Source organism: Leptolyngbya sp. FACHB-8 (assembly GCF_014695575.1).
Lineage (GTDB): Bacteria > Cyanobacteriota > Cyanobacteriia > Elainellales > Elainellaceae > Vacuolonema.
The window spans coordinates 1-57,671 of the sequence record NZ_JACJOO010000058.1 but is presented as its reverse complement, the minus strand read 5'-3'; the positions used below and the strand labels follow the sequence as shown (position 1 = coordinate 57,671).

Genomic DNA, 57,671 nt, shown 5'->3' with positions numbered 1-57,671 from the left:
CACACCATGGCCAGGGTGATTGAGCAGATCGGGAAGCCGACCCTGGTGCTGGCCCACAACAAAACCTTGGCCGCACAATTGTGTAACGAGCTACGCGAGTTCTTCCCCGATAATGCCGTTGAGTATTTCATCAGTTATTACGACTATTACCAGCCGGAAGCTTATATTCCGGTAACCGATACCTATATTGCAAAGACCGCATCGATTAATGAAGAGATCGATATGTTGCGGCACTCGGCTACGCGATCGCTCTTTGAACGAAAAGATGTGATTGTGGTGGCCTCCATCAGTTGCATCTACGGTTTGGGGATTCCGTCAGAATACCTGAAGGCGTCGATTCCCCTACGGGTGGGCGAAGAGATGAACCAGCGGCAGGTGCTGAGGGATCTGGCTTCCATTCAATACGAGCGCAACGACTTGGAGTCAGGGCGTGGGCGCTTCCGGGTCAAGGGGGATGTCCTGGAAATTGGTCCGGCTTACGAGGACCGCATTATTCGAGTGGAGTTCTTTGGCGATGAGATCGACGCCATCCGCTACATCGACCCTATCACAGGGGCAACGCTGCAAAGTATGGATGCGGTGAACATCTATCCGGCCAAGCACTTTGTCACCCCCGAGGAGCGATTGGAATCCGCGCTCATCGCCATCGAAGCGGAGTTGAAAGAACGCCTCGCAGAACTCGAAAGCGAGAATAAACTGCTGGAAGCCCAGCGCCTGGAGCAGCGCACCCGCTACGACCTGGAAATGATCCGGGAGATCGGCTACTGCAATGGCGTTGAAAACTATGCACGCCATCTGGCTGGACGGGTTGCTGGGACGCCGCCCGAGTGTTTGATCGATTACTTTCCGAAGGATTGGTTGTTGGTAATTGACGAGTCCCACGTCACTATCCCGCAATTGCGGGGGATGTATAACGGCGATCGCGCCCGCAAAATGACGCTGATTGACCACGGTTTCCGCCTGCCCAGTGCGGCTGACAACCGTCCCCTGAAATCCGAGGAATTCTGGGAGAAGGTCAGCCAGTGTGTCTTCGTCTCCGCAACGCCTGGAGAATGGGAACTGGAAACCTGTGGCGGGGAGTTTGAAGAAACCGAAGCAGGCCATCGGGTCTACAAAACCGGTACGGGCAATGTGGTGGAACAAGTCATCCGGCCTACTGGAGTACTCGACCCCGAGATTTTTGTGCGGCCTACAGAGGGGCAGATCGATGATCTGCTGGGTGAAATTCAGGAGCGCGTGCAGCGCCAGGAACGGACTCTGGTCACTACCCTGACCAAACGCATGGCCGAAGACCTGACAGAGTATTTGCAGGAACGGGCCATTCGAGTTCGCTACTTGCACTCTGAAATTAACTCCATTGAGCGAATCGAGATTCTGCAAGACCTGCGAAATGGTGAGTTTGATGCGCTGATTGGGGTCAACCTGCTACGGGAAGGATTAGACTTGCCGGAGGTTTCCCTGGTGGCCATCCTGGATGCCGACAAGGAAGGGTACTTACGGGCGGAGCGATCGCTCATCCAGACCATCGGGCGGGCTGCACGACATATCAATGGCCAGGCTGTTCTCTATGCCGACACTCTGACTAAGAGCATGGAGCGGGCCATCTTCGAAACGGAGCGCCGCCGCGCGATCCAGCAAGCTTACAACGAGGAACACGGCATCACGCCCCAACCCATCATCAAAAAGCCCAAGAGCAACGCCATTCTGCAATTCCTGGAGGTTTCCCGCCGGGTCAACGCCCATCAGTTGGAGGAAATCCTCGAACAATCTGATGAGCTATCCCTGGAGGACATTCCCAATCTCATCAGCCGTCTGGAAGGTGAGATGAAGCAGGCGGCGAAAAATCTGGAGTTTGAGGAAGCGGCTAAATTGCGCGATCGCATTAAGCAATTGCGCGATCGCCTGGTTGGTCGCCACTCCTAAACAAATCAAAAAGGACGGGTGCTTTGCACCCGTCCTTTTTGATTTAGGACTTACGCATTTGTATTGCGCGAGGCAGAACACAAATGCGTGAGTCCTAGGATGATTGGCTTGATTATTGGTCAGCCATAGCCGATCGCCCCTGGCGGCCCAACCGCACGACCACAAAATAGGCCAGATATAGCGTGTAAATGATCAACCCCAGGATAGCAAAGAACGCCAGGAAACCAGGCGTATAGCCATTGTGAAACGTATCTTTGAAAACCAGTGGAGCCTCCCGCCATACCTGGCAGAATGGTGACTGGTAAGCCGTGGTGGAAAACCCACACTGTAAAAACGGAATGAGCGCCAGAGTTCCCAAACCACAATAAATCGTCGTGGCCCAACGCCAGGAGGTAAACGTCAGGTTGAGAGGCGAAGGCGGCTGATCTGCAATTTCCTCGTTGATGTCATTCCAAAACCAGAGGCTGATAGGAATCAGAAGCCGTGCCAGGAAGCTCGTCAGAAACGCAATGGGAATGTTGCCAATCAATAAGTACAATGTAATCGCCAGCAAGCTGGAAACTCGCCAGTAAATGATTAGCAAACGCTGCATCGCATCCATGTGCTTGACTGTTGCCCATATCAATAGCACCAGCGGCAGAATTACGGTAAACAGCACCGCCAAGCGAAAATCCATCCAGACGAGCGATCGCAACAGTTCTTGAGACATAACCCTTCCAACGGCACGGTGAAATAGCAAAGCCAACCAACCATGGTAACAACACTCTGGTCAAATAGGCAGCGCTCAGGATTTTTTCAGCAATTCTCATTTTGAAATCAGGCCCGAAAACCGCGCCCCTTTGGCGCGCGGTTTTCGGGCATCAAAGCCAAGAGTTCACGCCCGTAGGGCGTGAACTCTTGGCTTTAAGGATTTATCAGGACTTACGCATTTGTGTTGTGGGTAAGGTGCTTCGTACCCTACCCACAACACAAATGCGTAAGTCCTGCTTATTTCTTGTGTCCCTGGGGCACGAAAAATAAATTGGCCTTAGAGTCCCTGAATACGGCTATACCAACGCAGCAACACCCGCGCCAGCCGTTCACTATCATGTCGCACCGCCCCCTTGGCATCGTCGTCGTGCATCACATTGGCAAGAATTGCCCGCCGGCCCAAACGCATTACCTCTTCCCGATCAAAATACACCGGGTGAGAAGCTTCCTGAGCATATTTAATCAACGAGGTAGCCGAGGGCATGTGTCGTTGCACTAACACCACGTCAAACAGCTTGCACCCCGCTACGGTATCCAGGGCACGAATATGGTCAGAGACCGTATACCCCTGGGTTTCTCCGGGTTGGGTCATGATATTGCAGACATAGACGCAGGGCACTTCAGCGCGGGCAATCGCCGCTACAATTTCCGGCACCAGCAAATTCGGAATGATACTCGTATACAAACTGCCAGGGCCAATGATGATCAGGTCGGCCCTCTCAATCGCAGCAATCACCCGAGGCAATGCAGGGGGAGCCGCGGGAGTACAACCAATGCGGGCAATCTGGCCCATAGCCTCGGTGATGTTCGATTCCCCCTCAATGCGGCGACCATCGGTCAGTTCCGCCCAAAGGCGCATGTCGCTCAGGGTGGAAGGCAGCACCTGACCACGGACAGCCAAAACTTTCGAGATGGCAGCGATCGCCTGCTCTAAATCCCCGGTCAACTCTGTCATGACGGTCAAGAACAGGTTGCCAAAGCTGTGGCCACTCAGCCCGTTGCCGGCCTTAAAGCGATATTGAAATAACTCCGTCAGCAGCTTTTCTTCATCGGCCAGGGCCGCCAGGCAATTGCGAATATCGCCTGGGGGCAGCACTCCAATTTCTCGACGTAAACGACCGGAGGAGCCGCCATCATCAGCCACAGTGACAATGGCTGTAATGTTTGCACTAAAAGGCTTTAATCCCCGCAGCAAGGTGGAGAGCCCGGTGCCTCCCCCAAGGGTCACAATCCGTGGCCCCCGGTTCAACCGTCGATGGTTCATCAGGCGATCGATCAGTTCCTCGTCCCCTTCGGGCATCAGCACATCTGTCAGAGTGCTGAGGCTCCGGGTATAGCCCCATAGCACGAGCAATAGGCCAATAATCGCCACCAGCGGCCCACTGACATAGTTAGGAATTAGCTGGGTGACCAGGCTCAGGGTATCGCTGATGAACTGGCCCAAACGAAAAATAGGAGCCTGTCTCGCCCATATGGCCATTCCCAAACCAAACATCAGTGCACCTGCCGCACTAATGAACAGCCAGCGCTTTAAGGACAGCCCTGGCGATAACCACTTAAACCAGTTAAAGCGGCGGTTAGGGGAACTTCGCATGGGTTTCGGTCGGCGTGTCCGAAAAGCCTGTTTGAGAAATCCGTTCGACATGGTGAAGCCGCAGGGCGAAAGGGTAAAGAGCAAGGGGACAATAGGAACTGGATAACCCGAATCCTGAAAGACACATTAGAGTGGTAGCTAGCCCTGATGCAGGGTTTCTCAAATCTATGCACCTGTTGCAAAGGATACCAGGCCACTTAGGAGGACAGCGGGAGAACCTGTCCTAAAACTGTCTCCAAAGTTAACACTTGACCGTTACTTTGAAGCCAGAATGGCTGTTTATAGACAACGCTTAAAGGGCTGATGAAGAGGACACATGGGGCTCAATCCAGACACAACCGCTCATACAGAACCCAGGGGAAAGGCAACGACCGACACTGAGCCCCTGATCCGGCTCAAAGGAATTCGCAAATCTTTTGGCGAGAGCGTAGTGTTAGATGGCGTCGATCTCACCATTGGCCGGGGAGAAGCGCTGGCCATCATTGGCCCTTCTGGTACTGGAAAATCGACCATTTTGCGCATTATTGCAGGGTTGCTCGCCCCAGACGACGGGGAGATCTACGTTCAGGGCCAAAAACGTGAGGGTCTGGTTGAAGATGCAAAAGACCCTGTTGGCATCGGTATGGTGTTTCAACAGGCCGCTCTCTTTGATTCACTAAATGTGTATGAAAATGTAGGGTTTTCTCTGTTTCAACACTCCCGTCTATCCGCTGAAGAGATTCGGAAGATGGTAGACCAAAAGCTGGAGATGGTGGGGTTGCCAGGGATTGGCGATCGCTTCCCCGCCCAGCTCTCCGGTGGGATGCGGAAGCGGGTCAGTTTTGCCCGCGCCATTATGGAAGATCCCAATGACCCGGCCAGTCACCCGGAAGTTTTGCTCTATGACGAACCCACGGCAGGTCTCGATCCCATTGCCTCCACTGTGATCGAAGACCTGATTCGTAATCTACAATGCAACGCCGGGGGTTGCAGCACCTATGTCATGGTGACCCATCAGGACAGCACGATTCGTCGCACGGCCGATCGCATCATCTTCTTATACAGAGGAAGGGTGCATTGGGAGGGAACTGTTGACGACATTGATACGACAGATCACCCCATGGTGCGGCAGTTTTTCAGTGGTCTAGTGGAAGGGCCGATTCAAGTAGCCCATTAATGGGCAGTTATAGAAAAACATTTGGTTTTGATTTGCCCCCCTAAAATAAGCTGAGTGTAGGGCCATCATCCTGCACCATAAATTCGTCAGTCGCGCATCTATCCTGAGATATTTGCGGAATCGGGTGAGGCGATCGGTAGAACAAGCTGGTTTAATGGGGGCGGACGGTGCCTGCAATGCTAAGAGGATAAGGGATGCGATCGCGCACACTTCGGGAAGGGTCAGTTGGATTATTGGTACTGGTAGGACTGGCAGTCTTTGGGTTGCTGGTCGTCTGGCTACGGGGCTTACGTTTGGGCGCTCGTAGCTATGTCTTTAGCGTCGAATTTCGGGACGCTGGCGGCATGCAGGTTGGATCTGCCGTGCGTTATCGCGGTGTCGTCGTCGGCCGAGTTCGTGCCGTAGGGGCCGACTCCCAGGCGGCCGTTGTGGAGGTAGAAATTCGTCCAGCCACTCTACAAATTCCTGACGACTCGATTATTTTGACGAATCAGACGGGATTAATTGGTGAGGCCACCATCGATATCCTGCCTCCACCCACCGCCCCTGTGGAGGTTGCCACCAATCCCCTGGCTCGCGACTGTCCGGGAAGCAGCATTATCTGTAATGGCGATCGCATTGAGGGCCAGGTAGGCGCCACCTTCAATGAATTGATTGCCGCCACCATTAAACTGGCCGATCTGTTTGCGGATGAAGAACTCTTTACCAACCTCAAAGATTTAACCCGCAATAGCTCCAATGCGGCGGCAGAGGTGGCTCAACTAGCGGATCAGGTCACAGTTATTGCCTCCTCCGTTCAGCAGGAAGTCGGCCCTCTGCTACGGACGGTAGGCGATACCACGAACCGCATTGGTTTAGCGGCTGACCAGGCCGGTACTTCGGCTGCAGAGTTGAACCGTCTGCTTGTCTCCAATCGAACGGCCATTGTGGGCAGCCTGGATAACCTCAATCGCACGACCGTCGATATTGGGTACATCGTCAATCGCCTGACCCCCCTGGTGGAAGATGATACCGGAGTCGTACAAAACCTCCAGATACTTTCGGCTAATGCTGCCCAGGCCTCGGCCAATGCCGCTGAAGCCTCTGCCAGCCTGCGTAATCTGACGGGTGCCCTGGCTACGGGTGAGAATATGCTGCTCCTCCAGGAAACCCTGGACTCAGCCCGCGCCACCTTCCAGAATGTGCAGAAAATTACCGCCGACCTCGACGAGCTAACCGGCGACCCTGAAGTGCGGGACAGCCTTCGCGAACTCATTCAAGGCTTAGGCAATCTAGTGTCCTCAGCAGAAGAGCTACAACACCAGGCCGTGATCGCCCAGACCCTTGCCCCTGCTGAGCAAGCTCTTCTCACAGCCCAGGCTACAACCTCTGCTGCGTCTACGGCTCCTGAGGCTTCTGCGCCAACTCCCGTTCCCGCTGCCAGTCCATCATCTCCATCCCCAGCCCTCCCGGCTCCGCAGCTCCAGGAAAAGGAAGCAGCAAAACGGTCAATTGTTCTTGGGCGTTTGTCGCGATAAATCACGCTGCCATTTCAATCAAAAAGAGCAGGAGTGTAACTCCTGCTCTTTTTGATTGAAATCGGCTCAAGCTATGAAACCAAAACCTTTGCGGCGTTCAACAATCCTTCAAACAGGGCCAACCCATCGGTGTTGCCCAGCATCGCATCGGAAGCACGTTCGGGGTGAGGCATAAGGCCCAACACATTGCCCTGACGGTTGCAAATGCCCGCAATGTTGTTAACGGAGCCGTTGGGGTTCACATCCGGGGTTGTGTCACCCGTGGGCGTGCTGTAACGGAAAACAACCTGACCATTATCTTCCAGTTCCGCCAGAGTATCAGTGTCGGCATAGTAGCAGCCTTCCCCATGAGCAATGGGGATCGTAACCACCTGTTTAGGTTGATAGGACTGCGTCCAGGGCAGATCAGTACGCTCAATACGGAGGGAGGGGCGATCGCAAATAAAGTGCAAATCCCGATTACGCACCAGGGCACCCGGCAGCAACCCCGCCTCAGTCAATACCTGGAAACCATTACAAATCCCCAGCACCAGGCCGCCTCGCTGGGCATGCTCTACCGTAGCCTGGAGGGCGGGGGAGAAGCGGGCGATCGCCCCACACCGCAAATAATCGCCGTAACTAAAGCCTCCGGGCAGGATAATCACATCCAGATCTCCTAGGTCGCGCTCTTCGTGCCAGATCATGCGAGTGGGTTGCCCCAACACATCGCGGGTGACCATAGCTACGTCGCGATCGCAATTCGACCCCGGAAATACCACAACGCCAAATTTCATTGCTTACCCTGCACTTAGTTCAAAGCGGTAATTTTCGATCACGGGATTGGCCAACAACTGATCGCAAATTTGATCAAGTTGGGTTTTGGCAGCTGCTTCATCCGCTGCCGTCAGCTTCACCTCAACGTACTTACCAATGCGCACTTGCTCGACATTGTCGTAGCCCATGTGCTGCAACCCGGACTGCACCGCCGTTCCCGCCGGGTCTAACACGGAGGGACGCAGGGTGACATAAATTTTCGCCTGATAGGTCTGACTCACAATTCCAAAAACTCGCTGCAACGGATCCCATTCTACTAGGGTCTGTTTTATAAGTTGTTTTTTATGCGCGAAGCACACGAAGAAACAACCCTTTCAGCGATTGAAACATACCTACTGCTACATACCAGGCTATCGCATGGATATTAGATATGCCGAGTTTTACCCGGCATATCTAATATCCATGCGGTGCATTTAGCAAGCTTGCGTTAGTCCTATCGCCTGCGAAGGGTGGTTCGGACAGGTGTTGATCCTGTTAGCCACCCGGGCCGGAATCAACAATTCTCAGTATGGGGCATCAAAGCTGAGAGTTCGCGCCCGTAGGGCGCGAACTCTCAGCTTTGATGCCCGAAAACCGCGTGCCAAGGGCGCGCGGTTTTCGGGCCTGATTCCAAAATGAGAATTGCTGGGCCAGAATACACCTGCCCTAAGCAGCTAAGGGCTTGCTATATGATGGAGGCAGGCCACCCAATGCTATTTTTGTTCGGTCGAGTAGGGGCGTTCTAGAATCAACCATGCATCAATTGAGACCTGCCCCCACTGACGACCTCGTGAATGGACCCCATGAGCGATCGCCGCACCCGTAGCCAAAAACTTATCCTCGACCTCCTCAAGTCACTGGACAGATCGGTATCTGCCCAGGACATTTATATGGAGCTACGGCAACAGGGCCACAGCATTGGGCTGGCAACAGTTTATCGGGCTCTGGAACTGTTGAAGCGAGACGGCTCCTTGCAGGTACGAACCCTCGCCACCGGAGAATCTCTTTACAGTACGCTGAAGGAAGATCGCCACCACCTCACCTGCGTACAGTGCGGCAGCTCTATTCCTATCAGTGAATGCCCAGTCCATGATTTGGAGGAGAAGCTGCACGACTCCTATCACTTCAAGATTTACTATCACATGCTGGAATTCTTCGGCCTGTGCACCCAGTGTCAGTTAGCCAATGATGTCTGAATTCCGCCACCTAGAGGGTATGGCAGTTCAACCCTGTCCGACGAGATGCGGCACCAGAAATTCTCAGTATGGGCATCAAAGCCAAGAGTTCACGCCCTACGGGCGTGAACTCTTGGCTTTGATGCCCGAAAACCGCGCGCCTTTAGCGCGCGGTTTTCGGGCCTGATTTCAAAATGAGAATTGCTGATGCGGCACAGGCTTCAGGCCAATTGAAAATTAACCCTGTAGAATTGAACGCTTGGAGCCTCTTTGGAGCTGACCTTCTAGAGGAAACCGTTTCAACTCGCCTTCCATTCCTATGACGCTGGATTCCCCACCTCCCGACAACACTCCGTCTACCCCTGAAAGTCGCCCTTCCTGGCGACAGTGGTGGACACCGTGGTTAATGCCCGTGGCGATCGCTGGGGCCTTAGGGGCTGGCTGGGTCATAGCCGAATTTGCCTCTGGCCCAGAACAACCGACTCAACCGACATCTGGGGATGTGTCGTTACCCGTGACGACAGAATTACCCCCAACGCAACCGGCTAATTTGTTGGAAGCTCCTGACAAATCTAGCCAGGTGGTACTGCCCAAGGGTTGGGAGCCTGCTTCGAATCTGAATCCTCAAGCTCAAATTCAGGCAGAAAACTCAGCACAGCAAATCTACTTGATTGTGCGGGCACAGCCTAAAGCGGAGCTGGGTGCCCTGACAAAAGAGCAATTTTCAGAGCGATCGCGCCAACTCCTCACGGAGCAGCTCACCCAGGTGGAGCAGAAGGGGCCAAGCGATCGCATCACAAAAGTGGGTAGCTATCCGGCCCTTCAATACGAAATTCGCGGTTCTCTCAACAGCATTGGTGTGGTCTACTTACATACCATTGTGGAAACGCCCGAGTACTTCACTCAAATTCTCACCTGGACAGCTCCGGCCAACTTTCAGAAGAACGAAGCCGAGATGCAAAATCTAATTCAAGGGGTCGAGCTCAAATAGCAATGCCTTCGCCATTTTTCTCACGCGTTGCGTACGCAAAATCAAGGGCTTGAGAAAAATGGCAGCAATTCTCAGGATCGGCATCAAAGTCAAGAGTTCACGCCCTACGGGCGTGAACTCTTGACTTTGATGCCCGACAACCGCGCGCTAAAGACGCGCGGTTGTCGGGCCTGATTTCAAAATCAGAATTGATGGAAAAATGGCGAGCATGTTGGAATAAGCCGCCTCATATTTTGCACCCAAACTCGAGGGCATACCACATACCTAACATGGGCGGATTTGAGCTACCGCGTACTAGTGCGCTGAGGCGTAAATGTATCACCTATTTTTTGTGTGGGGTGCGAAGCACCCCACACAAAAAATAGGTGACGAACTTAGGCCATGGCCTACTAGCTTCTAAAGGCGTCTCCCAAACGGTTCAACAAGACTCGTAGATCGTCTAACTCGGATACGCCAATGGGGGCCAGGTGCTGCTTCATGTCTGCGATATGGGCGGGAAACGCTGCTTGAAAGAGAACGTCTCCCTGGGAGGTAAGCTTGACGATGGTGCTGCGGCGATCGCTCGATGACACCTCCCGCACAATCAAGCCCTTCCGTTCCAGGCGATCGATCACGCCAGTTAGCGTCCCTTTCGTAATCAGGGTTTTTTCGCCAATCTCCCCCATACTCATCCCCGACGTGTTGCCTAGGGTTGCAATCACATCAAACTGAGCCGGGGTCAGGTCAAACCGCCGCACAAACCCTTCTGAATAGCCGGAAAATGCCTGATAAGTCCGCACTAATTCCCGTATCGTGGCCATAAAGGGTTCTTGGGCAGCGGCCTGAGCAGAGTAAGACGACGGTTCGGCCATGAGACGAGAAGCCAAGTGCATGAGTCATCCGTTCATTCTATCTGCAACGATGAGGTGTATCACCCCCCATGCGAGCTCTATTGCTTTGCTGGCAATTATTTCTGGCGATTTAGAACTAATTCGGACAATGCTTGCCACAGAAGTCAAACTATCTCACCACAACTCCATCCACTCGCCATTCACAAGGTTTCAAGCCCATTCTGGAGAATGGCCGTCCTTCCCAAACCCTGCTTGACGCAGAAGAACAGGGGAACTATTTTCAGGGAAAGGTACTGACCCGTGAGGGAAGCAATGATAGCATCCGATCGCCCATTCCAAATTACAGCCCTCAGCCCTATTCTTTCCGTAGCTGATGTGGAACGGGCGATCGCCTTCTACTGCGATTACCTTGGCTTCACCCAGCGGTTCCTCATGCCCGACACCTCCTACGGTATTGTCGAACTGCAGGGCCATCCTCTGCACCTATCCCGCCCAGAAGACCCCAGCATTCTTGTTCCCGCTCAGAATCAATCCTGTATCTACATCGCGGTCACGGGCATCGAAGCCTTGTGGGCCCAGATTGAAGCTGCCAAGCCACCAACGCGAGTCTTCCCGTTAAGCGACCGCCCCTGGGGCATGAAAGAATTTGGCGTGATTGACCCAGACGGTTGCCTGATTCGCGTTGGCGAGGCAAGTTAATCGGCCTTCAATTGCAGCGACAAAAGTATGTTTTGGTGTAGCCCAGAGAATTGAGCGTTCAAAGAAGTTTTATTACGTCGTGCCCAGGGCTACAGATTGCCGAAGGCACTGCCCAAACAATACTGTTCTGGAGTTCGGGCGCTGCACGCAATCGCCCCGTCACGGACTCCTGACTTTAGTGAACAGGCGTTAGTATTGGACACGGTATGAAACCCCGCATCATTGTCTGTGGTCTTGGCGGTGCCGGGTATAAAGTATTTTCCCTACTGCGGCAACAGGGGGCACGGGTGGTGGGAGTGCATCCGGAGCCGCTGGCCCAGGAGGAGCGCGACGTAATTGTGGGGGATTTACGATCGCCCTCCACCCTCATCGCAGCCGGAGTGCGCGAAGCCCACACCCTCGTAGCCGCCACCAGCGACGACACCCTAAATTTGGGCATTCTGGCTCAGGCGCGGGTGCTCAATCCTAAAATTCGCATCATCAATCGGTTATTCAATGCCAGTTTGGGCGATCGCCTCGACCACATTCTGCCCGACCACGTCAGCATGAGCGTGGCGGCCCTATCTGCGCCGGTGTTTGCGTTCTCGGCTCTGGGAAACCGGGCGATCGGGCAGTTGCAGCTGTTTGGGCAAACCTGGCCCATCCGGGAAGAAGTGATCCACGATGAGCATCCCTGGCTGGGGCGGCCCCTCAGTTCCCTCTGGGAGGATCGGAACCGGATGCTAATTTACTATCTCCCGGCGGATAACTGCCAGGATCTGGTGACTGCGGTGATGGAGGGGCAGACCTTGCAGTGGGGCGATCGCCTCATCCTTGCCAGCAAACCTCAGCTCGATCGTAGCCGCCGTCCATGGCAGGATCAGATGCTGAATGTGCTCAGCTATATCCAGCAATTTCACCCTCATATTCGCCCTACCCTGGTGGTCCTTCTGGCTCTGGCCGTTACCATCTGGATCGCCACGGTTATCTATACCGGAGCCACACTTCATACCAGTTTTGTAGATGCCCTCTACTTCGCCGTCGGCATGATTACGGGAGCCGGAGGCAACGAAGAGGTGGCCGAGCAAGCTCCCCCAAATATCAAAGTCTTTACGGTCATGCTCATGCTGATTGGTACTGCCGTGGTCGGCATCTGCTATGCCCTATTGAACGACCTGGTGCTGGGGGCGCGGCTACAGAACCTCTGGCATGTCATCCCCATTCCCCGACGCGGACATTGCATAGTCTGCGGGCTGGGTAATGTAGGCATGCAGACGGTGCGGCATCTGAAGGACAGTGGTTGTGATGTGGTGGTGATCGAACCAGACCCAAATAATCGCTTCTTGGGAACGGCGCGATCGCTCCGGGTTCCCGTCCTCGTAGGGGATGCCAGCCTCGCCTCTACATTGCAGGAGGCCAACATCCAGCAGGCCCGAGCGCTACTCGCGTTGACCAGCCAGGACATCGTAAACCTGGAAATTGCCCTGACCGCTAAAGGGCTTGCTCCTGAACTGAGCGTTACCGTTCGTAACCGCGACCCTCAGTTTGCATCCCTGGCCCAGCAGGTTTTTGACTTTGAGGCTGTGTTGAGTCCTGCCGATTTATCTGCCCCTTCCTTTGCCGCCGCTGCTCTGGGGGGCAAGGTGCTGGGGAATGGAGTCGCAGGGCATAGTCTGTGGATCTCTTTGGCCACATGCATGACGGCTACCCACCCGTTTTTAGGACGCCAGGTGCAGGATATTGCCACTGAGACGGATTGTGTCCCTCTCTATTTGGAAACAACCCACGGCACTATTCACGGTTGGGAGCTGTTGAAGACGACGCTTACCCTGGACGATGTTCTCTACATCACCCTGCCTGCCAGTCGTCTGGAAATGCTTTGGCAATCGCGCACACTGGATTATCAGCGTTAGCTCACAGGCTCACAGCCCCACCCCTGCGAATAGGGCGATCGCTATATGGTGCGGTACATTCACCGCACCACTTAACCCTAGAGGTTGGCGATCGCCACTTTTTCCATTTCATCGGCTAACGCAAACCCAAACACCTGGGCGTAGAAATACAGCTCCCCATCCAGGGTACGCTTGATATTTTCAGACTTACGGAACCCATGTTGCTCCCCTTCGTAAAGCACATAGGCAACCGGCAAGCCCTTTTCCTTCAGCGCGTTCACCATCATTTCTGCCTGATTAGGCGGAACGATCTTGTCCTCATCGCCCTGGAAGAAGATCACCGGGCAGGAGAGCTTATCAATATGGTGAATCGGCGATCGCGCCTCATACACCTCCTTCGCCTCAGGGTAAGGACCAATCAAGCCATCCAGATAGCGCGACTCAAATTTGTGGGTATCCCGGGCCAGAGCTTCCAGGTCACTGACTCCGTAGTAGCTGGCTCCCGCTTTGAACACGTCCCGGAAGGCCAGAGCTGCGAGGGTAGTGTAGCCCCCGGCACTACCACCATCAATACAGAGGCGATCGCCATCCACCCGTTTATGTTTAGCCAGGTAACGTGCCCCATTGACGCAATCATCCACATCCACAATGCCCCAGTTGCCCTTGAGGCGATCGCGGTACTCCCGCCCGTAACCGGTGCTGCCGCCATAGTTCACATCCAGCACGGCAATGCCACGACTGGTCCAATACTGAATACCGGGGTTAAAGGTGGCAGACGTCGCCGCTGTAGGGCCACCATGGCTCTTTACCAGAAGCGGCGGCAACTCGCCCTCGGGAGCCGCAAAGTCGGCATTCTGGGGGGGATAGAAGAAGCCATAGGCGGTGAGGCCATTCTCGGTGGGAAACTCAATGGGTTCGGGCACAGAGATGTAGGCCGGGTCAACGGTCAGGTCGCTGGAGCGGCGCAACGCTTCGCATTCCCCGGTGGCGAGATTGAGACGGGCGATCGCCCCCGGTTGGGTTGGGGTGCCTCCGCCAAACACCACAAACCCATTCCCCACCTGCACACCGCCCACACTGGCATAGGGGGTTGGGATTTCCTCAAGTTCGAGGGTTTTGAGATTCAGGCGGGCCAGATGGGAGAGGCCATTCTCGCTGTAGGTGCAAATCAGCGACTCGACCGACTCGAAGCCATAGGTGGACATGCCAAACACCCACAGGGGTAGACCAAACTCCGCGGCTTTGGGACAGAGGGGCTCAATCACTCCAGTGCGGTTCCAGCGATACAGGTTCCACCAGCCCGTGCGATCGCTCACAAAATGCAGCACCCCATCCGGCGACCAACTGGGCTGAAAGATTGACTCCGAAACACTTCCTGCCACCATAATGGCTGTCCCCAGGGTGCCATCAGGCAGCAGTTCTGCTTCCCATAACTCCGTGCCATCCCACGGCATATTGGGGTGGTCCCAGGCAATCCAGCAGAGGCGGCTACCGTCGGGGCTGATGCGCGGGTAGGCGTAGAAGTCGCTGCCAGATACCAGCACGGTGCCGGGGTTGTCTTCGGCATCGCCAGGGTGAATAGCGATCGCTACAATTTCATTGCTGGGCTCGTGGCCGCCTTCGGTATGATTTTCGCGCACGCAGATCAGGCGATCGCGCGTGACATCTACCACAGCATCGGCATAGCGATAGGATTCTTGGGGGGTAATAGGTTGTGGCTCACCACCAACAGCTTGCCGATAGATCCGCTGATCAGCAAAGTTCGAGAAGTAAACGACGCCATCAGCCACCAGATACGACCCGCCACCATACTCATGCACCCGTGTCCGCACATTTAATGGCGCAGGAGTCAGGTCTGTGCGAGAGCCATCTGCTGCCAACTGCACGACGACACTCCGCCCCCCTTCTGTGGGTCGGCCTTCACTCCAATAAATATCTTGACCATCCAGGCACACGTCCCCCAGACGCACCGAGCCGGCCACAATCAGGTCAGAGGTAATGGGCGATTTCCAGGAACCATAGGGCGCAATTTGAGGAGACACCATAGTATTTTTTGGAGTAGGTAGAATAAGACCCCTTGATTCTAGAGCAGGGAGTCACGAATCCCGTCCATCAATGTTGGGATTTTAGAGCCGGTATAAAAAGACTGTTTCCGGGCTCAGAGGCCACAAAAAATCAGCCGTTTCAAACCAATACAGCTGCCAATCTGGGGAGGTACAAAAGAAGAAGATGGAATCAAGTTTCACATCCTTCTCTCATACCTCAGGAGAGGAGAGAGGGATCTATAAAAGTAGCGCTATAAGCCATAAGTATTTCGGAAATTTCGCCTAAAAGTTACGGGTATTGAGACTCAAAATCGGCATGTTGAGGAATCCCAAACGCAGGACGAAGTGCCATGCTGAAGGAATTGTGGGAAGGAAACCTGCGCGTGCCGTTGGTTATTCGCGGGTGACTCCTGAGAGTCCTGTTACAATGCTTTACATAAGGTTGTGGCTATAGGGCTTACCCCTTCAGCGTTGCAATCGCTGGTGCTCCCCCGGAGACGACTGATCAATCCTTTTAGGAAACGTGCAGACATGACCCTAACCTCTAACAGTTCGAGCTTGATGGACATCGTCAAGGAGAGTGATGCGGTTGAGGCTCACCTGAAATTTGCCCACACCACTCGTGACGCTGCGCTGCGCTACGACCCGGTGGCGATCGCCGCCCGGTATCGCTCCCACCCCCTCCAGGTATGGGGCCGAGTTGTAGGGATCTTTGGGCCATTTCTGCTGTTTGCCCTTCAGTTGTGGGGCGATCGCACGACGGGGCAGTTAAAACGCAACGAACAGAAACGCGCGCGTCGTTTACGGGAAATGCTGACCCGTTTGGGGCCAGCCTTCATCAAAGTGGGACAAGCGCTCTCCACACGGCCTGACCTGGTTCCTCCGGTCTACCTGGAAGAATTGACCAAACTTCAAGACCAACTTCCACCGTTTCCAAACGAAGTCGCCTATCAGTTCATCGAAGAAGAATTAGGCGATTGTCCCCAATACATCTTTGCAGAGTTGTCGCCAGATCCTCTGGCAGCGGCTTCGCTGGGCCAGGTGTATCGCGGCAAGCTGAAAACGGGGGAAGACGTTGCGGTAAAAGTTCAACGTCCTGGTCTGGCCCAACGTATTACCCTCGATCTCTACATCTTGCGAGCAATGGCCGTTTTTGCCGCTCGCCGCTTCAAACGCATCCGCAGTGACCTGGTTGGCATTATGGATGAATTCGGCGCTCGAATCTTCGAGGAGATGGACTATACCCACGAGGGATACAACGCTGAGCGCTTTGCCCAACTCTACGGCCATCTGCCAGAAATCTATGTGCCCCGCATCTATTGGGAGTACACCAATCGCCGGGTACTGACAATGGAATGGATTGAAGGGGTAAAACTCACCGATCCCAAAGCAGTGCGATCTATGGGTGTGGATGCCGCTCACTTGATTGAAGTGGGCGTACAGTGCTCCCTCCGACAATTGCTAGAGCATGGCTTCTTCCATGCAGATCCTCACCCGGGTAACCTGCTGGCCACCCCCGATGGCAAACTGGCCTATCTGGACTTTGGCATGATGAGCGAAATCAAGCCGCCTCAGCGCTATGGCCTGATTGAAGCCGTCGTGCACATGGTTAACCGTGACTTTGAGGGTCTGGCAAAGGATTACGTTAAGCTGGATTTCCTCACCCCGGACACTGACCTGACTCCCATCATTCCAGCCCTCGGCAGTGTTTTCAGCAATGCCCTGGGAGCCAGCGTCGCGGAGATGAACTTCAAGAGCATCACCGACCAACTTTCGGAACTGATGTACGAGTATCCGTTCCGGGTTCCGGCCTACTATGCGCTGATTATCCGATCGCTGGTCACCCTCGAAGGGATTGCCATCAACGTTGATCCGAATTTCAAAGTCCTCAGCAAGGCTTATCCTTATATCGCAAAGCGGCTTCTAACGGACCCATCCCTTGAACTGCGCACATCCCTTCAGGACCTCCTGTTCAAAGATGGGACTTTCCGCTGGAACCGCCTGGAAAATCTGCTGCGGAACGCTAAGGATAGCCAGGATTATGACCTGAATGGAGCAATTGATCAGGCAGTCAACTTTCTGTTCTCGGAGCGGGGCGACTTCATTCGTGAATATCTGGTTGATGAGATTGTGAAAGGAGTCGATGGCTTCGGGCAAACAGCTCTAGATCGAATCCGGTCAACGGTGCGCGATCGCCTCGGCTTCAACCGCTCTCACAATGGCAATGGCAACACTGCCCCCACTACCCCAGAAAAGCAGTCCAGCCGCAAAGAGTTTGAGCAACTGCTCCGCATTCTCAACCTGCTGCGGGAGACGCCGGGCTTCGACCCCCGCCAGGTGTTACCCGTAATCCCCAACCTGCTGCTGCGCCCTGAGACTCAGCGCATGGGCCAACAGATTGCCAGCGGCCTCGCCCAACGGGCAGCTGCCCGCTTCATTCGGGAGTTTCTGTTGCGAGATGAAACCTCTGCTCAATCGGCTGCCAGGATTGAGGTACGAGATGTCACACCACCAAAACCCGTGGAGCGTCCTTTAGCGTTGCCTGCCGCCCGCTCGTAATTTTCTCCCTTTCAAAAAGAATGTGCGCGTTGCTGAGCAGCGCGCACATTCTTTTTGGAACTCAATGTAAGCCCGGGTCAGGTTATGTAACCTCAGTTCGGGATAAGCTGAAGTGCTCATTTTGGCGTGCACTATGTGCACGCCAAAATGAGCTTTTTCGAGTGCCGCGCGTTGCCCGGCACTCGAAAACGCCCTTAACCCGAACTCAGGTTATGTAGGTTTAGCGAATTGGCGGAAAGCGTAGCCGCTGACGAGACACCCAGTGCACCCCAATAGCAAAAACAGGCGGCTGAGAGGTATGACCTGTACGAGGGGTTCGACTCCGGCTCCACCCAGGGTCATGCCACCGTCAAACCCGGCTAAAAACACGCTGTAAACTCGGCCACGAGCCGCGCCTGGAGCAGAGAGGGAAACCATAGCCGAAAGTACGGGAAACATAGCCCCAAAGCCCAAACCATAGAGAATCGACCAGGAGGCGAGGAATTGGGGGGCGATCGCCAACCCCACTAAAGCCGTACTTGAGCTGAGAATGGCCAGAGTGGTAATCCAGCGTTGAGAGATGCGATCGCCCCAACGCCCTAATGCAAACCGCACCCCCACGGCCACTAGAGCATTCAGGCTGTAGAACAGGGCAGAGTTGGGCACAAAAAGCGGCAAAAAGGTGACAACGCCGCCATGCAGGAAGGAAGTGATGAAAAAGACCAGGGTGGCATCCCGCACCGGGAAACGGAGCACCACGTCCCAGGGAAATGGATGGGGCGGCTCAGCCGATTGAGCCGACCGCACAGCCCACAACCAGGGTAGGGGTAAGGTGAGGAAAAATCCCAGCAGGGTCAAGCCGCCCATAAACCCCACCACTCCCACAAAGCCCATCTGGGCAAATGCCCATGAGCCTAGCAGTGGCCCCAGGGAAAAGCCAATCGTGTTCGACATGGCCAGGTAACCCAGCATGGCGGTGCGGCGATCGCGTCCTACCAGATCCACCAGCATTGTCTGGGAAGCCGTCGCAAAAGCCGCCTGACTAATGCCATGGGCAACTCGCACTCCCATTAACCAGGTTGGATCAGACGACCACAGGTAGAGAGGCAAAATTCCTAGCATGATGCCCAAACCTACCCAGAGAACTGCTTTACGGCCCCAGTGATCGAGTAACCAACCGATCCCCGGGCGGAAAAACAGAAGCCCTGCTGCCATCGCACCAACGACCAGCCCTACCGGAGCATTAGCCCAACGCTGACTCAGATACAGCGGCAACACAGGAAATAGCACGGTTACCTGGGTAAAGAACACCAGCATGCCCGCGCAAATACAGAATAAAGGGAGGCGATCGCGCTCCAACACCCCTTCCGTCACACGAGCAGAGGAGCAAACAGAAAATTTCATCAGAACAACCTATGGGTGCAGAACCCGTCTGATATCCATTCCCTATGAAGCTGCGCCCGCTCTGCGTCCTGACCTGTTAGAACTCAGCTTCATATTGAGATATGAGTTGTTGCGCGGCTCTCAGACAGAATTCTCCGCCATTCTCCAGGAACTCCCGCTCTCAATACTTCGCCCAACAGGGGCAGTTTCAGGCAGAGCTTTGCAAGCCTTTGCAGGTTGGCATGGGAAACAGGCGTGGTGTTAGGAGTGAAATACACCACACCCAACACCATGCCTGCTTCCTATTCAAAAACACGCTCTAAACCCGAGCTGGTTTACTCCTTAGATGACTGATTCGTTCTAGCTGTGGGAGAGGGATCGGGTGGGGCAGGTTCCAGATCCAGGGAGTCTTGGGGAACTTGCATTTGTCGCCACGTCTCAAGTTGCTGCTGCGCGGCAGACGATACAGGAGTACCCGACGGCAACCGTTCCAGCAGGGCGATCGCCCCCTCCAGGTTATAACCTGCAAGAGCCTGAGCGCTTTGCAAGACTCCCTGGCTCCAGATTCCAATCATCCGATCGGCTTCAGCTCGGGTTGACGTACTAGCAGGAATTTGGGAGGCTGCACGAATGGCCGACAGATACGCATCAGGGGTACCACTGGCCGCCAAGCGATAGGCTTCCTGGAGGCTAGCTTGTGCGTTGAGTTGAGCGCGCCAGTTGCGAACATCCTGCTGGGCATCGTCGTAGAGCACCCGCCCCCGTCCGATCTGATTTGCAACCGCCACCGCCTGGGATAAATCCCCAGAGGCAGCCAGTTGCCGGGCACGATCGAGAAGAGGTTGATCCTGGCTGCGCTGAACTTGAGCCGTCCAGGTCTGAATCCGCTCCTGAGCCTGACCATGGAGCGCTCGCCCCCGACCAATCTGTTGAGCAATACTAATGGCTCCTGAGAGATCACCAACAGCGGCGAGCGCATCGGCCTGCTGCAAAACGGGCTGATCTTCAGTGGTTTCGATGCGACTCGTCCAGTCACGAATTAAATCCCGTGCTTCCTCGCCTTTCGGATTGCCTCTGGGTACCTGACGAGCCGCAGCGATCGCCGCCTGCAAATCTAGAACAGTCCCCAAGTCCGCCAATTGACGGGCCTGATTGAGCTGAGCCACATCTCGGCTTTCCGCTTGCCAGCGGCTAATCAACGCCTGGGCGCGTTCATAGAGGGGGCGATCGCGACGAATTCGCTGGGCCTGGGTAATGGCTGCCTCCAGATCCTCTACACCCCCAGCCCAGGACTGAGCCTGAGCCTGGGCCAGCGTGCTGAAATCTTGAATTTCGGGTTTGAGGGTGGGAATATCGGGAATTTGCCCCACAATGCGCATAGCTTCATCAAAATCCCGCCGTCCTAGAGCGTTTTCCGCCAATTCGAGCATATCCTTGCCCAAGTCAGCAATTACCCGTTGAGCCATAGGATACGCAGGACTGCTGCTCTTGATTTCCTTGGCCATCTCAATCGCTTTCAGGAGGTTCTCCAACCCACCTCGCCGGGCCATCCGGCGAATCTTGGCCAGCCGTTGTCCATCCTCACGGAACGTAGTAATCAGATCGCCTAATTCTTCGTACTTGGTAGTTTGCCAGTAGCGGTTATCAACATCCAGCAGTTTCACCGCCAGTTCAAAAGCCAACCGGGGATCTTGCTCCAGCAGAGCATTTTCTGCATCTTTGAAGATCTTTTCCGCTTGCGCCCAAATCGTGCGCCACTTCTGAATACGCTCGGCTACCTCCCCCTGAGCTGCGTTACCAGCAGGAATTCGATTGGCTGTGGCGATCGCCCCATCCAAATCTCCCCGATGGAACTGCTCCTCGGCTAGACCGAGAATATCGCTAGCCCATTCCTCAATGGAGCGATTGACTTCAGCTCGCATGGGGTGGTCGGGTGGCAGGCTATTCACTAAGGTAATAGCTTCAAGTAAATCATCCACCGTCTGCTTATTCGCCGCCAGTTGGGCGCAATACATCCGCAGCGAGGCAGAGGCCGTAGGCCAAAAAATAGACGGACAGTTAGGTAACGCCGGAATTTTGAACAGAATCGCGGCTGCCAATCCTCCAACTGCCGAAATGGATAGGGTAGAAGCGATCACCCAAAATTGCCAGGAAGCCAGCCAACTCACCGCACGAGAGGAACGAAGGGGCGCTGGAAGCGCTACCTCCTTGGCAACAGGCGCGACTGGAGGTGTCCGGCGAGGCGGCGGTGGGGGCGGCGCAGGCCGACGAGGGCCCTTTTCCCCCACAACCACGCGGCTAACGGGTGGTTCTACCGGAGGCGGCACAGCAGGAACGGGGGCCGGAGCGATCACCCTAGGTCGTGGCAAGGGGGGCGGAGCAGGAGCTCGCCAGGGTTGTACGGGAGTCTGCCGCTTGCTAGAGGCGCTCTGGTCTGATTGCGTAGCATCTGGCCTTCTACGGCGCTGCGGAAGACGCGGGTCCCTTGTCATGCGATCGCCTCACTCACACACTACATTGAATCCTGATTGAATCCCGCCAAAGGTCGTTCTTATGAGTCCGCTCTTGGCTAGATCATTATAGGCATCACTTCTATATTTGGTGTAAATTCCCCTGGGGGCAGCTACAGACAGTGATTTTTCAACCCTTAGAGAGATTGTGGGCTTGGCATCTACGCTCTTTCAAAGGGGCCAGTTTTAGACATATCCAGGGTTTTCGCAAGCTAAGCATGCAAAAGCGCTATCGAGACAGTCCTCAATAAACTGTCTAATTTGAGGGCTGAATATCCGGCACCTTTAAAAACTCTTTGAGAAAGTCGAGACATACGTAACTTGAACTCAGAGTAACCGCAGCTCCGGATAAGCTGAAGTGCCCATCTTGGCGTGCACTTTATGCATACCAAAATGAGTGTTTACGAGTGTTGCGCGTTGCGCAGCACTCGTAAACACCTTCAACACACCGTTAGAGCAGCACTATTGATTATGCAAAGCTGGGGCGAAGGATCCTTCGCCCCATAAACCATGCTATTCAGGTCAGTCCTCTCTGGAGAGCAACCTGATCCCTTAGGTTGGAACTTCGGAGTTGAGCAAGTCAGCGATCGCTTGCCGCTCTGCTGTAGGTTCCAGTGGCAGTTCGCTGCGGGTATCAGTAATCAACCAGTCTAGAGCCGCGGCCGTTAGGTCAATGGCGGCTCCGGTTTTATCAACGCAGTGCCGACCAAACACAAGCTTGTCGACCAGGCGCACCCCAGGGCCGAGGCGGGAGTAGTCGAAGATCACACTGTTTTCGACCACAGCACCACTACATACATAGCAGTTAGGGCCGATCATACTGGGACCAATGATGGTAGCCCCATCCTCAATACAGGTCATACCACCGATATACACTGGGCCTTTGATGTCCACTTTGTCCCAATTTACCGCTACGTTGATCCCCGTGTAGACGCCAGGAGCAACTTCATGGCCAGGAATAGAAACATTTTTGACCTCTCCGGTCAATACACTACGGATGGCTTGCCAGTAGTCGGGCACTTTTCCAATATCGATCCATTGGAAATCCATCGAAATGCCGTAGAACGGAGCCCCAGATTCTACCAGTTTCGGGAAGAGCTGACTTCCAATGTCATATTCCACGCCGGAAGGAATATAGTTAAAGATCTCTGGCTCAAAAATGTAAATACCCGTGTTGATGGTGTTGCTCAGGGCTTCATCAACAGCAGGTTTTTCCTGAAATGCTTTGATACGGCCTTCTTCATCGGTAACGACAACCCCATAACTGGAAACTTCCTCATGGGGCACTTCTTTCATAATGATGGTGGCGATCGACCCCTTCTCCCGGTGCCACTGCACCGCTTTAGTCAGATCCAGGTCGATCAGTGCGTCCCCGCACAGTACGACGAAGGTGCCATCAAAAAATGGTGAAAAATCTTGAATCTTGCGCATACCACCAGCGGAGCCCACTGCCTCGCCGACCAGATCGCCATCCACAATACGGCCTTCAAAGGAGTACGCAATCTGAACTCCAAAACGTTGCCCATCACGAAAATAGCTCTCGATTTCGTAGGCGAGGTGGCTGACGTTCACCATAATCTCCGTGAACCCATGCTGCCGCAGTAGCTCTAGCAGAAACTCCATAACGGGTTTCTGGAGAATGGGCATCATGGGCTTGGGGATGGTGTAGGTAATTGGACGAACCCGCGTCCCCTTACCGGCAGCGAGAATCATTGCTTTCATAGCGGTGCTCTACCCCTGGGTAGCGTTTCGATGATCAGAATAACCTGTAACAGTGTGTCACACTGTATCGGGTTATGGTTCTACACCGAACAATCCTTGGTCAAACTCTCAAGGTCGCCTCAAGATTACCGGGATTGTCGTGAAGATAACTTAAGGGTAGATGCCATTGGGCCAATTTCCAACACAGCCTAACCCCCAACCGGATATTCGACAACCAGCCATTCCCATTCGGTAGTGCTCTAGACGTATGAATGGGTGTGGTGAAAGGGCCTCGAAGCGCCCCTTTCACCACACTCATTCACAGGTTTAAAACATGCTCCTCAGGTTACGTTAACCTCAATTCGGGTTAAGGGCATTTTCGAGTGCCGCGCTTCGCGCGGCACTCGAAAATGCCTATTATTGCGTGCGCGACGCGCACGCAATAATAGGCGGTTTGGCTTATCCCGAACTGACGTTACATCAATCTGGCAGGACAAAGGAGGGTGGATTGGTCAAGGCATCGGCAGGTAGATTTTCCAGGCTGCGTACCCGCAGGTCTTTGTAAAATTCGTCCTGGCCCAGTTCTACCTTAGATTGGGCGGAGAGAAAGAGAAGTGCCCAGAAGACAGCGACGCGATCGCTCTGAGCACTATGATGAGCCGACGTTTGTTGAATCTCTTTGGCCAAATCTGATTCCACCCAGAGCCCCAGCAGGCTCTCAAACTCCATCCAGTCCTCTCCCTGGCAAATTTCGTCCCACTCGGCTTGAAGGAAGCGCTCCAGGGCAGCCGCAATTTCCGAAAGGTTTTCCTGGTGGGCCAGTTGGGCGATCGTGCGGACGGCCTGGTTGCGAGATTGGGGCCGGGGACGGCGGGTTTTAATCCGGGGGGTATGTTCGGCTACCGTCGTCGCCATCACCTCTAGTTGGGCAATTAGCTCTTGCAGTGTTACCCGACGGTTTTGCTGAGGTCGAGCTGTTGCCCGACGGCGAATCTGTCGCTCCAGGCTGAGGGGCAGCGGAGCCTCTGCCAGGGCACCATCCCCCAGGAAGTCTTCTAACTGTTCGGTGTTTTCTTCCTCGCCCTGTTTGGCTTCCTGGCGAGCCAGGCTATCCGCTTTCAGCAGCACCAGCATGGAGGCATAGAGAAAAGCTTGTCCCGATTCTGATAGGTCGGCTTCATAGGCAGCACGACTACCACCGGGGTTCTGGTAAGGCTTTAGCTGGCTGAGAAAGCGATCGATTACCTCAATCACCTTTACATCCCAGGGGTCGATGTCTCCCTGCTCGGCCAGGTCAATCAGGAGGGCGATCGCATTTTGTGCCAGGGAAAGCGCCATAGCTACCTGCTGTTGAATACTCCTGAAAGGGCTTCATTTTTCACACCCATTCTTGTCTGGGCATTTGAAAAATAAACGCTTCCAACACTTTCTCACCGTCGACTGTCAATCCGAACAAAGTAAACAGCCATCGCCAGAATCAATCCCAGCAGTCCCAGCGGTACCCAAAGACTCCAGTAGTTCAGCGGGTCAATCTCCATTGTGATTCATAAAACATTAGTTCGAACAGTTTTTCTCAAATCATGAGATCGCCTGCATGAATCGTTATGCAACGTATGTCTCAAAAACGGATTCATGCAGGAGGTCTACTGATTTTTGAGTCGCGGCACGGCACAAAATTAGTGGTTTCAGAAAAACGATGGGAGGTGATTTTGGATGGAGCGCTCATTCCATCCAAAATCACAGGGTATTTTTACACCACCTCAGTAACCTCAACATCCTGGGGTTTTGACGCGGGCAGCAGACGTTGCTGCTCCTCCAGCTCGACTTTGTAGCGCTCGACATCCTGTTCCAGCTCTTGAATGCGAACATCCCGCTGGGATACCTGAGGTTGAACGGCCAGACGTGCAGTCAGCCCGGTCCAGACGCTAAAGATCCAAGCCAGAACTGCTCCAATACCCGCTGCGATCAGCAATTCGACCGACAGCGGAGCCGACAGCTCAACTCCAGGCACAACATGGATCGTCGAGGATGCCGTGTTTTCAATACCAAACAACACCAGGGCCAGGCAGATCACAAAAATGACCACAAAATTAATTTGTCGCATGGCAGAACCTCAAATCCTGTAGACAAGCAAACTGCTATACAGATTACTGCGATACGTTACGATCGACCAGATGGGGCTGCTTCATTCCTCATCCAGCGCGATCGCGTGTCTTGAACTAGACGGCGTGCGAGAATTTCGTTGCCATTGGGTGACACATGACAGAAATCGATATAGATATACTCGTCCCGCGATAATAAATCCGTATAATCCACAATCCAATCGTAATTTCGTTCTCGAATCAACTGCTGCAAAATGGGATAAACCGCTTGATATTGCTTGCCAAATTGATCATCCAGGTCATCATTAATGTGATCTAACTTAGGCTGGCCCATGTAAGCGACGGGTTGCAGCACAGCCAGAAACTGGATTCCGCGAGTTTGGGCCAGAGCGTGGGCAATTTCCCAGTTTGACAGCAAGGTTTCTGCGACCTGCCGAGCACGCTCCGGGTCATTGTCACAGATCATCGAATCATCTTTCCGTTTAGTCGGTCGAGCATCATTAATCGAATCGACGATGTCGACTCCTAAATCTTGAATTCCACCCAAAAATAATGCGTTGAGATAGTCTTTGAAATCTTCAGCTTCAGAGCGGCTACTTTTCTTCTGGCGTAGACGACTTCTAAAAACAGCCGTTCGCCCATGCTCGTTAACTTTCAACTCAGCGCGACAGCTATATTGCACATCGTTAACGCCCTCATAAAAAATGACAGCATCCATGGGTTCTTTAGTAGACAAAAGGTTTACAAAAGATGCCAAAGATTGCCGACTAATGTATCCCGTTTCCCCCTTATTGACTGTAGGCAAATCAGAGAATTTCTGATAAAAGGCTGGGAGAGTTTCATTATCTGTTGCTCCGGTTCCCCAGACCGTTGAGCCTCCAAAAATATAAACCTTGGGTTTAGAGGTTTGAGCAGAAGCAGGCAGGGGTTGGTGCACCCGATTGCCCTGAGCATCAATGGTGATCGTTTTTCCCTCAAACGGCTCTCGCGTCCAGCCGACGGATGGTTCGTATACAACAGGAATTCGCAGGGTTTCACGAAAGTGACGATACATCTCATCTCGCCTTCCCTGATAGTTAGGAAGTTCTGCCAGGTTCTGGTCCTCAACCACCTCCTCCACGCCCCCTTCCCAGCCCATAATATCAATCACCTGAGCACCTACTAATTGCACGAGGTTCGCCAGAAAATTGAGAGTAAACAGGAGGCCAGCGGTAACGCCCAGGTTAATTAGAATTAGCTTCAGAAGCGGGGATTTCATGGATAGAACACTAACAATAAATAGGAACCCAGATTATATTTTAAGGCTGGTTACCAGCACTATTTTTTGACTATAACAGGGCATAGGTAGGCTCGCCAATCTAAAGCATTGACGTTGGATGTACAAAGCACATTACACCCAACATCAATACGCAAGCCCCGTATAAGGCTCAGAAAAACAGCTTTTTCAACAACCTTAGAAACATCAAAAGCTTGAGGAGTGATTTTAATGAGCATAGCATCGGGCTAGCTTTTCGAGCCCTTTAGACGCTATGCAAGATATTACTTTTGCGTGCCTAAAGCCCACGCAAAAGTAACCCTTAACGAGACTTTTCAGGGTGTTTAGAAGATGGCATAGATGAAGGGGGCGATCGCACTTCCTTGAGTAAACACAATCACTAACCCAATAAGAATTAGGGTGAAGATCAGGGGAGCCAACCAATATTTTTGGCGTTCTTTCAAGAACTGCCAGAGGTCTGCCAAAAACTCCGTAATCTCTATTAAAAATCCCATAGTTAGAATGGTTTCTCCATTGATGAGCGAGAACGTTGAGTGCTGGTTTTGCGAAAGGTGGATTGTACACTTCGACGCTGGTGCAAAGGGTCATATTGGAGAAGCGATCGCATCACCACCCCCATAGGCGTCACAACGGCGTAATAAACCAGGCTCAAGACGATCGCATTGTTAATCCAGGCGAAAGCCTGACCAAAGCGCATCCAGCCATAGTAAAAAGACCGCAAAATTTGTGGACAGACCAAGCCACAGAATATAGACACAGACCCCAGAACCAGGGGCCACAGGACGAGCCCACTGCCTCGTAGTAGGGGAATGACGACCCCTAACAACCCAATCACCATCAGGCCAAAGACCAGGCCAAACTCGCGTAACACCGCACGGGTAGGATAGGGAATTGGCTCAAAGATCATGGCTCTAATCTAACTCGAAGGTTTGCAGATAGCGGGCGCGCTGCTGCTGCCGTGACTCTGGCGATTCAGCCCCCTGCCATTCAGGTTGCTCGCGCTTGCTGAGTAAACAGTTTTCAAGCACCAGATAGTCCATTTCAGTGTTCATGAAACAGTGGTAGGCTTCGCCCGGGGTGCAGACAATCGGTTCCCCCCGCACATTGAAGCTAGTATTGACCACCAGGCCGCATCCCGTACGTTGCTCAAAGGCACGGATCAGTGCATGGTAGCGCGGATTGGTGTCGGCATGAACGGTTTGGATGCGGGCTGAATAGTCTACATGGGTCACGGACGGAATCTCGGAGCGGGGCACTCGTAACTTTTCGATGCCAAATAAGGCCTGTTGCTCTGGCGTCATCGGATGCCGTTGTTCTGCCCGAACTGGGGCCACCAGAAGCATATAAGGACTGCGCCCCTCCATCTCGAAGTAATCGGAGACCCGTTCCGCCAGCACCGATGGAGCAAAGGGCCGGAAGGATTCCCGATACTTGATTTTGAGGTTCATAGTGGACTGCATGTTGCGGTTGCGGGGATCGCCGATGATGGAGCGATTCCCCAACGCCCGTGGCCCAAATTCCATCCGTCCCTGAAACCAACCGACGACCTGGCCATCCTCCAAAATTTCTGCCAGTTTGAGAAAAAGCTGTTCATCCGGTAGGGTATCGTATACAGCACCCACCGCCTCCAGATAAGCCTTCACATCTTGATGGGAAAAGCGAGGGCCGAGATAAGCTCCAGCCATGCGATCGCCCTCCGCTACCCGCTGGTTCCCCAGATACTCATGCCACACCGATAGAGCCGCTCCCAGGGCACTTCCGGCATCACCAGCTGCGGGCTGAATCCACAAATCCTTAAAACCGCACTCCCGCAGGATGCGACCATTGGCAACACAGTTCAATGCCACCCCGCCAGAAAGACAGAGATACTCGCTATCGACCTCCTGCTTGACAGTTCTTGCCAGCCGTAGCACGACCTCCTCGGTTACCTGCTGGATGGAGGCCGCAATGTCCATATCCTGCTGAGTCAAGTCACTCTCTGGAGAGCGAGGAGGACGACCAAACAAACGGCTAAACCGCTCGTTGGTCATAGTCAGGCCGGTGGCAAAGTTGAAGTAATCCAGATTGAGGCGATAGGTACCGTCGTCTTTCAGATCCAGCAGATGGTCGTAAATTAACTGGGTATACTTGGGTTCGCCGTAGGGAGCCAGCCCCATCAGCTTGTACTCACCGGAGTTGACCTTGAATCCAGTGAAGTAGGTGAACGCCGAGTAGAGCAGCCCCAGAGAATGGGGAAAGTCGATCTGCCATTGGGGAATCAGTTGATGATCCAACCCCTTCCAAACAGAGGTGGTGGCCCACTCTCCCACACCATCCAGACACAGCACAGCCGCCTTCTGGAAGGGACTGGGGAAGAAGGCTCCGGCTGCATGGGCCTGGTGATGCTCAGTAAACAATAACTTGGGCACTTGCTGGGGCTTTACTTCTCCCAGAGAAGCGAGTTCCCGCTTCAGAGTCGTCTTGAGAAATAGCTTCTCCTTAATCCATACAGGCATCGCGGCCGTGAAGGAGCGGTAGCCTCGGGGAGCCAGAGCAATGTAAGTTTCCAGCAATCGCTCAAATTTGAGCAGGGGTTTGTCGTAGAAGACGATGTAGTCGAGATCGCGAAGGGTCAGATTGCGCTCAAACAGACAGTAACGGATGGCGTTGCTGGGAAAGCGAGCATCGTGCTTTTTGCGAGAAAATCTTTCTTCCTGAGCAGCTGCAATGATCTGACCGTCGATAACCAGCGCAGCCGCACTGTCGTGGTAATAGGCAGAGAGACCAAGGATTTTCATAAGCTGAGGGGAGAGGGGCGATCGCACATCGGTTCTACATCCCCGTCTACTATGCCAGCAGACGGAGCATTTAGAGGAAAAATCTACCTGAGGGTATATCTGTTAATACCAGAAAAATGTCATCGATTGCATTTCTAGCCTAACCATATTCAACAAACCTGAGTTCTGGTTAAAACCTCCGATATGTGGTGATGCGACGCAACTCATTCCACTACTGCACATCAGGGGGTTTAACCCGATTTGATATGAGGTCGTAAAAACTGGGTGAAATGGGATTGTGAAAATTCGTGCTCGCGTTCATGGGTGTTGCAGCCTTTAAGCATGAAAATTCCCCTCAACGCACCTTAGAGGTGGGCTGAGGGAAATTTCATGGCTATTTCAGGCTTCCTAGAAGCGCCCCATGAGAGCTGCTACACAACGCTCACAGATGATGGGATGTTCGGGAGAGTCTCCCACATGGGTGGAGTAGTTCCAGCAGCGATCGCACTTCTCTCCGTCAGCATCCACGACCGCGATCCCCAGAGCATCAGTCTGGGCGCTGTACTTGTGCTCCGCCAGGGTATTGGGAGTATCCAGCAGTTCGACCTGGGAGGAAATGAGCAAGTAACGCAGTTCATCCACACCGTTGCCGGTCAGGCTGCTATCGGGGTTGAGGGCTTGCATTTGCTGGCGCAGGGCTTCGTCGGCTACGTAGAGCAGCACTTTGGCTTCTAGGGATGCGCCGATCGCCTTATCGATCCGAGCCTTTTCCATGACTTTATTGACCTCATCCCGCACGACGCGGAGTTTCTCCCAAGTTTGAGCCAGAGTGGGCTGTTTCCAGCTTTCCTCCACCTTCACCCAACCCGCTGCAAATACCGATTCGTAGGGGGTTTTGTAGGGAAGATACTGCCAGATGTCTTCGGCTAGGTGGGAGAGCACGGGGGCGATCGCCTTTGCCAGGTTCTCCAACGCTACGGCAAGGACAGTCTGACAACTGCGCCGCCGTACCGAATCAGAAGCACTGATGTAGAGCCGATCCTTGGCAATATCCAAATAAAAGTTGGACAGGTCTACCACACAGAAGTTCTGCACCGTCTGGAAGAACTGGAAGAACTGGTAAGACTCAAAAGCATCGGTAATCTGCCCAAACACTTCTGTGATCCGGTGCAGCATATACCGATCCAACTCAGGCAACTGGTCGTAGGGCACCGCTTGAGTTGCCGGATCAAAGTCGTGCAAGTTACCCAGCAAGAACCGTGCCGTGTTACGGATCTTGCGATACACATCCGACAGTTGCTTAAGGATATTTTTACCGATGGGCACGTCAGAAGAATAGTCTACAGACGATACCCATAACCGCAGCACATCAGCCCCGTAGGCGGGTTCCTGCTGCTGATTTTTACCACCGTTAATGATGACTTGGGGATCAACTACGTTCCCCAGAGACTTGCTCATTTTGCGGCCCTGCTCATCCAGAGCAAAGCCATGGGTCAGCACCTGACGGTAGGGCGCATGTCCACTGACAGCCACGCTAGTGAGCAAACTAGATTGGAACCAACCCCGGTGCTGGTCAGACCCTTCCAGGTACATTTCCACCGGATATTTCAATTCATTCCGGGCCTTCGCGACAGAAGCCCAGGAGGAACCCGAGTCGAACCATACGTCCATGGTGTCGGTACCCCGGCGGTAGCGATCGGCATCCTTCCGGTAGGCTTCCGGCAGTAGTTCCGCAACTGACAGTTCCCACCAGGCATCAGAACTCTTCTCCGCAAAAATGGCTTGGACGTGGTTGATAATTTCCTCATTCAAAAACGGCTCGTTCGTCTCGATGTCGTAGAACACTGGGATGGGAACCCCCCAACTCCGCTGTCGGGAGATACACCAGTCTGCCCGCTCCGACACCATTGCCGTAATCCGGTTCTCGCCTGTTTCGGGAATCCAGCGCACCTCCTGAATCGCCTTCAGCGCTTCCTCCCGGAACCCTTCTACCGAGGCAAACCACTGCTCCGTAGCTCGATAAATGACAGGTTTCTTTGTCCGCCAGTCATAGGGATAGCGGTGGGCATAGGTTTCTTCCTTCAGCAGCGCTTTCTTCTCAGTCAGGGCTGCGATGATCGCTTCGTTGGCATCCTTCAGCACGTTCAGCCCAGCAAATGGCCCCGCTTCAGCCGTGAAGTTGCCGTAATCATCCACAGGCGACAGAACGGGCAAGCCGTACCTTTGGCCCACGATGAAGTCATCCATACCATGGCCTGGAGCCGTATGCACCAGGCCTGTACCGGATTCAGTAGTGATGTAGTCACCGCCAACAACCACTGGGCTTTCCCGCTCAAACAAGGGATGCAGGTAGGTGGAATATTCCAAGGCTTTTCCGGGCAGTTCAGTTTTCACTGTCAGTTCTTTGCCCAGGGTTTTCGAGAGTTGCTCCACCAAATCCTTGGCTACGATCAGATAGCGGCAGTGCCACTCGGCATCAACAGTATCTTGCTCATGACCTGCGACTTCCACCACTGCATAGGTCAGAGCGCCGTTGAGCGCCACCGCCTGGTTCGCAGGGATCGTCCAGGGGGTCGTCGTCCAGATAGCAATACCCAAATTTTCGAGATAAGGCTGGAGAGCCGCTGCCGATTCCGACAGGCTAACCATGGGGAAAGCTACATAGATACTGCGAGAGGTGTGCCCGTCAGGATATTCCAGCTCCGCCTCCGCGAGGGCTGTTTGGGAACTGGGGCTCCAGTACACAGGTTTGAGACCGCGATAGATATAGCCTTTCAGGTACATCTGCCCAAACACACCAATCTGTGCCGCCTCATATTCGGGCTTCAAGGTCATGTAAGGGTTATCCCAATCACCCCAAACGCCATAACGCTTGAAGCCTTCGCGCTGCAAATCGACCTGCTCATACGCATAGGCTTTTGCCCGCTTCCGTAACTCCAGCGGCGTTAGAGCCTTGCGCTCCTCGGGCTTCATTGCCTGGAGCACCTTTAGTTCGATGGGCAGCCCGTGGCAATCCCATCCCGGCACGTAGCGAACCTTGCGCCCTTGCAGCAACTGATATTTATTAATGATGTCCTTCAGGATCTTGTTCATGGCGTGGCCCATGTGCAGCGCCCCGTTTGCGTAGGGAGGGCCGTCGTGGAGAATGAACAGATCACCAGGATTGTTTTCAGAAAGCTGCTGGTAAATCTGGTTATCTTTCCAAAACTGCTGAATTTCTGGTTCGCGCTTGGTGGCATTGGCCCGCATATCGAACTGGGTCTTGGGAAGATTAACCGAGTCTTTGTAGCTTCCTGTGGCTGTCACGTTTAGGTACCCGCTGATACAAGAGGATGTTTATGGATATTAGGGAATTGTATCGAACCCCGTTACGGATTGGGGTTTTCTGAACGTGATCTGTTAGTTTTCGTGCATCACGCATACGAGAAACCGCTTCTCATTTGCGATAGAGGCGACAGACAAGGGAGGCAGCGGGTTCTTGGCTAAAGGGAATTTGGGTGCCGTCCTGCCGGGTAAGAAAGCGATCGCGGCAGTTATACACCTCCACGGGCCGTGTGACGCTATCTACCTTCACGACTGCGCGATACTCCCAATAATTCTTCGCGCTGCGTTGGATGTCGACAATGCAAATTTCGTGACCTGCGATCGCCCGACAGCTAGCCGCTTGCGCCGGAAGTATCGGCAGCAGAAGCACGAACAGAAGCAGAACCAGGGCACGAGTCATCGCAATAGGGGCCGTCATAAAGCCAAGCATTAAGGAAAATTATAAAACATAAATAGAATTTATATCCTATTTGACTTCTCATTTAGCGAGGTTATAGCTAATCTGAAAACAAGTCACTCTTGAGGTGTCGGGATGTCGAACCGGACTTGTGTAATTGTGTTAAAGGCTATCCTTCTGCCGTTTCGTCTACTGGGTCACTACTTTGCCGTTCAAGGGCTTTTGCCCCTACGTCGGTGGCTCGATCAGATGGAGATTCGAGATGCGGCGATCGCCCACACAATTTGCCAACTCATTCCAGCACAATGCCCCTTTGAACGGGATATCTACCTCTTTGGCCGAAAGGTCGGTCATATTCCGCCGTTGTGTAAGCTCAATCCCTTTTATGAAGAAGTGACGGGCTTGCGGTTCCGAGCCCTCTGCTATTTAGCCGATGAATGCGGCGAGGATGTAGGCTGCTACGTTTAGTGCCTTTTAACCGTTGTTTTTTAGATGCGTTCCACCCATCTAAAAAACAACACTCTAAAAACATGTTTATGGGGGTCAATGCCAATGGATAAGCCAACGTCTTCCTTGCCCTGGTATCGATGGTTGAGTAGCGATCACATGATCCAAGCTCTGGAAACAGTTCAAGATTTTATTGTGATTGGTCTGTGCGTTGGGTTATTTAGTTTCATGGTAATGCAATTGCGGGAAATGGTGTTATCCCTGCTGCCACCGTTAGATATTCCCCTCGTCACATCCGATATCCTCTTCCTGTTAATTCTGGTTGAATTATTTCGTCTACTCATCATCTACTTAAAGGAACATCGGGTATCCATTGGTGTAGCAGTAGAAGTCTCCATTGTTTCCGTTTTACGAGAAATCATCGTTCGCGGAGTATTGGAGATACCCTGGATTCAAGTGATGGCGACCTGTGTTTTTCTATTGGCATTAGGCGCGTTGTTAATCATTCGCGTCTGGTTGCCGCCGACATTCGAGGGTATTGATCCTGAAAATTTCGTTTCCGAGCGTTATCGCTCGCGTAGAGCGGCAGATGAGCAGATGGCTGCACCCGTAGTTGAAACAACGTTGAGAAATTAAGGACTCAAGCCTATGTTTAAGGGTGGGGTGCTTCGCATCCCACCCTCAAACATAAATTAATTTCCGCCGCTTAGGACTACTCCTCCGGTTGTGGTAACGGAAATCTTTCTCTAGCTAAGTAGGCATCAAAATACTTTTGAAAATGTAGCCACGATGTACTATCTTCTCCCTCCAAATACGATTGAGGAGCCTGCTTGTAGAGCGGTACACGAGTATTAATTTCATCCCTTAGGATTTGTGGCAATTTGTCTAAGCCATTTACTTTGCCACCATAGGCACTGTAGATGAGTTGACCGGGGCGATCGCCCATTTTCATCCAGGGAACCCAGGGGCCAATTCGATCCCAATAAAGCTGTAGTTTAGAAACTGTGAGAATTTCAGGATTTAAGAGTTCGTCAGTTGGAACCGTTATTTTAAATAATTCAACGGCCTGATATGTTGGATTTGGGCTATAGTCTGCAAATTTTGGATCCGTCGCAAGAGGGTTGGGATAAGTAGAAAATATATCAAAAACAAAGGTTGTACTATCCTCATAGACTTGAGCAGGAAACTTGCCTTTGAAATAACCTTGTACAGGATTGTTAGCCACATGCATAACAGTCAGCAATTCTCCTGTCCAGGGGTTCTCCCACTGCTGCAAAACTTCCCCTGTTTCTGGATGCAGGTAGTACGTCAATTCTCTAGAGGTAAAATCCCAAGCCCCTTCTTCTGCGGGGATACAGCGACTGACACTCACACCCACCATCTTAAAAAGACGAATTTTCTTCTCACCTGGGATCAAAGCATGAATAGCACCCGTCCAGGCTAAAAAGTTTGACTGGTTTGGATCGAGGGATGAGCGCGTCTTAACCCAATGCTGGGCATCAAAATCTCGGTTTTCAATAACCATACACAAACTCCTCGATAGTTACTGGCTAAACAAAGTCGGGTAGAACTTTGAATAGCAAAAAGGTGAATGAAAATTACCTTCCCAAAGTTCTAACTGGATGCCAGTCAGCTTACTTTGATTTCTACCCAGAGAATTTATATATAAGTGAATACTTGTAACAAATGCTGCTGCCCTTGAAGTATGAGAGTATTCCACGAATGGGGATGAGCCTGTCGCTGTAATGATGGTTAAGCTATATACCCTTGCACCAACAAATCAGGACCGATCGCCTCCCATGTCACCCGCTCTAGTTGCAATGCATCCGTCATTTGAGTCAAACCGAGATCACCAATCGGGGATGGAGCCGTAACACCACCAATCAGTTTAGGAGCAATGAACGCCAGGATTTTCTGCACAGTGCCGTCAGCGATCGCCCGTGCGGCCAACGTTCCCCCACATTCCCAGAGAACGGAGAGACAACCGCGATCGTTGAGGTGGGCCATCGCCGCCGCAGGAGTCAGCTCTGACACCTCAATCACCTCCACTCCCCGCTGCCGCAGCACATCCTGAAAGGATGGATTGGCACCCGTTTCTGTAAAAACTAGCGTGGGAACTTCTACTGTGTCCCACAGTTTCGCATCGTCCGGCAAATCCAACTGACGACTCATCACAACGCGCAGAGGATTGTGACCAACCCCGTGACTGGTCAGCAGCGGGTTATCTCGCCGTACTGTGTTGCCACCCACAATGACCGCATCGCATCCAGCCCGCAGGTCGTGTACCCGCGCACGGGAATCGGGGGTCGTGACCCAGGCGCTATGGCCTGTGGTAGCAGCAATTTTGCCATCCAACGTCATCGCATATTTCAAAATCCCCAGAGGTCGCTGGTGCTGGATGCGATACACAAAGGCCTCGTTGAGTTCCTGGCAGGCAGCCTCTTCAACACCTACAACCACTTCAATGCCAGCGTCTCGCAATCGTGCGATGCCACCTCCAGCGACTTTAGGGTTGGGGTCTACCATGCCTACTACGACTCGGGCAACTCCAGCTTTTACCAGGGCTTCTGAGCAAGGAGGGGTGCGACCGTAATGGTTACAGGGTTCCAGGTTGACGTAGACCGTAGCGTTTTGAGCGCGATCGCCCGCCTCCCGCAACGCAAACACCTCCGCATGAGGCTCTCCAGCTTTGGGATGGTAACCTTCGCCCACAATCTCGCCATTCTGCACGACAACGGCACCTACCATCGGATTGGGCGCGGTTTTACCACGGGCAGCGCGGGCTAGTTCCAGGCAGCGACGCATCATGGCCTGGTCAAAATCAGTGTTTGACATTCTCTAATAGGTCTTCAATTGGCGCTTCATGGAATGATAGAACACCCAGGAGTTATACCCATTCAATATAAAGATGCTCCTAATGATCTACACCTTCTCGGCAACAAATATTTTGGTGAATAGAAATTTTCAGGAATGGCTTGTGATGCGGAGCGATCGCCCCCCTTCCTTAACCACCTCCAAGCCTCATGCAGAAGATGAATCATTGTTTACATTCAACTCAGTACAACGATCAAAATCATAGGCTTGGAACAAGAATTCCTTGTCTGCAAATCGGTACACCCAGTACAACCTGATGACCTCACACACACCTCAGTTCCACTCCTCCACCCCACGCCTCATCGCTGCGATCGCTCTCACCTTCCTCCTCTGGCTCACGTTCATCCCGATCGCTCACGCCAACTCCCCCGCTCCCCCTATCCTCAACTGGTTTGAATTTGAGGGGTTGCCTGGAATGGAGGCTGTACAGGTCATCGGCTGCGAGACTGAAGAATGCCAGAAACCAGCGTTAGTCGCTCAGTATGGCTCCTGCACTCTGTCGGGCTGCTTGGCTGAAGAACCCATCCTGCCCGATGATCTGAGGTGCCATGAAACAGTCTGTTTAGCGTCAATTGGGTTTTCACCAACGACAAAGGAGTTACCGCCTCAATTTCGGGTGCTGGTGCAGTCAGGCGATCGCCTCTACTCCAGCCAAGTCATCGCTGAGCGGGCCTTTGGTGCAGGGGGCGATCGCTACTGGCAAGGGCGTATTGAGGAAGCAACGCTCGTTCTACAAAAGTCTCCCTCTTCCCCTCGCAGGGGGCAAGAGATTGTATTTACAAAGGGGTTGCTAATTACCCTGGCAACGGAGGCCCTGGTGTTAGCGCTGGCTCTATGGCGACTGAAGTTTGACCGCGTGATGTGGGCACGTACCTTCGTCAGCTTTGGGTTAATGCATAGCGTTTCTTATCCGGTGGTGTGGGGGTTAACCTCGGCCCTGCTGCCATTTCAGTATCGGCCCACACAGGTGGGGGGATGGGTTTGTATAGCGATCGCCCTCCTCTACGCTTTATGCATCTACCCCTTACGTCGCGCTAAATCCTGGCAACTCATTCTCCTGAGCGTCGTGTTATTGCCAGTAGCCTTTTTCCTGGGCCTGTTGGTGACGTTTGCTTTCAGTTACGGGAACTTTGATATTTCGCTGGCTGGTTTGCCTTATGCGATCGCGCTGGTCATTTCAGAAGTTCTCGTCACGGTTTACGAAGCCGGATTTTTAGCGATGTTAAGCCGAGAAAAACTCTCACTTCGCACGGCCGGGGTGATCAGTTTGCTGATGAATGCCGCCAGCCTCGCCATGGGCATCTGGTTCTTTCGATAACATCTGAAAACTGGATATCTGCTTACTAATTGTGAGGTACGAGAGGATGTGAGATGCCCTGTATCCTCTCGTATCTTGCCGTATCGGAAAAGATGATCAGTAACATTGGAATTTACCTGACCTTTCCAGAACTTGTTTCCGTCACTCAACTCATTTCTACAGATTGAGTGTTAAATCATGGTGTGATCGCTCCACCTGCACACCATTGTTCCACTGCTCAGAACTCTCGGATTAATGGCAAGTATTCATGATCAATCCGGTAGTTCTAACCCGTTACATGAGCCTTTTCAGAACTACGCTCATTGAAGTCCAGACCTTTTCTGTAACGACAGCCTTGAAAAATCCCACTACTGTAGTACTCAAGGTTCAAGAGAGCAGATTTCAACGATGAATTGACAGTTTTTGAGAACCCAAGAAAGACTTGAAACGTGGATGTTTTGAATACAAACGCTGCACGGAGAGTTGATGTTCCGCAAAGATATATTCACATATTTGCTCGCTTCGATTCTTAAGTTCCAGCTAACCGCTTAAACAGCGGTGGTGGAGTTTGAGCCTTTGATACAGACTGAAGCATGATTCTCAATCGCTTCATCTGAATCACTTATCTTGTCACCTTTTGGAGGTTACTACTATGTTTGGTTTTGCTGCCAGTTCTAAAGAATCCTTTTACACTGAACCGCAGGTTTATTATCGGAGCGATCGCCAGGGCCGTACCTGGTGGGATATTCGCAACCCAGTAACGGGTCACATTACCCGAGTTGCGACAGAAGAAGAAGCCCGTATTCGCATTGAAAAAAGTGCATTCTAAGGCTCCATCATTGTTGCCGTATCGCAACCCAGCACTTAAAGATTAAGTTTCAAACTATGGGTGAAGCGCCATCTCACAGTAGTTTGGATACATTGCCCAGGTTATTTTGAAAGTCTCAATACAATTGTCATGAGCTATGCCATAAAGTTCCTGAATTTTACTGCGTGCTTAAGTTCGGCTTAACTCCGTAAAGTTTGGTGGTTTGGCAAATGCGTTGGTAGCAAACTATGAACGTACTCGGTTTTTACTGCTTTTAGAGGTTGTGATGGTGATCAATCAAGTGGTTAACCCCTATCATGACAAAGCCTACGAACCCAGGGTGTATAAACGACGCGACCAGTATGGCAACGTTTGGTGGGATATTCATAACCCTTTAACGGGTAAGACGACCTGTGTGTCGTCCGAAGAGGAAGCTCACCTTTGCCTTGTAAAGGGTACTTATCGCTAAGGATGTCGACTCTCTGACCATGCAAAACTGTGCAACCCCAAACGTGAGTTGCACAGTTTTTTTAACTAGGAGGCTACGGCCTAAGTTCGTTGCCTATTTTTTGTGGTGGGGTGCGAAGCACCCCACCACAAAAAATAGGTTGTACACTTCTGCCCCAGCCTACTAGTACTTAACGGCGGAGATCAACCTATGTTTGAAGTTGGAAGGCACAAAGCACCTTGCAACTTCAAACATAGGCAAACTGAAGCCCCTTTAAAACTGGTTTTAAGTTTTTTTGTGTACCAAAAACAACCCTTAAAACGAACCCTGGGATGATTGAAATAGAATTCCACAGCTTTTACAAAGAAAAGCTTAAGGTGTTCTACATGGGCAAAAGGGTGAGAGGACTCCGTGATATTTTATTGCCCATCATTCTTCTCGGCATTCCACAGACATTTATTTCTTCTGAGACCCTATTATGAACGATCCCGATCAAAAAGGCGGTTTTGTTCGCTATGAAGATGTTGGCGATGATTATCTAGAAAAAAGAAAATTACGTCGCAGTGCTGGGTGGATTTTGCTATGGGCTTTAGGTGTCGGAGCCGTTATCTCCGGTGATTTCTCGGGCTGGAACTTTGGACTTGGGGCAGGTGGTTTTGGTGGATTGGCGATCGGCACCCTTCTCATGGCAGTGATGTATGTCTGCATGGTGTTCAGTATTGCAGAGTTAACCGCTGCATTACCTCATGCCGGTGGGTTCTACTCTTTTACACGAAATGCCTTCGGACCGTTGGGTGGGTTTGTTTGTGGCGTCACCGACACCATTGAATATGTGATCACTCCAGCCGTGGTCGTATTCTTCATCGGAGCCTATATGCAAACCCTGATTCCTGGGGTGCCTGTGCCCGTGTGGTGGGTGCTGTACTACGCACTGTTTGCCTTTATTAATATCCGTGGGGTTGAGTTGACCCTGAAAGTTGGCATGGTGGTCACGGCGATCGCCGCCGCCATCCTGATTATCTTTGGGATTTCTGTTATCTTCTCCGGCAAGTTTGATGGTAGTTTGCTGTTCAATATTCCACCTGAGGGTAACAATCCTGCCTGGCTACCTTTTGGGGGTATTGGGGTTTTCAAAGCTCTACCTTATGCCATGTGGTTTTATCTAGCAATTGAACAGTTGCCCCTGGCTGCAGAGGAAGCCCACAACACAGTGCGTGACATTCCGAAAGCCTTAATCTGGGGCATTGCCACCCTGTTGGGTCTATCGCTGCTGGTGTTGGTGCTCAATCCGGGGCTTCCTGTCGAGGTGACGGCTGCGGATGGGACAACGTTGACTGGGGCTGCTGCGATTGGGGTGAGCGGTGCCCCTATTGCCGACGGCTTTCGGGTGATTTTTGGGGATGGGCTGATCTTTCGATTGCTGACCATTGCGGCATTGACAGGTTTGGTTGCTAGTTTCCATACCATTCTCTATGCGGCGGGGCGAGTCATGTTTTCCCTATCACGGGCGGGCTACTATCCCCGCTGGATGTCAATTGTCAGCAAGTGGCATACTCCGGCGATCGCCGTTATCGTTAGCAGTTTCATTGGTTTAGCCTGTGCCTTTATGATTCAGTTTGGAGGAGCCACGGTTGGCCCGGCCCTGCTGAATATGGCAGTGTTTGGAGCGGTAATTTCCTACACGATGGTGATGCTCGCTTACATCCGGCTCAAAATTACTCGCCCCCAATTGAACCGTCCTTACCTCAGCCCTTTGGGGATTCCTGGTGCGGCTGTTGGTGCTGTGCTATCCCTCGTTGCCCTGCTGGCCTGTTTCTCAGATGCCGCCTACCGTCCTGGGGTTTGGGGTGTCGCCATTTTCCTGGCAACAATGATTGCCTACTTCGTGTTTTACAGCCGCAAGAAGCTGGTCGCTCGGGCCCCCGAAGAAGAAGATGCCTTAGTTGGTCACGCCATGCGAGAAATTGAGCAGACCCATAGTCCCCATATGCATCAGTAGAACGTTCATTCTTCGTGTGCTATGCACACGAAGAATGAACGGTTTCTTCCATCACAACCTCAAAGGTAGTTGTTCGTGACAGATGAATTGCTTTTAATTGGAGGCGATCGCACCGCCGCTCTCTCAGGTCAACAAACGACGCTGATCGACCCCGCAACAGGGGAAGCCTGGAAAACCGTAGCTAGGGGAGGAGCCGAGGATATTGATCGGGCCGTACAGGTCGCAGAGCAGGCCCGGAGCGAGTGGCGACGGGTGAATAGTCGCGATCGCACCCAAATCCTCTTGAACCTGGCGCGTTTAATTCGTAATGAGCGGGAGAGCCTCGCCCAGTTAGAGAGCCGCAATGTAGGCAAACCTATTCGCGAAGCACGAGAAGAGGTAGATCTCACAGCGGATTGCTTTGAGTTTTATGCCGGAGCGATTAACAAAATTGGGGGCACCATTAACCCCGTTGCTGCGGCAGGCACCAGCCTCACCTTTCGGGAACCCATCGGCGTGTGTGGGCTGATTGCACCCTGGAATTTTCCCCTCGCCATTACTGCCTGGAAAGTTGCCCCGGCCCTGGCCATGGGTAATACCCTGGTGCTAAAGCCTGCCAGCCTGACCCCTCTTACCGCGCTACGGTTGGGCGAATTGGCCTTAGAAGCAGGCGTTCCTTCAGGCGTCTTCAACATCGTCCCCGGTTCGGGTACTGAAGCTGGAGAAGCCCTGATCCGCCATCCGCTTGTGCGCAAAATCTCCTTCACAGGCTCTACGGAGGTTGGAAAACAGGCCATGCGGCTGGCTGCGGAGGATATTAAGCGCGTCACCCTGGAACTGGGAGGCAAATCCGCTAATCTCGTCTTTGCTGATGCGGATTTGGATAAAGCCGTCCCCAAAGCCGTATGGAGCGTGTTGGGAAATGCCGGACAGGACTGTTGCGCACGATCGCGCCTCCTGGTCGAACGCCCCATCTACACCGAGTTTATCGAGCGTCTGGAAGCCGCCTTCAAGGACTTAAAGCTGGGCTTGCCCTTAGAGAATGACACCGAAATAGGATCTCTGGTGTCGATGGGGCAGCGCGATCGCGTCCAGTTCTACATTGACTCCGGCAAGTCTGAAGGGGCAAAACTCATTGTCGGTGGCGCGCCTCCTATACAGGAAGCGCTGAAGGATGGAGCCTACCTGCAACCCACCTTGTTTGCCGATGTCACCCCCGAGATGAAAGTTTTTCGTGAGGAAATCTTTGGCCCGGTGCTATGTGCCATGCCCTTCGACACAGAAGCGGAAGCAGTGGCGATCGCTAATCAGAGTCTCTACGGGCTCTCTGGCTCCCTTTGGACGCGCGACATCAGCCGTGCCCTCCGTGTTGCCAAAGCCATCGAAACGGGTGTCATCTCCATCAACACCGGCCACAGCGTTCATTTAGAAGCTCCGTTCGGCGGCTACAAACAAAGCGGGTTGGGCCGAGAATTGGGCCTCGCCGTTTTGGAGCATTACAGCGAACTGAAAAGTGTCTTTATTGCAGATTAGTCTGGCAAAAATTTGGTGTAAATTCTCACGACCAATTTTCACATCCTGTTGTTTTTCATCTTTGGCTTCCCATGAACAAACTCCCACCCCGCGGAATGCTCACCGTCGAAGAACTGATACAACTGGTTGAAGATGAACACATTGAAACCATTCTGACGGTTTTTCCCGATCTCTACGGTCGGCTCATGGGCAAGCGCATTACCGGCCATTACTTTGTGAATGACGTGTTGAAACACAGCGTTCATGCCTGTGACTATCTGCTGGCCTGCGATATGGAGATGGACCCCGTACCCGGATATGCCTTTACCAGTTGGGCTACAGGTTATGGTGACTTTCGCCTGGTGCCTGACCTCAGCACTTTGCGCCGAGCCTCCTGGCTGGAAGACACCGCCATTGTGTTGTGCGATGTGATTAACGAAGAGGAAGATGTACCTGTTGCGGTGGCTCCTCGCAATATCTTGAAGCATCAGTTAGCGATCGCCCACTCCCTCGGCTACACCCTGATGGGCGCATCTGAACTGGAACTCTACGTCTTTAACGACACCTTTGAAGAAGCACGGGCCAAGAACTACCACGACCTGGAACCGATTGGCCATTACATTGAGGACTACCACATCTTTCAGGGCACCAAAGAAGAGTTTGTGATTGGGGAAATTCGCAAACACCTCGATCGTTCTGGCATCCCCGTGGAGTTTTCCAAAGGGGAATGGGGGCCGGGGCAACAGGAGATTAACCTGCGCTATGCAGACTTTTTGGAGATGTGCGATCGTCATGTTCTCTACAAACATGCTGCGAAGGAAATTGCCTGGCTCAACGAAGTTGCCATTACCTTCATGGCCAAGTGGGACGAGCGCTATGCCGGGTCCAGTATGCACCTGCACGTCAGCCTGTGGGATAAGGCCGGAGAGATGCCGTTGTTTCCGGGGGATGAACCCTACGGCAAAGTACATGGGTCACCGCTATTCCGCTGGTTCCTGGGAGGATGGATGGCCCACATTCGCGAAATCTTTGCCTTCTACGCCCCCTATCCCACGTCCTACAAACGCTATGTGGCAGGTTCCTTCGCACCTACAGGTATCGCTTGCTCCTACGACAACCGCACCGCCGGTTTTCGTGTGCTCGGTCATGGTCCAGCACTACGCATTGAGTGTCGAGCGCCGGGAGCCGATGCCAACCCCTATTTAGCTTATGCCGTGACCCTGGCAGCGGGGCTAGACGGCATCAAAAATCAGATTGAACCACCCCCGATGTTTGAAGGGGATGTGTACGAAGCGCAGGGATTACAACAGGTACCGAAGACGCTCAATGAAGCTATTCATGAATTAAGTAAAAGCGAGTGGGTACGCGTAGCCTTAGGAAATGAGGTCGTGGAACATTACTTACATTTCTTCCGCACAGAACAACGTAAATTTGATGAGATTGTCACGAGTTGGGAGCGTGCCCGCTACTTTGAACGGGCTTAGTCCGTAGACGGCTATCACTAAATATCAGGCCCAAAATGCTGAAATGTCTACCAAACGAGCATTACAGTATCTTGGGCCCGATGAGTTAAGCGACTGATAGGCTTAATGAGCCATTAACCTAATTTCGGGTTAAGGGCATTTTCCAGTGACATAGGTTACACAGCACTCAAAAACGCCCATTTTGACATGCACAAAGCGCATGTCAAAATGGGCACTTCAGCTTAGTCCAGACTGAAGTTAATTAACCTGAGTTCGGATTAAGGGCGTTTTCGAGTGCCGCGCGTTGCGCGGCACTCGAAAACGCTCATTTTGGCGTGCGCAAAGCGCACGCCAAAATGAGCACTGCCGCTTATCCCGAACTGAGGTTAATCACAGTAAATCTCCTTCAAAAAATTCTTCAAGATGTTTATTAAGGGTCAAGCCAGAATTGAGCCTCAGGTAAGAGATAATTGGATGCGCACCTTTTTTTACTGAGAGCGTCTTTTAATCTAGAAGTATTAACCAATACGGGACAATATAAAACGTATTCGGTAACCTGCGGCACGCCTTTAAACATGAGTCCTCAGCTCAAAAATCCGTTTCTTCTAGAGTCATCGCAACTCACAGGGCAGATTGGGAGTGCGTTCATTCTCCATCTCTTTACACAGTTGCGAGAGATGGAAACATTAGCCCGTAGTATCGCCCTAACCGTTGCCCATTTACCACCTCACGATGAACTCATTCAGCAGGTTGTGCCAGAAGTGCTGAACTATCAGGGCGATCGCCTCATTGCAGGCGGTGGCATCTGGTTCGAACCCTATCAATTTCATCCCGATAAAGAACGCTGCAGCTTTTTTTGGGCTCGAAATTCTGCCGGAACCTTAGTTTTTTTGGATGGTTACAATCAAGCTGAAGCGGGTTATCACCGTGAAAGCTGGTATGTAGTAGGACCGTATGCTAAACCCGGCCAGAGCCTTTGGAGTAAATCCTATATGGACCCCTACTCTCGTGAGTTGATGATCACCTGCACCACCCCCATCTTTAAAGATGCAAACTTTGCTGGGGTTGTCACTGTTGATCTCACATTAGAAAGCCTGCAAACCAGGGTTAATTGGTGGCAACAAAAATCTGGCGGCTATATTTTCATATTGGACCGAAATAATCAATTTATTACGTTTCCAGATCGTGAGCAGGTGACACGAACCTACACCACCCGTCATGGGAAAAAACTGGAAAAATTTATTTCAATTCACGAATTTGTCGAAACTTTTCCACTGTTCTCGCCCTTCCTCACCATGGTCAACGAGATGGATGGGGTAGTCCTGGGAGAAGCTTCCGCTCGCTCATCTTCCTATGCTGACATTGCACAAATTTTGAGCCAAGGCTCTGATATGGAGTATGAGGAAGGGCAGATGTTTGCTGCCATCCTGGCAGATCCATTAAACAGTAGCGATCGCACCGACTACCTTTTTCAAAAATACGAACTGGATCGAGATGGGCTATTGCAGGAACCCGCGATCGCCTTTCTCTTCCATGTTCCGGAAGTGTACTGGAAGGTATTCATCGTCATTTCACGCTCTGAAGTAAATGCCACGACCCACAACCTGATTCAGGCCGATAAGATGGCGACCCTGGGACAGATGCTGGTTGGTGTGACCCACGAATTGAATAATCCCCTCAACTTTCTGGTTGGCAACCTGTCCCATGCCCAGCATTACATGCTGGACTTACTGAACATTCTCAATCTTTACCAACTCGCCTATCCAGAGCCACCCCCAGACATTGAGAAAACCGCAGAACAGATCGACTTAGAATTTCTCAAAGAAGATCTACCTAAACTACTTAGCTCTATGCAAATCGGTGCGGATCGCACCTCTGAAATTATCAAAGCACTAAAGCGTTTTTCTCGCTTTGATGATGAGGAATATAAAAGTACAGATTTACATGAAGGAATTGATAATACTCTACTTCTGTTAAGCAATCGATTAAAATCTCAATCCAAGAAACCCGGTATTCAGGTTCAGCGTAAATATGGAAACTTACCTCTCGTGGAATGTTTTCCAGGTCAGTTGAATCAGGTCTTCATGAATGTGTTGGTGAATGCGATTGATGCTCTACAAGGAACAACACCCGCTAAAAATCAACTCACTCCTGAATATACTCCTACTATTTCTGTCCACACCGATGTTGTTAGATCGGGTTGGGTGATGATTAGTATTCAGGACAACGGGCCTGGCATTCCTCCAGAAGTTCAAGAACAAATTTTCACCCCCTTCTTTACCACTAAAGCTCTTGGCAAAGGCACCGGGTTAGGGTTAGCTATTTGTCGCCAAATTATCACTGAGCGTCACGGGGGCACGTTGCGCTTCACCTCGACCCCAGGCGAAGGCACGGAATTTGTCATTGAATTGCCTGTCCAGGCACACAATGACGAATAACGCGTAATTAACTCAGTTTAAGTTATAGGCGTTTTGAAGTGCCGTACAACGCATGGCGCTCGAAAACAGCCATTCTTGTTTCCCTGGAAAAACTCCAGGTTTCAAGCCAACATGCTTGCCATTTTTCTCAAGTCCTTAATTTTGTGTGTCCAACGCGTATGCCAAATTAGGAGCTTGAAAAAAATGGTGAAGGTATTGTCAAGCAAAACGGAGTTTAATTGAGATATGCGATCGCCCATCATTGGCATAACCACCTATAGTCGCAGCGAGGCTGGCGAATTTACCCTTCCTGCTGCCTACATAGACGCTGTGCAATTAGCAGGTGGCCTTCCCCTGCTACTCCCTCCCCTGCAAGCCGACCCGACCCCGTTTTTAGAAGTCATTGATGGCTTAATTTTTGCCGGGGGCGGTGATATTGCACCCGAACGCTACGACGGTGACCACCATCACACCATTTATCTGGTCGATGAAGAACGGGATAATTTTGAGCTGGCCCTGGCTCAACAGGTACTTCAACGGGATATTCCCGTTTTGGGAATTTGTCGCGGCATGCAACTCCTCAGCGTGGCAACAGGAGCCGCTCTCGTTCCCCACGTCCCCGATGTATATGGGGATCAAGTGGCCCACCGTCTTGATAACCCTCGTCGCCCTATCACCCATCCGGCTCAGATAGAGGCTGAAACACGCTTAGCCAAAATCCTTCAGGTCACGAATCTGGTTGTAATGTCCTGGCATCACCAGGCCGTTCGCACGCTACCGGATTGCTGGCAAGCTGCCGCCCGCGCTGATGATGGTGTCGTCGAAGCAGTGGAGCATCGGCATCATCCCTGGCTTGTAGCCGTGCAATGGCATCCAGAATTATCTCCCCAAGACCCCGTACATCAACGCCTATTTCAGGGGTTAGTGGAAGCGGCGCGGGAGCGGAAGCAGTCAAGCGCCGCCCTTTAGTCACATTTCGCAGGGTAGAACTCAAAACGGCTCTGCCCTGGGAGAAGCTCCTATCCTGCACCTTTCTAAAACTCAGAAGGGCAGTTTTTCTGTCGCGAAGCGATAGAAAAACTGCCCTTCTGAGTTTTGATGCACAATTTAAGGCTCAATAGTTCTTGAACGGTGGAATGGCAGCAATTCTCATTTTGGAATCAGGCCCGAAAACCGCGCGCCAAGGGCGCGTGGTTTTCGGGCATCAAAGCCAAGAGTTCGTGCCCTACGGGCGCGAACTCTTGGCTTTGATGCCCATACTGAGAACTGCTGGTGGAATGGGCACACCTATTTCGCCATTCAAGAACTATTTGCTATGTAGCAAAGTGCGATCGCATCCCCTGAAAGACGTTGATGTATGGTGCGACACATCAACATGATAAATCTACAGGCACAGTGCTATAGCAGTATTTTGTGATTCCAGGAGTATGTATGCGTTTAGCGAATAAAGTTGCTCTGATTACAGGGGCAGGGAGTGGTATTGGCCGGGAATCAGCGTTGCTATTTGCTAAGGAAGGGGCGCAAGTGGTCGTCAGCGATGTTAATGAAACAGGGGGTCATGAAACCGTTGCCTTAATCGAGGAGGCCGGTGGGCAAGCAACTTTTGTCCGTGCTGATGTCTCGAAAGCTGCCGATACAAAAGCGATGATTGAAGCTGCGGAATCAGCCTATGACAGATTGAATGTGCTGTTCAATAACGCCGGAATTTTTCACCCTGACGATGGCTCTGTGTTGGACACAGAAGAAGCCATTTGGGATTTGACCATGAATATCAACTTAAAAGGTGTCTTTTTAGGCTGCAAATATGGCATTCCGGCCCTGCTCCGAGCAGGTGGAGGCTCGATCATTAATACTGCTTCCTTTGTAGCCATTTTGGGAGCAGCGACCTCGCAAACTGCCTACACCGCCAGCAAAGGCGGCGTTCTCTCGATGACTCGCGAAATTGCCGTAGAGTTCGCCCGCCAGAACATCCGTGTGAATGCACTATGCCCCGGCCCTGTGGAAACACCCTTGCTCGAAGAACTCCTAGCTGACCCCGCTCGTCGTCAGCGCCGCTTAGTCCACATTCCCCCCGGCCGCTTCGCAAAAGCTCCTGAAATTGCCAACGCGGCTCTCTTCCTCGCCAGTGATGAGTCATCCTTTGTGAATGGTTCCACCTTCCTGGTAGATGGTGGCATCACGGCAGCCTACGTCACCGCCGAGTAGCCAAGCATAAAACTCAAATGCTGTGCTGCCTGCTTCGCAGGCAGCACAGCATTTGAGTTTTATGCTTAAAGTACGGCCACCTGTCTTATGTGAAATAATCAGCTCAGTGTTGTTGGGCAAACTCCTATGGTAACCTCCATTGCGCAGATTCTCGAACCGCATGTGCAGGATTTGGGTGGGTTTCAGGTACGACGCTCGTTACCCCATGGAACCCGATCGATGGTGGGGCCATTCATTTTTTTTGATCACATGGGGCCTGCGGTTTTTCCGCCGGGGCAGGGCATGGATGTGCGACCACATCCCCACATTAATTTAGCGACGGTAACTTATCTGTTTGAAGGGGCGATATTGCATCGCGACAGTGTGGGATCGGTACAGGAAATCCAGCCGGGAGCCGTGAACTGGATGACAGCGGGCCGAGGGATTACCCACTCGGAGCGAACACCGGAGCGCGATCGCCAACAATCCTCCCACCTCCACGGTATTCAGACCTGGATTGCCCTACCCGAGGCCAACGAAGAGGTAGAGCCCTCATTCCAGCATTACCCGGCTAGCGAAATTCCGACCTGCCAATTGGATGGCGTGACCATCACGGTCGTTGCAGGCCAATTCTTCGGGCATGTTTCTCCCGTCAAAGCCTTTTCACCTATTCTCTATTTGGATGCGGTGTTTTCTAAGAAGGGACAGTTTACCGTGCCAGCGGATTATAGCGAACGCGCTGTTTATACAGTGACCTCAGGGTTGAGTATTGATGGAGAACCCCTGGCCCAGTATCAAATGGCAATTCTGCAACCCGGTAGCGAAGTGACGATCGCCTCTTCTGACCCTGCCCGCTGTGTGGTAGTGGGCGGACCTGTAGGCGATCGCATCAAATGGTGGAACTTCGTCTCAAGCCGTCCCGAACGTGTTGAGCAGGCCAAACAGGATTGGAAGGCCGGGCGCTTTCCTCCCGTGCCTGCCGAATCAGAATTTATTCCGTTACCAGCAGAGGTGTAGGTTTTTCGGGTTGCTGGTGCTGGGCGAGAATTTTAGCTAGCGAAGTTGAAAGTTCTTCTGCCTGGTTCCAGACCATCAGATGGCCGCCCTGATTAATTCGCAGATCAGGTTTGGCCCAGCGAAGAGGGAAGATGCGATCGCCCATACCATGCACATGGTAGAGGCGTTCGGGAACAACACTGTTGTTCCACATCACAACCCGCTCCATGGCCCACCGCAGAAAATCGATATCGGTATCCATCAAAACCGCCTTCAACAACTGGCGGTCTTCAGGTTTGCTCACCCCAAAGAACCAGTAAAGTACCCAGTAAAGAGCCCACAGGACTTGCTTGAACGGAAACCAGCGATAGATGGGAAACCAGCGAAATAGCTTGAAATACGTAGGGATTTCTAAACTCGTTTTAGCGCTGGAAATGACAATCACCGATTCCACGTCAATTTGCTTGGCAATCTCAATGGCAATAATGCCACCAAAGGAGAGGCCCACAATAGTAGGACAGGGAGTGGTGATTTGCCCAGCCAGGCGCTTAGCGTAGTCTTCAATGGACTCCTGCCGTTGAGGCTTTTCCCAGTGAATGTGAACGGGCTCATAGCCTTCCCATTTCAACCGCTCAAACAAACGCTCATCAGCTCCCAGACCACTGATGAGATAAATCCTTTTAAGAGCCTGCTGAGCCTGCTCTGGTTGTGTGGCTGTCATGCGATCGCTACATTAACTTTGAGGTGTGCCTATTTCTAGTTTAAACGGCTATTTACTAAGGAGATTTCCAACAATGAAATTACCCCCAGGATGTTGGTGCTTGGCCCGCTTCGCGGGCCAAGCACCAACATCCTGGGTAAATTCTTATGCAGGAACCTCCCAAGTACAGGGCCGGACGGAGTGGATTGAACGCTGGTTAAGAAGAAAAGCGATCGCATTCCTTCCAGATGCGATCGCTTAGCTGAGACAACCTTAGAACTTACCTGAATAGTCCATTAACTTTATTGATTCGTGTCAGATGGGTCGTCGCTAGAAGCTCCATCTGCGAACGGAATTTGAGGATTAGGCAGTGGGGAACCTTCCGGGCTGTAGGTGCTGGCAACCCGATCCTCGTCGGGGTTGGGAGCACCTCCACCCATAGCATTAGGCCCTTCACCTTCGGCAGCATTGCGTGCTTCTTCCAGACCCATTTTGGGATTCATCCGGAGCGCGGCTAAGCGAGCTCCGGGATTATCAGCAGTTTCTTCTAAAAGCGCTTCGGCATCTGATTTGGGATCATCGATATCGGACATCACTGAATCTCCTTGATACTGGTTGGTATGGATTGTTGATGTGCTAGACGCACAAACACGATTCGGACATGGGTGTTGGTTGGTATTGCTGATTGGTATGCCAGGCATACCAATCAGCAAATCGGAAGTTAACGTGGGTTAGCGCTGATCCTTCGTATGCCAGATAAGGAACTACCAGCAGGAATTAACTTTCTTCAGCAGGCGATTCAGGAGCCTTATTCATCAACGTCTGAATTGCCAGTTTCACTTCAGGCCAGGCGATGATGAGCGAGGCAAATGAAGCGAGAGATGCGACCTGACAGTATTCGCAGAAAGCTTTATTTTCAGCCCACTCTTCCCGGGCAAGTTCTGCGGCTACAACGGAGTCGAATAGGAGTTTGACTCCCATAGCGATCGGCAACAGTGGGTTACGACGAGCCCGATCTTTGCCCCCGGCTCCGGCTAACCAGGCGGTGATGGCATAGTTGGTTACCATCATCAGACCATCCGGCGTGTCGAGGCGGCTATAGGCATAGTTCGACGCATCTACGCGATCGGCATCAAACAACTCGCCTGGAGGATCGGGCAGATGCTTGATAACACCCGTTTGATAGAGAGAAACCAGTTGCCCCATCGCACCGCCCAACATAGACAGGCTGATGATTTGGCGACGGCTCCGCATCAGCGGGCCAGTTTCTTCCCGTAGCTCATGGCTTAGTTGTTTGGGATCCATTGAAGGGCTCCGTGTAGGTGTACAACATGTTGGAATCGGCGGGTTTAGCGCCTAGTTGCAGCAATCCGGTGGCGAGGAGGGGCGATCGCCACCGGATGTTAGGGGGGCACAGCGAGCGCAATCGCTGTTATTGACCGTGCGTCCCCGTCCCTGCGGCGATGCGGTCTTCGACCTTAGCAGCGGGGTTGTTGGGCACTGCAAAGCCGACGATTCCAGCTAACAGAGCTGTTACCGCATGGAGCCAAATGTCATGGCTGTAGATAGGAATCAAACCAAAGGTGGTATTTAATACCGGAATCAAGCCCATAATAGCCAGCAAGCCATAGAAAACGGCCAAGCCCTTGCTGAAGGTTTGTGCGCTTTCATAGCGGGGATAGGAGGCCAAGCCCCAAACCCCAACACCTAGATGCACCAGGTTGTGCAATACGTTAATGGGGAACAGCCCGAACAAATAGCCAAAGCCTGCTCCAACGGCTAATTCGGGGGCCGCATAGGGCATTCCCACCAATCCAGGGATAAATCCAAGAACGCCTACTAATAAATAGGCAAGACCACTCATAAGAGCGAAATAACGTGCAGCCATGGGAATACTCCTCGGCGATATGAAAAGGTATGCAATGAACCCGTTCGTAGCCTGCCTAGCAATGAAGCCAGGTTGCGTCGGCACCTGGATGCAGCGGGCCAAACGTCATCAAAATCTTTGAATAAAGCTTAATGGTTGCTGTACGATCGCCAACTCATAAGTTGCAACCGCCAACATAAGCCTTGTACTCGTTACCTTACGAAACCAAGTTTGGCTTGACGTCTCCTAAAAGGTAGGCTCCGGTTATCTGTCTTATCTTTCCAAGGATGAGGAATTAGGTTCTCTAAAATCCAGCCTGAAGTTCATACTGAGGTGCACCAAAATTCAGCCAAATGGAACAGGTATTGGGAGGGGCGATCGCTACCCTTTCAAAGGACTGAGGCTCACTGAATGAGGGATGAGCCCGCTTGAGCAATGCCATCCAGGAGCTGGCTGAAGTATTTTTATTCTCAGTACAGCCAAAAAATAAAACTACGTCTAAAACCCAGATTTTTTCGTTGTAGAGATTTCGCCCTTACAACGAAAATTTTGGGTTTAGAGGTTTTGTCAGGCACTGAGATTTTTATTACTGCACTATAAAAATTTAGCAACTCTCATTTTGCTTGATGTCCTAAGCAAAAGCTTCTTTTGTGAAGTAGGTATCTTGCCCGCTTCACAAAAGAAGCCTGCATAAGATGAGAATTGCAGCCAGAAATCAGCAATTCTCATTTTGAAATCAGGCCCGAAAACTGCGCGCCAAAGGCGCGCAGTTTTCGGGCCTCAAAGCCAGGAGTTCACGCCCATAGGGCGTGAACTCCTGGCTTTGAGGCCCATACTGAGAATTGCTGGCCTGAAATTTAACGATTAGCAAACGTAAGCCACCGAGTAATAGACTAATAAGATCTCCTAGACAAGTAGAATGCGTCATGCCGACCTATCGCTCTAAAACCTCCACCCACGGACGCAACATGGCCGGTGCCCGCGCGCTGTGGCGTGCCACCGGTATGCAGACCGAAGATTTCGAGAAGCCTATTATTGCCGTTGCCAACTCCTTCACCCAATTTGTTCCCGGCCACGTCCACCTGAAGGATCTGGGCCAGTTGGTGTGCCGCGAGATCGAGGCCGCCGGTGGTGTTGCCAAAGAATTCAACACCATCGCCGTGGATGATGGCATTGCCATGGGCCATGACGGCATGCTCTACAGTCTGCCCTCCCGTGAGATTATTGCCGATGCCGTCGAGTACATGGCCAACGCCCACTGTGCCGATGCCCTGGTCTGCATCTCCAACTGCGACAAAATCACGCCTGGGATGTTGATGGCGGCTCTACGTCTCAACATTCCCGCTGTCTTCGTCTCCGGTGGCCCCATGGAAGCGGGCAAGACGAAGCTCTCCGAGCACAAGCTGGATCTGGTGGACGCCATGGTGGTCGCCGCCAACGATAAGGTCAGCGACGAGATTGTGGAAGAGTACGAACGTTCCGCTTGCCCCACCTGCGGCTCCTGCTCGGGTATGTTTACGGCCAACTCTATGAACTGCCTTACAGAGGCGATCGGCCTTTCCCTGCCTGGCAATGGCACCGTGCTGGCTACCCATTTCGACCGGAAGGATCTCTTCCTTAATGCGGCCCGTACCGTGGTTAGCATTACTCGCCGCTACTACGAGCAGGACGATGAATCGGTACTGCCCCGCTCGATCGCCAGCTTCAAAGCTTTCGAGAACGCCATGATGCTGGATATCGCCATGGGCGGCTCCACCAACACCATTCTGCACCTGCTGGCTGCAGCCCAGGAAGCCGAGGTCGATTTCACCATGACCGACATCGATCGCCTCTCCCGTCAGGTGCCCCAACTCTGCAAGGTAGCCCCCAATACGCCCCTCTATCACATTGAAGATGTTCACCGGGCAGGCGGTATCCCCAGCATTCTGGGCGAACTGGATCGGGCTGGACTGCTTCACACCGACGTGCCGACGGTTCACAGCAAGACGATGAAAGAGGCGCTCGATCAGTGGGACATCGTCCGTACCCAGGATGAAGCCGTTCACACCTTCTTCAAAGCTGGCCCCGCAGGTATCCCGACCCAGCAAGCCTTCAGCCAATCGACCCGCTGGCCCTCCCTCGACCTGGATCGCGAAAACGGCTGTATCCGCAATGTAGAACACGCCTACAGCCTACAGGGTGGATTGGCCGTACTCTACGGCAATTTGGCCGAGCGCGGTTGCATTGTGAAGACCGCTGGTGTCGATGAAAGCATTCTCGTGTTTGAGGGCAAAGCGCGCATCTACGAAAGCCAGGATGCTGCCGTCAATGGCATTCTCCGCGACGAAGTGGCTCCTGGAGATGTCGTGATTATTCGCTACGAAGGTCCGCGCGGTGGCCCTGGCATGCAGGAAATGCTTTATCCTACTAGCTACCTAAAATCCAAGGAGTTGGGTAAGGTTTGTGCGTTGCTAACCGATGGTCGCTTCTCCGGTGGTACTTCGGGCCTCTCGATTGGTCACGTTTCTCCCGAAGCGGCAGCAGGTGGCAACATTGCATTGATTGAAGATGGCGATCGCATCCTCATCGACATCCCCAACCGCAGCATCAATGTTGACATCTCCGATGAGGAGCTAGCCAACCGCCGAGCAGCTATGGAAGCGAAGGGCAAAGATGCCTGGAAACCGGCCCAACCGCGCAAGCGTAAGGTGACAGCAGCGCTTAAAGCCTATGCCCTATTAGCGACCAGCGCCGACCAGGGAGCTGTACGTAACCTGGCGATGCTCGAATAAGCTCGCGCAAGTCCTCCTGTATGAAAGACACCCGGTATTTTTAGAAGCACTGGATGTCTTTCACTAGATTAAAACTGGACTTTTTTGAGGAAAGATAGCTAAGCTGTCCCTCCTCGAAAAAGTCCAGTTTTTTTAGCAATCGAAGGGGCCTTCCCTTCAGTAAAGTAGTAAGGTTGACGGTCAACGGGCATCCCCTTCCCCATGTATTCCAACTTTTTCCCTCCCATGGACGACTTTTCCTCCCCGGAACTGGTGTCCCTCAAAAATGCCCTCAAGCAGCGGGGCGTCAAGTACGTCCTCGCCAGCTTTGTGGATATCCATGGGTTGCTCAAGGGCAAAGTGGTGCCGATTAACCACTTCGAGCAGATGATGCGGGGTTCGGAGTTGTTCGTGGGTGCAGCCGTAGACGGTTTGCCCCAGGAGGTACATGACGAAGAACTGGCAGCCGTACCCGACCCCAACAGTTCTACTGTGTTGCCGTGGAACAAGGAGATTGCCTGGTTTGCCAGCGATCTGCTGTTTCGTGGTGAACCTTTTGAGGGATGCAGCCGGGGTGTTTTAAAGCGAGTGCTGGGCCAAGCTAGTAGCATGGGCTTTCGCTTGAATCTGGGGATTGAAGCTGAATTTTATATGCTGCGGCAAGACCTGGAAGGCAACTGGGAGCCGGTCAGCGATCGCGACACTCTCCCCCGCCCCTACTATGACCTCTCCACCCTTCTCGACAATTACGCATGGCTCAACGAACTCGTGGAAGCTATCAACGACCTCAACTGGGACGTGTACTCCTTCGACCATGAGGATGGCAACGGCCAATTTGAGATCGACTTCAACTATACAGATGGGTTGAAGATGAGCGATCGCTTCACCTTCTTCCGTTTGATGGCGCGAGAATATGCCCAGAAACATGGCTATCTAGCCAGCTTCATGCCGAAACCTTTTGCCGACCGTGCCGGAAGTGGTGCCCACTTCAACGTATCCCTGGCAAGCCCCAGCGGGGAAAACCTGTTTTTCAGCAACGACGATCCTCGGGGGCTGGGGTTATCTCAACAGGGCTACCAGTTTGTAGCCGGAATTCTCAAACATGCCCCTGCCCTCGCCGCAGTGATGGCTCCCACGGTCAACAGTTATAAACGTCTGGTTGCCAAGGGAACACCTTCTCGCTCCACCTGGGCACCCATCCATGCTAGCTATGGCAACAATCGCACTAGCCTGGTGCGGATTCCCCTGGGTGGTAGTCGCATTGAGTGTCGCCTTGCCGATAGTGCCTGTAACCCCTACCTTTCGGCGGCTATGCTTCTTGCTGCTGGGCTGGAGGGCATTCGCGAAGGGCTCGACCCCGGTGAGCCTCATACTGAGAATATGTATGCCTACGCGCCAATGGAGTTACAGCAGAAAGGAGTGCGATCGCTCCCCCGCACGTTGGGAGAGGCGATCGAAGCCTTTGTCACCGATCCTCTCAGTTATGAAGTGATGGGGCCAGCTCTGTATGACGCTTACATCACTACCAAAAGCCAGGAATGGGAAGCCTATTGCAATCGCGTTTCTGAATGGGAACTGGAGCGATATTTGAAACGGTTCTAACAAGCAGGATGGGCAATACTTAATGCTGCCCACTGAATGAAGCTATGCAAGGGGATGTGAAACTATGGTTTCACATCCCCTTGCATAGCTTCATTTACCAACACCTTTTATTTGGGAACTAAACCCGAATTTATGTAACACCACCGGGGTGAACCGGGGCGGGGTGCTGTGGAATCAGGCGACAAACCACAGGTTTCTAGAGCACTGGATAGGACAACGGTGCCAATCAGCAGGGACATACCCAGGAACACGCCTCCAAATCCTACTAAAGCCCAGAGGAGGGTGCGATCGCTCTCCCGCTTCAACACGGCTTCCTGGGGCTTGCGGGGATTGTAGTAGACCTTGACAGGCATGGTGGGGCGGAAGGGGCGAATAGCTTGTTGGGCGGTGGGACGATCACTTATCCGGCACGCATTACCAAACGATAAGCGTTGCGATTGATAGGGTTGTCCCTGAACGAAGTATTCATAACAAACAACAGTTTGATAATGCTTCTGGCGTTTGATGATGACTTCTTTAACGTCAGCACTGAGAACCCGACCCATCGTTTCAGGCCAATGCTGCGCCTGCTGTGATTTTCGCAAGATATAGGCTGCCATAATCCACAAGCCCAAACCAAAGCTGCCTGCCAGCAAGGTAGGCCCCAGCATCACGAATACGAATCGAATGAACACCATTTCAAGATTTGGCATTGCCTACAGCATCTTCCACTCTAGAGTGTGCTTTAAAGCTCCTTGAAAAAGTTGATTTTTCGTGCGCTTCGCACACGAAAAATCAACTTTTCAAACAGGCTCTAGTGGTGTGTCAAGGTTGAAATGAGGGGTAAAGCCGTTTGAGTTCAATCCGCGCATCATCGGTCGTAAATTGCCAATCGATGGTTCGCAATTGGGTATTTCTACGCTCCTCCCAAGCCAGGATTTCTCGTTGTAAAGCTTCTTCATCGGCAATGCGGCGATCTAAACATTGCCGAGCTAGAACACTGAGTTCGGTTTCGGCCA

General features: G+C 52.5%; 48 protein-coding genes and 1 pseudogene (1 of these 49 running past the window's edge). 23 read left to right on the top strand and 26 right to left on the bottom strand.

Features of this window, described 5'->3' with window-relative positions:
- Window positions 1-1,923, top strand: partial view of an excinuclease ABC subunit UvrB gene (gene uvrB, locus H6F91_RS14710; RefSeq protein ID WP_190770183.1) — the 3' portion only. Its footprint begins 132 nt before the window's first position; only the last 1,923 of its 2,055 coding nucleotides appear in the window; its start codon lies off the left edge, out of view; it ends in the stop codon at window positions 1,921-1,923.
- 112 nt (window positions 1,924-2,035) lie between these two features.
- Here the strand turns inward: uvrB and H6F91_RS14705 are convergent, their stop codons facing one another.
- Together H6F91_RS14705 and H6F91_RS14700 are read right to left on the bottom strand one after the other, a co-directional pair.
- The gene (locus H6F91_RS14705; protein WP_190770184.1) at window positions 2,036-2,632 is read right to left on the bottom strand and encodes a DUF3177 family protein; all 597 of its coding nucleotides are present in this window, start codon (window positions 2,630-2,632) and stop codon (window positions 2,036-2,038) included.
- A gap of 318 nt (window positions 2,633-2,950) precedes the next feature.
- Window positions 2,951-4,318: a gluconeogenesis factor YvcK family protein gene (locus H6F91_RS14700; protein ID WP_199307835.1), complete on the bottom strand. Its 1,368-nt coding sequence runs from the start codon at window positions 4,316-4,318 to the stop codon at window positions 2,951-2,953.
- Window positions 4,319-4,583: 265 nt separating this feature from the next.
- On the opposite strand from H6F91_RS14700, the gene H6F91_RS14695 reads away from it, so the two are divergent.
- Together H6F91_RS14695 and H6F91_RS14690 are read left to right on the top strand one after the other, a co-directional pair.
- Window positions 4,584-5,423 (top strand): ABC transporter ATP-binding protein, encoded by an 840-nt coding sequence (locus H6F91_RS14695; protein WP_190770185.1) that lies wholly within the window; start codon window positions 4,584-4,586, stop codon window positions 5,421-5,423.
- Window positions 5,424-5,617: 194 nt separating this feature from the next.
- Window positions 5,618-6,940, top strand: a complete 1,323-nt coding sequence (locus H6F91_RS14690; protein ID WP_190770186.1) for an MlaD family protein — start codon at window positions 5,618-5,620, stop codon at window positions 6,938-6,940.
- Between the two features lie 71 nt (window positions 6,941-7,011).
- Here the strand turns inward: H6F91_RS14690 and purQ are convergent, their stop codons facing one another.
- Together purQ and purS are read right to left on the bottom strand one after the other, a co-directional pair.
- A complete protein-coding gene (purQ, locus tag H6F91_RS14685; RefSeq protein ID WP_190770187.1) occupies window positions 7,012-7,713 on the bottom strand; it encodes a phosphoribosylformylglycinamidine synthase subunit PurQ in 702 nt (233 codons plus the stop codon).
- 3 nt (window positions 7,714-7,716) lie between these two features.
- Window positions 7,717-7,974, bottom strand: a complete 258-nt coding sequence (purS, locus tag H6F91_RS14680; RefSeq protein ID WP_190770188.1) for a phosphoribosylformylglycinamidine synthase subunit PurS — start codon at window positions 7,972-7,974, stop codon at window positions 7,717-7,719.
- Window positions 7,975-8,535: 561 nt separating this feature from the next.
- Here purS and H6F91_RS14675 point away from each other — a divergent pair.
- Together H6F91_RS14675 and H6F91_RS14670 are read left to right on the top strand one after the other, a co-directional pair.
- On the top strand, window positions 8,536-8,928 hold the full coding sequence (locus H6F91_RS14675) for a transcriptional repressor (protein WP_190770189.1): 393 nt from the start codon (window positions 8,536-8,538) through the stop codon (window positions 8,926-8,928).
- Window positions 8,929-9,226: 298 nt separating this feature from the next.
- Window positions 9,227-9,898 carry a hypothetical protein gene (locus tag H6F91_RS14670; RefSeq protein WP_190770190.1) on the top strand — a complete coding sequence of 224 codons (672 nt, stop codon included), beginning with the start codon at window positions 9,227-9,229 and terminating at the stop codon, window positions 9,896-9,898.
- Between the two features lie 389 nt (window positions 9,899-10,287).
- Here the strand turns inward: H6F91_RS14670 and H6F91_RS14665 are convergent, their stop codons facing one another.
- Window positions 10,288-10,770, bottom strand: coding sequence for a MarR family transcriptional regulator (locus tag H6F91_RS14665; RefSeq protein ID WP_242035801.1), 483 nt, complete (start codon window positions 10,768-10,770; stop codon window positions 10,288-10,290).
- A 270-nt stretch (window positions 10,771-11,040) separates the two neighbouring features.
- Between H6F91_RS14665 and H6F91_RS14660 the strand changes: the two genes are divergently transcribed.
- Together H6F91_RS14660 and H6F91_RS14655 are read left to right on the top strand one after the other, a co-directional pair.
- A complete protein-coding gene (locus H6F91_RS14660; protein ID WP_190770191.1) occupies window positions 11,041-11,427 on the top strand; it encodes a VOC family protein in 387 nt (128 codons plus the stop codon).
- Between the two features lie 206 nt (window positions 11,428-11,633).
- The gene (locus H6F91_RS14655) at window positions 11,634-13,319 is read left to right on the top strand and encodes an NAD-binding protein (protein ID WP_190770192.1); all 1,686 of its coding nucleotides are present in this window, start codon (window positions 11,634-11,636) and stop codon (window positions 13,317-13,319) included.
- Window positions 13,320-13,396: 77 nt separating this feature from the next.
- Here the strand turns inward: H6F91_RS14655 and H6F91_RS14650 are convergent, their stop codons facing one another.
- Window positions 13,397-15,343 carry a S9 family peptidase gene (locus H6F91_RS14650; protein WP_190770193.1) on the bottom strand — a complete coding sequence of 649 codons (1,947 nt, stop codon included), beginning with the start codon at window positions 15,341-15,343 and terminating at the stop codon, window positions 13,397-13,399.
- A 531-nt stretch (window positions 15,344-15,874) separates the two neighbouring features.
- Between H6F91_RS14650 and H6F91_RS14645 the strand changes: the two genes are divergently transcribed.
- Window positions 15,875-17,902, top strand: coding sequence for an AarF/ABC1/UbiB kinase family protein (locus H6F91_RS14645; protein WP_190770194.1), 2,028 nt, complete (start codon window positions 15,875-15,877; stop codon window positions 17,900-17,902).
- Window positions 17,903-18,112: 210 nt separating this feature from the next.
- On the opposite strand, the gene H6F91_RS14640 is transcribed toward H6F91_RS14645, so the two are convergent.
- From H6F91_RS14640 to H6F91_RS14590, 11 genes are all read right to left on the bottom strand, one after another.
- Window positions 18,113-19,285 carry an MFS transporter gene (locus tag H6F91_RS14640; RefSeq protein WP_190770195.1) on the bottom strand — a complete coding sequence of 391 codons (1,173 nt, stop codon included), beginning with the start codon at window positions 19,283-19,285 and terminating at the stop codon, window positions 18,113-18,115.
- 314 nt (window positions 19,286-19,599) lie between these two features.
- Complete coding sequence (locus H6F91_RS14635; protein WP_190789391.1) at window positions 19,600-21,756, bottom strand: chromosome segregation ATPase; 2,157 nt, start codon at window positions 21,754-21,756, stop codon at window positions 19,600-19,602.
- A gap of 570 nt (window positions 21,757-22,326) precedes the next feature.
- Window positions 22,327-23,496, bottom strand: coding sequence for an NDP-sugar synthase (locus tag H6F91_RS14630; RefSeq protein ID WP_190770197.1), 1,170 nt, complete (start codon window positions 23,494-23,496; stop codon window positions 22,327-22,329).
- A 459-nt stretch (window positions 23,497-23,955) separates the two neighbouring features.
- Window positions 23,956-24,813 carry a segregation/condensation protein A gene (locus H6F91_RS14625; RefSeq protein ID WP_190770198.1) on the bottom strand — a complete coding sequence of 286 codons (858 nt, stop codon included), beginning with the start codon at window positions 24,811-24,813 and terminating at the stop codon, window positions 23,956-23,958.
- A gap of 412 nt (window positions 24,814-25,225) precedes the next feature.
- Window positions 25,226-25,579 carry a LapA family protein gene (locus tag H6F91_RS14620; protein ID WP_190770199.1) on the bottom strand — a complete coding sequence of 118 codons (354 nt, stop codon included), beginning with the start codon at window positions 25,577-25,579 and terminating at the stop codon, window positions 25,226-25,228.
- A 56-nt stretch (window positions 25,580-25,635) separates the two neighbouring features.
- On the bottom strand, window positions 25,636-26,835 hold the full coding sequence (locus tag H6F91_RS14615; RefSeq protein ID WP_190770200.1) for a hypothetical protein: 1,200 nt from the start codon (window positions 26,833-26,835) through the stop codon (window positions 25,636-25,638).
- A gap of 341 nt (window positions 26,836-27,176) precedes the next feature.
- Window positions 27,177-27,347, bottom strand: a complete 171-nt coding sequence (locus H6F91_RS14610; protein WP_190770201.1) for a DUF5989 family protein — start codon at window positions 27,345-27,347, stop codon at window positions 27,177-27,179.
- Window positions 27,348-27,349: 2 nt separating this feature from the next.
- Window positions 27,350-27,760 carry an SxtJ family membrane protein gene (locus H6F91_RS14605; RefSeq protein WP_190770202.1) on the bottom strand — a complete coding sequence of 137 codons (411 nt, stop codon included), beginning with the start codon at window positions 27,758-27,760 and terminating at the stop codon, window positions 27,350-27,352.
- Between the two features lie 4 nt (window positions 27,761-27,764).
- Window positions 27,765-29,630 (bottom strand): carbamoyltransferase, encoded by a 1,866-nt coding sequence (locus H6F91_RS14600; RefSeq protein WP_190770203.1) that lies wholly within the window; start codon window positions 29,628-29,630, stop codon window positions 27,765-27,767.
- 387 nt (window positions 29,631-30,017) lie between these two features.
- Window positions 30,018-32,915, bottom strand: a complete 2,898-nt coding sequence (gene ileS / locus H6F91_RS14595; protein WP_190770204.1) for an isoleucine--tRNA ligase — start codon at window positions 32,913-32,915, stop codon at window positions 30,018-30,020.
- A gap of 130 nt (window positions 32,916-33,045) precedes the next feature.
- Window positions 33,046-33,351, bottom strand: coding sequence for a hypothetical protein (locus H6F91_RS14590; protein ID WP_242035800.1), 306 nt, complete (start codon window positions 33,349-33,351; stop codon window positions 33,046-33,048).
- A gap of 114 nt (window positions 33,352-33,465) precedes the next feature.
- Between H6F91_RS14590 and H6F91_RS14585 the strand changes: the two genes are divergently transcribed.
- Window positions 33,466-33,798, top strand: coding sequence for a Mo-dependent nitrogenase C-terminal domain-containing protein (locus H6F91_RS14585; protein ID WP_190770205.1), 333 nt, complete (start codon window positions 33,466-33,468; stop codon window positions 33,796-33,798).
- Window positions 33,799-33,876: 78 nt separating this feature from the next.
- Complete coding sequence (locus H6F91_RS14580) at window positions 33,877-34,413, top strand: phosphate-starvation-inducible PsiE family protein (RefSeq protein ID WP_190770206.1); 537 nt, start codon at window positions 33,877-33,879, stop codon at window positions 34,411-34,413.
- 76 nt (window positions 34,414-34,489) lie between these two features.
- Here H6F91_RS14580 and H6F91_RS14575 read toward each other — a convergent pair whose 3' ends face one another.
- Both H6F91_RS14575 and ribD read right to left on the bottom strand, forming a co-directional pair.
- Entirely contained in the window at window positions 34,490-35,302 is an 813-nt protein-coding gene (locus H6F91_RS14575; protein ID WP_190770207.1) for a DUF1838 domain-containing protein, read from the bottom strand.
- A gap of 227 nt (window positions 35,303-35,529) precedes the next feature.
- Window positions 35,530-36,612, bottom strand: coding sequence for a bifunctional diaminohydroxyphosphoribosylaminopyrimidine deaminase/5-amino-6-(5-phosphoribosylamino)uracil reductase RibD (gene ribD, locus H6F91_RS14570; RefSeq protein WP_190770208.1), 1,083 nt, complete (start codon window positions 36,610-36,612; stop codon window positions 35,530-35,532).
- Window positions 36,613-36,874: 262 nt separating this feature from the next.
- Here ribD and H6F91_RS14565 point away from each other — a divergent pair, with 262 nt between their 5' ends.
- From H6F91_RS14565 to H6F91_RS14520, 10 genes are all read left to right on the top strand, one after another.
- Window positions 36,875-37,969: a hypothetical protein gene (locus H6F91_RS14565; protein ID WP_190770209.1), complete on the top strand. Its 1,095-nt coding sequence runs from the start codon at window positions 36,875-36,877 to the stop codon at window positions 37,967-37,969.
- A 631-nt stretch (window positions 37,970-38,600) separates the two neighbouring features.
- A complete protein-coding gene (locus H6F91_RS14560; RefSeq protein WP_190770210.1) occupies window positions 38,601-38,777 on the top strand; it encodes a hypothetical protein in 177 nt (58 codons plus the stop codon).
- A gap of 265 nt (window positions 38,778-39,042) precedes the next feature.
- The gene (locus H6F91_RS14555) at window positions 39,043-39,225 is read left to right on the top strand and encodes a hypothetical protein (RefSeq protein WP_190770211.1); all 183 of its coding nucleotides are present in this window, start codon (window positions 39,043-39,045) and stop codon (window positions 39,223-39,225) included.
- A 457-nt stretch (window positions 39,226-39,682) separates the two neighbouring features.
- The gene (locus H6F91_RS14550; protein WP_190770212.1) at window positions 39,683-41,203 is read left to right on the top strand and encodes an amino acid permease; all 1,521 of its coding nucleotides are present in this window, start codon (window positions 39,683-39,685) and stop codon (window positions 41,201-41,203) included.
- Window positions 41,204-41,278: 75 nt separating this feature from the next.
- On the top strand, window positions 41,279-42,715 hold the full coding sequence (locus H6F91_RS14545; RefSeq protein ID WP_190770213.1) for an aldehyde dehydrogenase family protein: 1,437 nt from the start codon (window positions 41,279-41,281) through the stop codon (window positions 42,713-42,715).
- Window positions 42,716-42,786: 71 nt separating this feature from the next.
- Window positions 42,787-44,178 (top strand): glutamine synthetase family protein, encoded by a 1,392-nt coding sequence (locus tag H6F91_RS14540; RefSeq protein WP_190770214.1) that lies wholly within the window; start codon window positions 42,787-42,789, stop codon window positions 44,176-44,178.
- A 554-nt stretch (window positions 44,179-44,732) separates the two neighbouring features.
- A complete protein-coding gene (locus H6F91_RS14535) occupies window positions 44,733-46,595 on the top strand; it encodes an ATP-binding protein (RefSeq protein WP_190770215.1) in 1,863 nt (620 codons plus the stop codon).
- Window positions 46,596-46,820: 225 nt separating this feature from the next.
- Entirely contained in the window at window positions 46,821-47,543 is a 723-nt protein-coding gene (locus H6F91_RS14530) for a gamma-glutamyl-gamma-aminobutyrate hydrolase family protein (protein WP_190770216.1), read from the top strand.
- Between the two features lie 462 nt (window positions 47,544-48,005).
- Window positions 48,006-48,779, top strand: coding sequence for a glucose 1-dehydrogenase (locus tag H6F91_RS14525; RefSeq protein ID WP_190770217.1), 774 nt, complete (start codon window positions 48,006-48,008; stop codon window positions 48,777-48,779).
- A gap of 126 nt (window positions 48,780-48,905) precedes the next feature.
- Complete coding sequence (locus H6F91_RS14520) at window positions 48,906-49,775, top strand: pirin family protein (protein ID WP_190770218.1); 870 nt, start codon at window positions 48,906-48,908, stop codon at window positions 49,773-49,775.
- Here the strand turns inward: H6F91_RS14520 and H6F91_RS14515 are convergent.
- Window positions 49,750-50,475: an alpha/beta hydrolase gene (locus H6F91_RS14515; protein ID WP_190770219.1), complete on the bottom strand. Its 726-nt coding sequence runs from the start codon at window positions 50,473-50,475 to the stop codon at window positions 49,750-49,752. The genes H6F91_RS14520 and H6F91_RS14515 overlap by 26 nt on opposite strands.
- A gap of 73 nt (window positions 50,476-50,548) precedes the next feature.
- On the opposite strand from H6F91_RS14515, the gene H6F91_RS14510 reads away from it, so the two are divergent.
- Window positions 50,549-50,716, top strand: coding sequence for a hypothetical protein (locus H6F91_RS14510; RefSeq protein ID WP_190770220.1), 168 nt, complete (start codon window positions 50,549-50,551; stop codon window positions 50,714-50,716).
- Between the two features lie 40 nt (window positions 50,717-50,756).
- On the opposite strand, the gene H6F91_RS14505 is transcribed toward H6F91_RS14510, so the two are convergent.
- The 4 genes from H6F91_RS14505 to H6F91_RS14490 form a co-directional block, all read right to left on the bottom strand.
- Window positions 50,757-51,047, bottom strand: a complete 291-nt coding sequence (locus H6F91_RS14505; protein ID WP_190770221.1) for a hypothetical protein — start codon at window positions 51,045-51,047, stop codon at window positions 50,757-50,759.
- Window positions 51,048-51,231: 184 nt separating this feature from the next.
- A complete protein-coding gene (locus H6F91_RS14500; RefSeq protein WP_190770222.1) occupies window positions 51,232-51,759 on the bottom strand; it encodes a vitamin K epoxide reductase family protein in 528 nt (175 codons plus the stop codon).
- A gap of 127 nt (window positions 51,760-51,886) precedes the next feature.
- Window positions 51,887-52,342 (bottom strand): DUF4383 domain-containing protein, encoded by a 456-nt coding sequence (locus tag H6F91_RS14495; RefSeq protein WP_190770223.1) that lies wholly within the window; start codon window positions 52,340-52,342, stop codon window positions 51,887-51,889.
- A 283-nt stretch (window positions 52,343-52,625) separates the two neighbouring features.
- On the bottom strand, window positions 52,626-52,763 hold the full coding sequence (locus H6F91_RS14490) for a hypothetical protein (RefSeq protein ID WP_190770224.1): 138 nt from the start codon (window positions 52,761-52,763) through the stop codon (window positions 52,626-52,628).
- 484 nt (window positions 52,764-53,247) lie between these two features.
- Between H6F91_RS14490 and ilvD the strand changes: the two genes are divergently transcribed.
- Together ilvD and glnT are read left to right on the top strand one after the other, a co-directional pair.
- On the top strand, window positions 53,248-55,092 hold the full coding sequence (gene ilvD / locus H6F91_RS14485) for a dihydroxy-acid dehydratase (RefSeq protein ID WP_190769808.1): 1,845 nt from the start codon (window positions 53,248-53,250) through the stop codon (window positions 55,090-55,092).
- 225 nt (window positions 55,093-55,317) lie between these two features.
- On the top strand, window positions 55,318-56,673 hold the full coding sequence (gene glnT / locus H6F91_RS14480; protein ID WP_190769809.1) for a type III glutamate--ammonia ligase: 1,356 nt from the start codon (window positions 55,318-55,320) through the stop codon (window positions 56,671-56,673).
- Window positions 56,674-56,780: 107 nt separating this feature from the next.
- Here the strand turns inward: glnT and H6F91_RS14475 are convergent, their stop codons facing one another.
- Window positions 56,781-57,365 (bottom strand): DUF3592 domain-containing protein, encoded by a 585-nt coding sequence (locus tag H6F91_RS14475; protein ID WP_190769810.1) that lies wholly within the window; start codon window positions 57,363-57,365, stop codon window positions 56,781-56,783.
- Window positions 57,366-57,477: 112 nt separating this feature from the next.
- Window positions 57,478-57,671 (bottom strand): annotated as a pseudogene (locus H6F91_RS14470) (IS630 family transposase); the annotation flags it as partial.

Bases quoted from the DNA above. Each gene is read 5' to 3' on its own strand.
- H6F91_RS14670 (WP_190770190.1), top strand. From the start codon at position 9,227: ATGACGCTGGATTCCCCACCTCCCGACAACACTCCGTCTACCCCTGAA.
- H6F91_RS14665 (WP_242035801.1), bottom strand. From the start codon at position 10,770: ATGCACTTGGCTTCTCGTCTCATGGCCGAACCGTCGTCTTACTCTGCT.
- H6F91_RS14500 (WP_190770222.1), bottom strand. From the start codon at position 51,759: ATGGATCCCAAACAACTAAGCCATGAGCTACGGGAAGAAACTGGCCCG.
- H6F91_RS14640 (WP_190770195.1), bottom strand. From the start codon at position 19,285: ATGAAATTTTCTGTTTGCTCCTCTGCTCGTGTGACGGAAGGGGTGTTG.
- H6F91_RS14505 (WP_190770221.1), bottom strand. From the start codon at position 51,047: ATGTCCGATATCGATGATCCCAAATCAGATGCCGAAGCGCTTTTAGAA.
- H6F91_RS14580 (WP_190770206.1), top strand. From the start codon at position 33,877: ATGCCAATGGATAAGCCAACGTCTTCCTTGCCCTGGTATCGATGGTTG.
- H6F91_RS14645 (WP_190770194.1), top strand. From the start codon at position 15,875: ATGACCCTAACCTCTAACAGTTCGAGCTTGATGGACATCGTCAAGGAG.
- H6F91_RS14610 (WP_190770201.1), bottom strand. From the start codon at position 27,347: ATGGGATTTTTAATAGAGATTACGGAGTTTTTGGCAGACCTCTGGCAG.
- H6F91_RS14525 (WP_190770217.1), top strand. From the start codon at position 48,006: ATGCGTTTAGCGAATAAAGTTGCTCTGATTACAGGGGCAGGGAGTGGT.
- ribD (WP_190770208.1), bottom strand. From the start codon at position 36,612: ATGTCAAACACTGATTTTGACCAGGCCATGATGCGTCGCTGCCTGGAA.
- H6F91_RS14585 (WP_190770205.1), top strand. From the start codon at position 33,466: ATGTCGAACCGGACTTGTGTAATTGTGTTAAAGGCTATCCTTCTGCCG.
- H6F91_RS14575 (WP_190770207.1), bottom strand. From the start codon at position 35,302: ATGGTTATTGAAAACCGAGATTTTGATGCCCAGCATTGGGTTAAGACG.
- H6F91_RS14625 (WP_190770198.1), bottom strand. From the start codon at position 24,813: ATGGCGCTTTCCCTGGCACAAAATGCGATCGCCCTCCTGATTGACCTG.
- H6F91_RS14690 (WP_190770186.1), top strand. From the start codon at position 5,618: ATGCGATCGCGCACACTTCGGGAAGGGTCAGTTGGATTATTGGTACTG.
- H6F91_RS14475 (WP_190769810.1), bottom strand. From the start codon at position 57,365: ATGCCAAATCTTGAAATGGTGTTCATTCGATTCGTATTCGTGATGCTG.
- H6F91_RS14515 (WP_190770219.1), bottom strand. From the start codon at position 50,475: ATGACAGCCACACAACCAGAGCAGGCTCAGCAGGCTCTTAAAAGGATT.
- H6F91_RS14510 (WP_190770220.1), top strand. From the start codon at position 50,549: ATGAAATTACCCCCAGGATGTTGGTGCTTGGCCCGCTTCGCGGGCCAA.
- H6F91_RS14560 (WP_190770210.1), top strand. From the start codon at position 38,601: ATGTTTGGTTTTGCTGCCAGTTCTAAAGAATCCTTTTACACTGAACCG.
- glnT (WP_190769809.1), top strand. From the start codon at position 55,318: ATGGACGACTTTTCCTCCCCGGAACTGGTGTCCCTCAAAAATGCCCTC.
- H6F91_RS14630 (WP_190770197.1), bottom strand. From the start codon at position 23,496: ATGAAAGCAATGATTCTCGCTGCCGGTAAGGGGACGCGGGTTCGTCCA.
- H6F91_RS14660 (WP_190770191.1), top strand. From the start codon at position 11,041: ATGATAGCATCCGATCGCCCATTCCAAATTACAGCCCTCAGCCCTATT.
- H6F91_RS14655 (WP_190770192.1), top strand. From the start codon at position 11,634: ATGAAACCCCGCATCATTGTCTGTGGTCTTGGCGGTGCCGGGTATAAA.
- H6F91_RS14620 (WP_190770199.1), bottom strand. From the start codon at position 25,579: ATGCGACAAATTAATTTTGTGGTCATTTTTGTGATCTGCCTGGCCCTG.
- purQ (WP_190770187.1), bottom strand. From the start codon at position 7,713: ATGAAATTTGGCGTTGTGGTATTTCCGGGGTCGAATTGCGATCGCGAC.
- H6F91_RS14520 (WP_190770218.1), top strand. From the start codon at position 48,906: ATGGTAACCTCCATTGCGCAGATTCTCGAACCGCATGTGCAGGATTTG.
- H6F91_RS14530 (WP_190770216.1), top strand. From the start codon at position 46,821: ATGCGATCGCCCATCATTGGCATAACCACCTATAGTCGCAGCGAGGCT.
- H6F91_RS14615 (WP_190770200.1), bottom strand. From the start codon at position 26,835: ATGAAATCCCCGCTTCTGAAGCTAATTCTAATTAACCTGGGCGTTACC.
- H6F91_RS14535 (WP_190770215.1), top strand. From the start codon at position 44,733: ATGAGTCCTCAGCTCAAAAATCCGTTTCTTCTAGAGTCATCGCAACTC.
- H6F91_RS14600 (WP_190770203.1), bottom strand. From the start codon at position 29,630: ATGAAAATCCTTGGTCTCTCTGCCTATTACCACGACAGTGCGGCTGCG.
- H6F91_RS14700 (WP_199307835.1), bottom strand. From the start codon at position 4,318: ATGTCGAACGGATTTCTCAAACAGGCTTTTCGGACACGCCGACCGAAA.
- H6F91_RS14650 (WP_190770193.1), bottom strand. From the start codon at position 15,343: ATGGTGTCTCCTCAAATTGCGCCCTATGGTTCCTGGAAATCGCCCATT.
- H6F91_RS14635 (WP_190789391.1), bottom strand. From the start codon at position 21,756: ATGACAAGGGACCCGCGTCTTCCGCAGCGCCGTAGAAGGCCAGATGCT.
- H6F91_RS14550 (WP_190770212.1), top strand. From the start codon at position 39,683: ATGAACGATCCCGATCAAAAAGGCGGTTTTGTTCGCTATGAAGATGTT.
- H6F91_RS14490 (WP_190770224.1), bottom strand. From the start codon at position 52,763: ATGGCATTGCTCAAGCGGGCTCATCCCTCATTCAGTGAGCCTCAGTCC.
- H6F91_RS14540 (WP_190770214.1), top strand. From the start codon at position 42,787: ATGAACAAACTCCCACCCCGCGGAATGCTCACCGTCGAAGAACTGATA.
- ilvD (WP_190769808.1), top strand. From the start codon at position 53,248: ATGCCGACCTATCGCTCTAAAACCTCCACCCACGGACGCAACATGGCC.
- H6F91_RS14605 (WP_190770202.1), bottom strand. From the start codon at position 27,760: ATGATCTTTGAGCCAATTCCCTATCCTACCCGTGCGGTGTTACGCGAG.
- H6F91_RS14555 (WP_190770211.1), top strand. From the start codon at position 39,043: ATGGTGATCAATCAAGTGGTTAACCCCTATCATGACAAAGCCTACGAA.
- H6F91_RS14705 (WP_190770184.1), bottom strand. From the start codon at position 2,632: ATGTCTCAAGAACTGTTGCGATCGCTCGTCTGGATGGATTTTCGCTTG.
- H6F91_RS14590 (WP_242035800.1), bottom strand. From the start codon at position 33,351: ATGACGGCCCCTATTGCGATGACTCGTGCCCTGGTTCTGCTTCTGTTC.
- H6F91_RS14695 (WP_190770185.1), top strand. From the start codon at position 4,584: ATGGGGCTCAATCCAGACACAACCGCTCATACAGAACCCAGGGGAAAG.
- H6F91_RS14495 (WP_190770223.1), bottom strand. From the start codon at position 52,342: ATGGCTGCACGTTATTTCGCTCTTATGAGTGGTCTTGCCTATTTATTA.
- H6F91_RS14675 (WP_190770189.1), top strand. From the start codon at position 8,536: ATGAGCGATCGCCGCACCCGTAGCCAAAAACTTATCCTCGACCTCCTC.